Origin of the sequence: Paenibacillus rhizosphaerae (assembly GCF_014192015.1) — a bacterium.
GTDB classification, from domain to species: Bacteria; Bacillota; Bacilli; order Paenibacillales; family Paenibacillaceae; genus Paenibacillus_AQ; species Paenibacillus_AQ rhizosphaerae.
The window spans coordinates 173,014-230,684 of record NZ_JACHXJ010000007.1 but is presented as its reverse complement, the minus strand read 5'-3'; the positions used below and the strand labels follow the sequence as shown (position 1 = coordinate 230,684).

Genomic DNA, 57,671 nt, shown 5'->3' with positions numbered 1-57,671 from the left:
CCGGGACCGCCTTTGGGACCGCAGTAGCGGATGACGACAACATCTCCCTTCCGGATACGGTCGTTGACGATCGCCTCCGTAGCCTCCTCTTCACTGTCAAATACGCGGGCAGGCCCGGTAAATGACAGTCTGCTCAGGCCGGACATTTTCGCCACGGCCCCTTCCGGGGCTAAATTACCCTTGAGCAGGACGAGCGGCCCCGTAGGCTTCAGCGGCTGATCCAGCGGTCTGACGACATTCTGGCCGCTTCGCAGCGGCTGCACCGCTGCCAAATTTTCCGCGATCGTATGCCCGGTTACGGTGATGCAATCCCCGTGAAGCAGGCCCGCTTCGAGCAGCAGCTTCATGACCGCAGGGACACCCCCGGCATCACTCAGATCCTGCATCATATACTGGCCGCTCGGCTTCAAATCGGCAAGATGCGGCACCTTCTTGCGAATTCGCTCGAAGTCGTCGATGGTCAGGTCGACCTGAACCGAATGGGCGATGGCCAGCAGATGCAGAAAAGCGTTGGTCGATCCTCCCAGGGCCATGACAACGGTAATAGCGTTCTCGAATGCCTTTTTCGTCATGATGTCTCTCGGATAAATTCCTTTATCGAGGAGCTGGATGACCGTCTCCCCCGCCCTCGCGCATTCATCGGCTTTACCGCTTGCGATGGCCGCCGTCGACGAGGAACCTGGCAGGCTCATGCCCATCGCCTCCGCGGCCGCGGCCATGGTGTTGGCCGTGTACATCCCCCCGCACGCTCCGGCCCCCGGACAAACGTGGCACTCGATTTGGTGAAGCTCCTCCGGGGTCATTTTGCCGTCATGGTACTGCCCGACGGCTTCAAAGGCCGTCACGATATTGACGTCCCGGCCGTTCAGTGATCCAGGCTGGATGGTGCCTCCGTATACGTATACAGCCGGAAGATTCATGCGGCCGATCGCCATCAGGCAGGCCGGCGTATTCTTGTCGCACCCGCCGATCGCAACCAGGCCGTCAAAACGCTCGGCGTTCACGACGGTTTCGATGGAATCGGCAATGATTTCCCGGCTGGGCAGCGAGAAGAGCATGCCTTCATGCCCCATCGAAATACCGTCGGAGACGGTGATCGTATTGAAAATGAGCGGAGCCCCGCCGCCGGCCTGAGCGCCCTTCTTGGCTTCCCTGGCCAATTCATCAATATGCATATTGCAAGGTGTCACTTCACTCCAGGTACTGGCCACGCCGATCATCGGTTTCTTGAAATCATTGTCCTTAAACCCGACCGCCCGGAGCATGGCGCGGTTCGGGACCCGGTTTACGCCTTCACTGATTACCTTGCTGCGGATACGCAGATCACGTGGATCTTGACTTGTCATTTCTTCACGTCTCCTTCCGAATGGTTTTGAATCATCGCATAGAGCTCCTTCATCGGTCTCAGCAGATTCTGCTTCATCACCGAGGCGGCCAGCGCCCTGTCTTTCTCCTCGAACGCCTCAATGATGCGGGCATGCTCTTCTACCGACGCGGCGGTAGCCGACACCGGCTGGGCCAGAAAAACATACTTGAACCTCCGAATATGGATTTGCAGCGAGGCGCTGAAGGATGCGACATAGGCATTATCCGAGGCGTCCACGATCAGGTTATGAAACTGCTCGTCGAGCTCCATCGCCTGGTACGGCTGCCCCTGCTCGATCGCAGCGGCGAAATCAGCGTTAATCCCCTTCAGCTGTTCGATCTGCTCCGCCGGAATATGCGCTGCCGCCGCTTCGGCCGCCAGGGAATGCAGAGCCGCCAAGGTAGCATACATTTTCAGAATGTCATCCTTCTCGATGGTTTGGACGCGCGTATCCCTTCCCGGATGCATTTCCACCAGCCCCTGGACTTCGAGCAGCTGCAGCGCCTCGCGCACAGGGGTCCGGGAAACCCCCAGCGCCTCCGCCAACTCGGCATCGACCAGCTTTTCTCCCGGTTGAAGGGTGCCGTCGATAATCCATCTTTGAATTTGGCTGAGGGCCCGCTCCTTAGCGGTCATACGTACAGGCGAGGAATAACTTTTAGGGATCGGCATGATCGTTCACTCCTTCTTCTTATGTATGCAATATATCGCATACATATATTAAATTCAAGGATTAAATTAGAAGCCATGCCCGAGCTTATTCACTACCGCGTGCCATGCGAATCGCAGCCAAACATGCTATATTGGAAATCATCAGATGGATCATCGCTCCCTGCGGCCCCAAGTTATCATGTACCGTAGAGATGACTTGAAAACGTCGGCGAACAGACCCTTACTTACGGAGGTGCGAACGTATGGAAGATCAACCGGTGAAAATATACAATACGGCGGTGGAAGTGACCCTGGAGGTGATCGGCGGGAAGTGGAAGCCTGTCATCCTGTTTCATCTGACCTTCGGCAAAAAGCGGAACAACGAGCTCCTGCACCTCATTCCTTCCATCACCCAGAAAATGCTGACCCAGCATTTGCGCGAATTGGAGGACGAGGGCATCGTTCAGCGCATCATCTACAACGAGGTTCCTCCCAAGGTCGAGTATGAATTGACCGAATACGGCTGGAGCATGAAGGAGCTCTTGCACACGATGTGCAGATGGGGAGAAATGCATATCGATAAAAAATATCAGGGACATGCGGCCATCAGAGAAAGCTCTCGCTTGGAGCCCACGCCGTAACAAGAAGGTTATCCGCCTGCAAAGGGCTAGACCGAGCTTGGTTGTCGGCAGACCTGTGGCTCGAATGCACCGGCAGTGCCATGAGACCCTGCAGCATAACTCGGAAGCATCAGAAGCATGAAAACAACAAGAGGCTGCATCCCTGCAAGATCAGGGACAGCCTCTCTTTTTATAAGATGGGGATATCATAGGCTTGACGGCCAATTCTACACGTTACGGAATGACCTTGCGCCGGCGCAAATCATCGAAAATACTCATGAACCTCTCTTCCGTATCTACGTACTCATGGAAGCCAAAGCGGCGGGCTTTGCTCCCGTCGGCGAAGAAATCGTAATCCCAGGAGAAGACGAAGTCACCGAAGCCCCAGGAGGAGACTTCTTGATAGGAGTGCGGTTCCAGCCCGTGCTTTTGAACCATCTCATTCCACAACTGCTCCTTGTCGGCCATGACGACGTCCAGGGACATCTGAAGGGGCGTCGCCGTCTCCATTCCAAAGTAAGCGGCGATCTTCGGCCACATCTCGTTCCAGCGGAACAAATCCCCGTTGTTGATATTGAACGCCTGATTCGCGCACCGCGGATCGGTTGCGGCCCACACGGTGGCTTTGGCAAGAAGCCCGGCATCGGTGACCTCCATCAGCGTATGATAGGCCCCCGGTTTTCCCGGAAAACGGAGCGGAATGCCCAGTTCCTTGGAGATCGACGCGTATACGGCGATAACCATGGCCAGATTCATCGGATTGCCCAAAGCAAATCCCGCGACTACCGAAGGCCGAATGGCCGACCACGTCCAAGCCTTCCCCTGCTGCCGTTTCTCCAAAAACTGCTGCTGATCCACATTAAACTCGGGCGGCATATGACCTGCATCCGATTCCTTGGCGGGGGTTTTGAACGGGCCGAGATGCGCCCCATACACTTTGTAGCCCTGCATCAGGCTGACATGCCGCAGCCCCGCAGATCCCGCTTCGACCGCCTCGACGCTGTTGACCAGCATGGCCAAATTCGGCGCCACCAGCTCGGCCCAGGTCGGGCGGTCCTGGTACGCGGCGTAGAAAAGATGCGTCACCTCGGGAAGCACCCCCAAGCGGCGCCGGGCATCTTCCGGGTCCAGCAGATCCGCCGCGATATAGCGGACCCGTTCCCGGTCTTCCCCTCCCCTCCGGGATACCCCGATCACTTCCCAATCCGGCAGCGTCAGTAAATAGTCGATGAGATTGCGTCCAATCACCCCATTGGCCCCGACGACCAAAGCCACTTTCCGTTCTTCCTTAACCGATTTATGATCATTCATGGAATGTCAGCTCCTTTGTATATTGTGCTTGGTGATGGCTCTATTGTGCACCCGGATTACCTCCTCGGGAAGTACGCACTTCAAAGTCATTTAAGCACTTTTTTGTAACGTTGGAGCAGACAACGGCTTTCCGGGCATTTGGTTTTTTTCAATAAAGGAAATGGTTCGCCCATCTTCACTTTATCCCGTTAGAGGACTATACTTATTCTCGACCTATTAGACAACAAGCATGACGGATGAGGAGGCATGTATAACTTGAAGATTCGGCTGCTTTATTCAAATGAATTACAACAGGCCGCAGACCTGTCGGACCTTGTATTTGGCAAGCCCGGCCAGCCCTCTATGGGCAAATCGTTTCCGGCCCTGTTTCATCCGGGCGTCAGCCATTCATACGGCGCGTTTACCGAGGAGGGCGAGCTGGTGGCATTCATGGGACTGGCACCGGACGTGATGCGGATCGGGGAAGCCAGGCTGAACGTGTTCAGCATCGGTTCGGTGTGTACACACCCCGACTTCCGCGGTCAAAATCTGGCCAGCACGCTTCTGGCGGAATGCATGGATCATGCACGCCGCTCCGGTGCTTCCCTTGTATTCGTATCCGGCGGCCGTTCCCTGTACCGCCGGGCAGGCTGCTACGATTTTGGCAGAGTCCATTATGCCATGCTGGATAGCGGCAATGCTGCAGCCCTTTTGCAACCGGATACAGATGAATGGAGCATCAGCCCCATGCAGCCGGAGGATACCTTCGGCATCTCCGCTATCATCTCCGGCGCTTCCCCGGCCTATGAGCAGGGACCCGCACAGCTGCTCACGCTGCTGGGCAGCAGCGCCATCGCGGACATCACCATGATGCGCCAAGAGACGCTCACAGCCCGCCATAACGGCGCCATAACGGCCTTTTTGGCTGCGGCCGTACCGACGGCTCAAGAGTCCTCGCCGTCCGGCGAACCGGCCAAAGCCGTCGAGTGGGGAGGCCATCCGCAGGCCGTCGCGCGGCTGCTGGCCGAGACGCTGCAGCGCCACCCGGTGCAGCACCTGGAGGTTCCCGTGCCTTGGCAGGAACAAGCCCTGCTCAAACTGCTGCAGCAGGCCGGTGCCGCGGTCCAATCCGGCCCGAACAGCGGTACCGTATGGATCGCGGACGCCCACAGCCTGCTCACGCAGTGTTCCCCGCTGCTCCAGGTGGACTGGAGAGCCTTTCTCCGCATCGATGATGCTGCCGGCGGCAGATCATACACGGTCACAAGCAAGGGGCAGGAGCTTGTGCTGGATGACAGCGGTTTGCTGTCGCTGCTGTTTGATCCCGAGTCCCCCCACCTGGCATGGGCACCGGAGGATTTCCGTACAATACCTCTGCCTTATTTATCCGGACTGCATTATATTTAGCATCAGCGGTCACATCGCTGATGCTTACGTGTCCAACCCAAAGAAAAGGAGCCGTCCCGGAATACCCGGACGGCTCCTTTATATGCAAACATCCTACTTTACGATAAAATCCGCCATCGACTTCACTTCGATCCGGCCCGGTTTCGCCGGGATAAACGGCTCTTCCCCTTCCGAACGGGCGTAAAACTGGACGCGCTGCTCCCTGCCCGGGATCAAATCAAAGAAATTGTCACTGAAGCTGCCCTCCGCCTCGCTGGAAATCCATACCTGTTTAGCCAGCGTATCTGTGGTGAGGATCAGCGTATGACCCTGGCTGCCTTCTTCCTCCCGTACCGTAATATTCGCCTGGGCGAACGCGAACTCCTTAGCCGGCACGAAATAATGCTCCTTGCTGTCCAATAGCTGGCCGGACACCTCCAGCTGAACGAGCAGAAACGTTTCCTGAGGGCGGCTTCCGCCCAGCAGCTGCTCCACGGAGCAGGTATGCACCTTTTCCGATGTGTTGGCTCCTATGCTGAAACTATGCGCCGTTTCCTGCAAGACGTTCCCCTTCAGGTCCATGACCTGCAGGCGAAGATTTCCGGACAGCGGCTGAAGCACATCGGAAAGAACGTAAATGTCCAATTCGCCGCCGCGTGTACCGTCGATGGACACGGCAACGTCGCGGAAGCTGCGTTTGGCGTAATACTGAAGCGCCTTCCAGCGGCCGAAATAATCCATCCCCGCCCAGGAAGCCACCGGCCAGCAATCGTTCATCTGCCAATACAGCGTCCCCATGCAGTAAGGCTTCTTGCGCCGATGCGCCTCAATCGCCATCTTCATGGCCTCCGCCTGCAGCACCTGGCTCATATACAGGAAGGACGGGAAATCCTTCGGCTCGTTCATGTACATATCCATGTACTGCTTGATCAGGCGGTTGCCCTGCCCGTTCTTCTGGTGGGCCAGCATCACTTCGGATTCCAGCGCCAAATCATGCTCTTCGGCATAACGGCGAACCGATTTGTACTCCGGAAACGACTGAAATCCGTATTCGCTCATGAAACGTCCGATGTACACGTTATAATTCTCAAACGGCTCCACATTGTGCCATACGCCCCAGTAGTGGATGTCCCCGCCGGTGGAGTTGTTCGTCGCGTGCTGGTGTATGTCACCGGTCAGCTCGATCATCGGCGAAGACGGCCAGTAGTCGGCCTGCGGCGCATAACGGGAAATCGCTTCCGGCAAAATCCGGTGGAAGATCGCCTCATAGTCCTGCCATAGACGATCGCGGAGCTCCGGAGAATACTGCTGCTTCCAGCCCCAGCCGGTATGTTCGGAATAGTGGGACCAGGCCGTATCGATTTCGTTATTTCCGCACCATAACACAATCGAGGGATGATTTCTCAGACGCTTGACGTTCTCCTCCGCTTCCAGCCGCACATTTTCCAAAAAAGCTTCGTCGCCGGGGTACATGCTGCAGGCAAACATAAAATCCTGCCATACCATCAGGCCGTATTCGTCACACAGCTCGTAGAAAGCGTCCTGCTCGTAAATCCCCCCGCCCCAGACGCGAAGCATATTCATGTTGGAGGCTGCTGCGCTGGCAATCTCATGTCGGTAGCGTTCGTAGGTCACTTCGGTCATGAAGCTGTCGTTCGGGATATGGTTGGCACCCTTGGCGAACACCGGTACTCCGTTCAGCTCGATATAAAAGGTGGAGCCGGCCTCGTCCTGATCGCGGACCAGTCTGACCGAGCGAAGGCCCGTTTTGACGCTTTTCTCAGCCTTCACGCCGCCGTCAACGACCAGCTCCGCACGGAATTCATACAAATTCGCCTCACCGAGTCCACGGCACCACCACAGCTTCGGATGGTCGATCACCAGCGGGAGTTCCACCGTTTGAGCGCCGCGTGACAGCTGCACCTTCTGGTCCCAGGTCTGACCGTCCGCGCTCAGGCGAACCAGCGCTTCCCCTTCCAGGTCTGACTCCAGCTCGATCACGGCCGTTAACTTGGCGGACGCTGCCGTAACCTCCGTCTGATCGATGTATACATCCTGAATCCGGCTGTGTTCCCATCCTTCAATATAGACATCCCGCCAAATGCCGCTCGTCACGAAACGAGGCCCCCAGTCCCATCCGTAGTGATACGGCGCCTTGCGGGCGAATACGCTGATTTTCCGGTCTCCAAGTCCTCCGACATCCGACTGGTCATTCGTTGCCGGCAAATCGTAGCCGAGGCGCTCCAGCTTAGGAAGATCCTCCTGAACCGGCGAGCGGAAACGCACATGGACCGTATTGTCCTTCGGCTGCAGCACATCCTTGACGTCGGCCTTCCATGTGCGGAACATATTATCCGCCTGAAGAACAGGCTTACCGTTCACGGCGACGTCCGCATAGGTGTCAAGCCCTGTAAATACGAGCTCCAGATGCGGAAGGGACAGCAGCTCCTCCGGCAAATCAAACCGGCTCTCGTATTCCCAATCCTGCTTGTCGATCCACTGCACTTCCTTCTCATTCGTTCCGTAGAACGGATCCGGAATTTGGCCGTTGGCCAGCAGATCCGTATGTACGCAGCCCGGTACCTTCGCCTCCATCCATTCCTGGTCCTTGCAGGCCTTGAAGCTCCAGCTGCTGATGTTCCATTGCGTTTTGTCCATGATATCCTCCTGCCATTGCTCGTATTGTCCAATGAATGTTAGCATAATTCATTATAACAAAACTAACAAACTAGTAAATGCTCATTTTCCCTGCAAGCCGATTGTTCCCGACAGATTCGGAACATTCGGGAAGGGACGGCATGATGCAACCCGGGACGTTATTTTTTTGCTTCAGCGATAACATCTTGGCCGCCCCGTCATACACTGCAATATGACCTCCGGCTTCAGCTATGGCGACAAGCTGACTAAATCTATTTGTGATGACCAAGCATAGATCTGCTTCTTTCTCAGTCTATTTTCGCTTTGTCTCGGAACGACCCGAACAGCGGTGACATAACTTACTGTGAGTTCGTTAAAGCACCCTGCCATCGTTTGAAAAGAAGGATTCTCGTGCAAAGGAGTGTCTTACCGTGAAACCAGTGAAATCGGCAAAGCCCGGGAAACGGGTTAAGTCAAGATCAAAACCGGCGAAGCCCGTTCGGATCAGCGGAATTATCCCCTCCGCAACCCCGGGAGTGGGGGGAGACGGGAATACGGGGACGATAAGCACCGGTAAGCAGCTCGCTTTTATTTCCGCTTTCCTGTTCCTTATTGCCGCGGCGATCAGCTTATATCTGGCCTGGAGGGACATCCATGGAGGAAACGCTCCTGAGATGCTCTTTTAAACGCAAAAAAATGACGCCGATGCAGGCGCCATTTTTTTGTTCTGCAGTGTAAGGATCCCCGGTTCATTCCGATCCCTGTTCGCCGGATGCGGCCGCCGGGAAACGGACGGTCATTACCGTACCGGCGCCTTTTTTGCTCTCGATCTCGATCTTCCCCTGCATCACCTCAATGATGCGGAACGTGACCATCAGTCCAAGCCCGGTTCCTTTCGATTTGTTGGAGTAATATGGCTCGCCGAGTCTTGCCACCTCTGACGGCTCCATCCCCTCTCCGTTGTCGGCGACGCGAATGACGACCTGGCCATTCTCCCGGTAAGCCCGGATATCAATGTGGCCTTCCTCCCGCAGCGCTTCAATGCTGTTCTTGATCATATTGATAAAAGCCTGCTTGAACTTGGACGAATTGCCTTGAACGTACAGGTCATTTGGAATATCCGTCGTCATCCGGCCGCCTTGAAGGTTAGCCAGGGGGATCAAGATGCCCTCGATATGCCGGAATTCATGCCCCACATTGAGCAGGGCAACCTTCTCCGCCTCCGGCTTGGCAAACGTAAGAAAATCCGTAATAATTCCCGATGCCCGGTCCAACTCCTCAAGTGCCAGCCGAAGATACTCCTTCTCCCGTTCCCTCGACTTCTCCTGCAGCAGCTGCAGAAAACCGCGGGTGACCTGAAGGGGGTTTCTCACCTCGTGCGCGACCGAAGCGGCCAGCTCGCTGATGATTTCCATTTTCTCCGACCGCTGCAGCTCGCTGTTAAACATTTCAAGCTCCCGGGAATACACGACAATCTGCCGGTGATTATGGGCAAACTTCCGGCCAAGAATCATAATGAGGCTGATCACGAAGCCAAGGACTCCCCATTTCCACCAGAACAGCACGTAGTCTCCCTGACGTACATAGAACCAGACAAGTTCACCCAGCGCCGGGAGGGCAAACAAGGCAAATCCCGAAGCAAACACGGCCGCGTCCCTATTCCCTTTCACGGCGTAGGACATGGCGCTGGCCGCCAAAATCATCAGCAGAACGATCATGATGCAGCCGAGCACCTTAACGGAAAAGAAATAATAAATATCGGTGAAGCGGCTGCCGCTGAGCAGGTTGACGGCCATGAGCCCGAGGCAAAAGAGCGAATACCCTGCCTGAAATTTGCGGCATATCCGGATGATCAGCATGTAACCAGGGCCGATGGTTCTTTCAAAATAATAGGTTATGGCCGGTAAAAGCGACAGCAAACCAAGGTCAAAAACGACCTGAAAAGCCTCTCCATAACTCCTGAACAGACTGTACAGAAAAGGAGAATAAGTCAGGATCATGAGGCCGATCGACAAAATGACTACCGTCAGGGACAGCCAGCTGTTCCGTTCACTCCGATTCAGGAGTAAAGCCGAAATCAGCATAATCAGCGCAATGAATATAAAAGAGCTTCCCAAAACGACGTCACCCAGATTGGCCTTGATCAGCTTGGTCAGCAGCGTCTGGTAATCGCCGGCCCACACAGGACCGTCCATGCCGATCCGGCCTGTCCCCCCCTGGATTTCCATAACCAGCGTTTGACCGGCGTCATCACGGCTCAGCGGAAGCAGGATATGATTGACATCATACCGGTAATTCCGATCAATTTCGTATCGTTTCTCTTGACCCACATAGATGGCGATTTTGATTCCATAAACCGGCTTGAGCAAAATGGCAGGCGTATTCCAGATGAGCGCCGGCAGCTTCGTTTCGAACCATCCCGCCTCCTGTTTACCAGGGCTTAGCGGGAGCGGCTGCTTCATCCGGTACGGCTCCCACCCGGAAGCCGGCCCAATGCCGTCCGTGCCGCGGCTGCCTGTGTTTCCGTCCCCCCATGAGAACTGCCAGTCTGTCAGCGGCTTGAGGGCCGGTTCGGAACTGCCGTAACAGGAGGCGGCAAGCACAAGCTGGATGACCATACAAATCGCCGCCACGATGATGCCGTATTTTCTCGAAGCTTTCATATGTGCACCTCTACCGAATGTTAATGTACCGGAACCAGCAGCTTTACAGCCTGACATCCGGTTCTTCCCATTTCGGATTTCATAAATTGGAAATATATGCTAAACTAATAAAAACCTCAATCCAACTTCATATAACAACATAGACACTACCTTCTTCTCAGAACCAATAGCGGTTCAATGATGTCTTCAGCATCGGATACCGCCGCTTGGAACAACAATCCTATCTAAAAAGGTGATTTTATGGAATGGTTAGAGCGTTATGAAGCCGATTTGTCGTATGTATTCCGCGAAACCGAGTGCATTATTGCCGCGTTCCCCTCTCCCTTGAACACGAAAGGCCTCTCCTATTTAAGCCATTTTAACCCGCTCGAAGAAAACAGCGCCAAAAACTATATCTGCTATTTGCTGCCCTTCTGGCTGATGGAAACGGCAGGGCTTTCGGCCGAAGACGCCCGGAAGCTGTCGATAGGCAACGTTTGCGCCATGCTCTATTTTTTCATTCAGGACGATTGCATGGACTCCTCCTCGCCCCAGGACAAGGAGCAGCTGCCGCTGGGAAATTTGCTGTACCTGCAGTTTCTCGACATCTACCGCGGCTACTTCCCCTCGGAATCCCGTTTCTGGTCCTATTTCAGGCAGTACCTGCATGAATGGGCGGAAGGGGTTACCAACGAACATACGGCCGACTATTTCCGAGTAAATCCGCTATTCATCGCGCGCAAGGCTGCGCCGCTGAAGCTGTCGAGCACCGGAACGCTGCTCCTGACAGGCGGGGAGGACCAAATTCCGGCCGTGACCGACTTGGTCGAACATGTACTGGCTACGCTGCAAATGGCGGACGATTGGGCGGACTGGCGGGAAGATCTTGAGGAAGGCAGCTATAACAGCCTGCTCTCGCTGATCCGCTCCCAGTTTGCCCCCGCCGAACCGCTTTCTGCCGATCGTGTCGAGCATTATATTGCCGTTCACGGCATTCTCCGTTCATACACCGCCGTGGCGGAAGCGAACCATGAGCACATCAAACAGGCCCCATTAAACATACCCCAGCTGCTTTCTTTTCACGAGCATATACTGCTGTCGATTCAGGAAGACGCAAACCGGATCGAAGATGAGAGAAACGCCTTACAAAAAGGCGGATTAAGTCTATGGTTGTTAAATCATATCAAATCATGATAGATTTATAATTTATTCCATGGTATACTTATAGAGGTAATATTAACCATTTTGTTGAAAGGGTGATTCTAATGACAGCAGAAGCTATCCTTCACAACCAAGTTATTCAAAAAGCATGGGAAGACCCAAGTTTCAAGGAAAGACTCTTGGCCGACCCTAAGGCCGCAATCAAAGAAGTGCTCGGTATTATTTTACCTGAACACATCAAAGTAAAGACAGTGGAGGAATCATCCAACGAGTTTTATCTCGTGCTTCCCCCAAGTCCAACGGAAACGGTCAGAGCGGCCGCGGCACCGAAATACTCCTGGTAATTGAGACTACACACCTCATCTTGAATATACATAAATAAGAAAAACACCTTTCGACGTACCTTCAAAAAAGACAGACCGCATCTAAAGGAAGTTTTTCTTGAAATATCAGGAAGCAATGGCTCTGGGGTCTATACTTTCTGATATTATCATGAAAGGGTTGGGAACAGCGGGGTTCGCCCCCTTATCCGTCAAGCGGCTTAACCAGCCGCTGATGGAAAGGAGACGACCGCTTCAGTTCCCACCCCTTTTTCGCTTTTAAATTCAAGATTTCCCCCCATGGCTTCCACAATCCGGAACGTAACCATAAGTCCGAGCCCGGTCCCTTTCGTCTTGTTGGAGAAATACGGCTCGCCCAGCCGGGCAAGCTCCTCCTTGCTCATCCCTTCTCCATTGTCCTGAATATGGATCACGACCCGCTCGTCCATTTCGTAAGCCCACACGTTAATCTGGCCGTCTCCGCTAAGCGCCTCGATGCTGTTCTTCACCATATTGATAAAGGCCTGCTTAAATTTCGAAGAGTTCCCTTTTACCTGCAGGTGGTCCGGAACTTGCATGTCGATCTGAGCGCCCTGAAGGTTCGCAAGCGATATGATGACGCCCTCCACATACCCAAGCTCCTCCTTGACGTTCAGCACGGAAATCCGTTCAAACTGCGGCTTGGCAAAGGTCAGGAAGTCGGTGATGATGCCTGCGGCCCGGTCCAACTCCTCCAGGGCCATCGTCATATAGATTTTATCCTGGTTTCTGTACTTCTTGGTCAGCACCTGCAGGAAGCCACGCGTCACCTGAAGCGGGTTCCGGACTTCATGGGCGACAGAAGCCGCCAATTCGCTGATGATGGCCATTTTCTCGGAGCGCTGCAGTTCGTTGTTGAACATTTCCAGTTCCCTTGAATATTTTACAATCTGTTCATGATTGATGGTATAGTTCCGGCCGAGGATCAGCATCAGGGAAATGATAAATACAGCTACCCCCCATTTCCACAGAAACAAGTCATAATTGCCGTCCTTTAAATAGAACCAGACCATTTCGCCAATGACCGTCAAGCCGAACATTGCAAAACCGACGGTAAAAATCTCGGCGCTCCGGTTCCCTTTCACGGCGTGGATGATCGAATTGCTGACGAGCAGCACGGCTTGTACAATCATTACGATTCCCAGAACGCGGACCGACAGAAAATAATGGATTCCGAATAGTTTGTCGTTCAGCACGATGTTCGCCAGCATGAAGAGCAGGCAGAATGCCGAATATCCGATTTGAAAATACAACAGCTTCTTGATCACCGAACGGTACCCGCTGCCAAAGATCCGTTCGATAAAATAGGTTAGTGACGGAAGCAGCACAAACAGCGCGACATCCCATAGGCGGGTATAGAGCTTGCCGTAATCCTTGTAAAAGGTATACAGAAACGGGGAATACGTGATGACCAGCACTCCCGCGGAGGCGATCACCAGACTCAATGAAATCCAGGAGGCGTTCTGCTCCTTTCTCAAAAAAACCGAGCAAATGAGCATGACGAGCGCAATAAAGACAAACGCGCAGCCCAGAATGATATCGATCAGGTCTCTCTTGACGTAGCTGTCCAGCAATTCCGGATAGTTGCCCAGTTCAATGCCGTGGCGCAGTCCGATGCGGTCCTTGGCGGATTGAACGCCTATGTACAGTATTTTATCGGAATCATTTCTCTGAAGGGGAGTTAACACTTTGTTGTTATCGTAAATATAGTCGCGGTTTGATTCGTAGATGGGGGTCGTGCCGATAAAAATCGCAATGTTCTGTCCGTATATCTTAGGGATAAGCATGGAGGGGATGTCCCAGTTTAATGCAGGGAGCTTCGTTCTGATCCATAGTGTCGATGATGTTCCGGGCCTTTTCGGCAAAGCCATGCCAGATTGGTTCGGGCTCCAGCCTTCGCTTGCCGTTACGGATCCGGGAACTGCCGCAAGATCCGGGCTGTCCGCCCATTTGACCTCCCACTCGGGAATCCAACGCTCTCCACCCGTCTGCTTCGCCGAAGCGAATACCGGTGCCATCACTAGCATCAGGATCAGGCAAGCGATCAGAGCCAGCTTCACGATTACGGATTTGGGGAAACCCTTCATAAAACACCTCAAAAGTTAATATTTGTAAAATATTTAACTGCTATGTAGATTCGCTATCATCTTCGTCCACTCCTTCCTGTTCTTACGGGCATCGTCTAAAAAATATATCATTTGTATAAATATACATATAACCTCGAGTATACCGCTACTATTATTATATTTATACATTATATAACATAATAATTCCACGAATGACTTCGACCCAGGCGAACCCGTCTTTGAAGTCACGCAAGCCGGCACTTATTTTATCATACCACTTTTTCCTAAGTATGGTAACGATGTTTCACCTTGAACCGGTAGGTTTATTAAAGTACCAAACGATAGAGACTTCCCGATCTCCCGCTGAAAGGAGGATTATCGATGAGTGAATTCCGCCGAAACAATGTTGAGGTTGAGCATAAGGAAGTTCAGCAGAAGTCCGATTCCAGTCTGGTAGCTGCCACTTTTATCAAATACGCAGCGTACATTATCATTTTTTTCGGTTTCCTCTATTTCTTGATTAGATACGTATTTCCAAAGTTTTAATCCGAGAGCGGATATACAGGCTCATTTCGGGTAACGGTAAGGAAAGAAATTACGCCAAAGGAGATGGATGACATGGCTGATGAGTATAATAAGGAAATCAAAAGCGATGCCGATTTGACCTATGAACGGTACGACCAGCAGCGTGAGCTTCCGCCCGAGTTTGAGCTGCCCCGGGATGACTTCAAGGATGCGGGGACATACACCAAGCAAAGCATCAGCCGTGAGCCGGAAGCGGAGGACGTGGAATTCTATGTCCGATCCGACATGAGTCCAGAGCTTGGGGGCCGGGACTCGGCTCCAGTCCCTGCCGAGAAGTCCGGCGCGTATGCCGGTGCTTCCTCGGCCGTGAACGAGTTGACGGAGGACGATGAGCTGCCGGACGTTCCGGATGCGGACGACATTTCGGCGAACAGTCCGGTCGATCCTTCCGCGATCGCCTTGGTGGAGGATATGCACGGGACGGACCTGATCAACGGCTATGATGGCGATGATTCCGACGAACTGTAGCCGGAACGTTCATTTAAGGTTGTAAACAAAAGAGGAAGGACTCCGCCGTTCCCGGCCGGAGTCCTTGTTTTGTGTTTGCCGGTCCGTCCCGGCGTTTTATGCCAATCCCAGCGCTTTGACCAGCACATATCCGACGCCGGCCAGCAGGCAGGAGCCGAGCAGCGCGGCGGCGAACGGCCGGCCCCCTTGACGTCCGAACACGGCAAAGTCGACGTTCAGGCCAAGACCGGCCATGGCCATGGCCATCAGCATATAAGCTGCCGTGACGATCTGCGAGGCAGCTGATTCGGGCAGGATGCCCAGCGTATGGATGCCGCTCATCACCAGGAAGCCAAGCACAAACCAGGGGATGGGAATGCGGCCTCTTTCCCCCGGTGCGGTGCGCCCGCCCTTGCGGCTGCTCCAGAGGCCGACGAGAACGGCGACGGGCACGAGCAGCGCCACCCGGGTCAGCTTGACGATGACGGCCATGTCTTCGGCCTCCTTGCCCCCTGGCGCTGCTGCCGCGATGGCATGGGCGACTTCATGGAGCGTGCCGCCCGCAAACACGCCGTAACCGGCCGGCGACAGGCCGAGCAGCGGATACAGGCCGACGTACAGCAGCGTAAACAGGGTGCCGAGCAGGGCAACTATCGCGGCGCTGACCGCCGTCTCCTGCTCGTTCGCCCGGACCTGCGGCGCGATGGCGGCTACAGCCGCCGCCCCGCAAATGGCCGAACCGCAGGCGGCCAGCAGCGACATGACCGGATCGACCTTCATCAGCCGGGCGATGCCGTATACCGCGAGCAGCGTCACGCTGATATTGACCGCGGCCAGCAGCAGAACCTTCGGTCCGGCATGAACGATGTCCGCCAGGTTCAGCCGCATGCCGAGCAAAATAATGCCCAGCCTGAGCAGCTTTTTATTGGAAAAGGCGATGCCGGGCATCGCGTACTCCGGCACGCCGGCGAATGCGCGGTAAACCATGCCCAGCAGGATGGCCAGCACCAGCTGCCCCATGATGCCGAGAAAAGGCAGCAGCGCCAGCCCTTTGGCCAGCAATGATAAAACAAACGTGAGGCAGAGCCCCAGCATATAAGCGTTCAAATTGCGCTTTCTGCGCGGCAGGGCCGATCCCTGAGATGCAATCATGATTTATTCCTCCCGTCCGTAGCCTGATCATTCATGCGGCTATCGATACGCTCACTATAGAATGTCCGGCTCCGGAAGGGAAATACCGATTTGCTATCCCAATCATCAGGATAACTTATGATTGATTGCGGTCCTCCCCCACGTTACACTGGGTGTAATCTTCAGCGCCGTCTTAGCCCCGCCTGACGCGGAAGAAAAGATGAACAGGAGTCCACGCCATGATCACAGACACATTGAAAGTCTTCGTCACCGTAGCCGAAGAGCGCAATTTCTCCCGCGCCGCCAAGCGGCTCCATCTGTCCCAGCCGGGGGTGAGCCTGCATATCCGGAATTTGGAGGATGAGCTGGGTGCGAAGCTGATGCTCCGGTCCCCGAAGCAGGTCAGACTGACCGAGGCCGGCGAAATCTTGTTCCGGAAGGCCAAGCAGATGCTGGCGCTGTACGAGGAGGCCCAGCAGGAGATCCATCTGCTGCGGGATGTCGTGACCGGCTCTTTGAGCATCGGCGCAAGCTTTACGATCGGCGAATACATCCTTCCGGCCGTTCTCGCCGAATATGCGCACCAGTACCCCGAAGTCGACGTGCAGGTTCACATCAGCAACACCGACAATATCGTGCACGATATTCGCGAAGGGCGGTTTCATATCGGTCTGGTTGAAGGCAGCACGACCTCCAGGGACGTGCAGCTGACCACGTTCATGGAGGATGAAATGGTGCTGGTGATGTCGCCCGACCATCCCCTAGCTGCCTACAAATCGATTGATCCCGGCTTGCTGCAGGACCAGGTGTGGGTCATGCGCGAAAGCGGTTCGGGCACGCGGGCCTACAGCGACCGGCTGATTGAGGACGGAAGACTTGCGGTCAAGCGGAGCTTCATCTTCAGCAGCAGCCAGGGTGTCAAGGAAGCGGCCGCCGCGGGCCTGGGCATCGCTGTCCTGTCCCGCTGGGTCGTCCGCAAGGAGCTTGGCAGCGGCGAGCTGTGCGAGGTCAAGCTGAAAGGGATGAAGCTCAGTCGGGATCTGCTGATGGTTCAAGGCAAGGATCAGCCGGCCGGCATGGCACTGCTCAAATTCGTGCACATTTTGGAGCAGTACGCCAAGCGGCATTACGCCGATTTATGATTCGCCTTCTCGGCCAGAGGCAGCATGGTGCCGGCGGGCTGGCGGTAAGCGGCGAAATACGCAAGGGCCACAAAGACCGCCCCGCCGATGAGGTTGCCCAGGAACACCGCCGCGAAGTTCGGGAAGTATTGGCTCCAGCTCATCTGTCCGGCAAAGATCGCAGCCGGAATGACAAACATGTTGGCGACAACGTGCTGAAAGCCGATGGCGACAAACGCCATGACCGGAAACCAGATCCCGACGATTTTTCCGGTAACATCCTTCGCGCCGTAACCGAGCCAGACCGCCAGGCAGACGAGCCAATTGCAGCCGATGGCCGAGACAAAAGCCTGCAGGAACGAATCATGCACCTTCGCTTCGGCCACAGCAACCGTTTTGGCCAGAAACGCCCCTTCCGTCAGCCCGGCGACATGCCCGAAGAAATAGGCGACGAACACCGCCCCGATAAAGTTGGCGACCGTGACGAGAATCCAGTTTTTGAGGACGGCGCCAAAGCCGATTTTACGGGAAAACCACGCCATTGGAAGCGTCATCATGTTACCCGTCAATAGTTCCCCTCCGGCCAGAACGGTCAGGATCAGCCCTACCGGGAAGACGGCTGCACCCAGAAATCCGGCGACCGAGCCCCATTCCTTCGGAGCCGTTCCGATGACACGGATATCCAGCAGAAAACCAAGCGCAATAAACGCACCCGCCAGGAAGCCGAGAATGAGGACCGCGGGCAGCGGCAGTTTAGCTTTCTTCTCCCCTGTTTCAATGGCAATATCACGAATTTGCTGCGGTGAATAAAAAGACGACATCGTACCATTCCTTCCATTTTCCTTCATAACTTTCTTCGATAAAGCCTGTGATTCGCAAATAGATCCACTTTCTCTTGTTCATTCCAACAACAAAAAAAACCGCCACAAATCAAACCCCGGCCCTGCAGCCGAAAGTTGATTGACAGCGGTTAATTCCCCTACCCGATTCCTATAGGGAGATCAAACACACATGACACGTAACGAATAGGGCAGGTGCATTCCCTACATCCACCCCATTTGTCTATGACATTTCATACATAATGATAAACACCGGTTCATAAATTTGTCAACAATTTAAAAAAAACGTTGATCGATGTACATTCTAGGAGGCCAGACCACGTTTAGTTCTAGAAAGCCAGACCGGACAAGTCGTCATCCTCCGATCCGGGACATTTCCACCTTGGCTTCCCGGCCCGTACCCGTGCCGGCTGTACCGCGGTCCAGCGAATACCGGTCATGCCGTCCTTCCCAGATGGCCATGATATGCTCCGCGATCTCATCGTCGGTTGCGCCTGAACGCAGCCACCCCCTCAGGTCATGCCCCTTCGTCGCGAACAGGCAGGTGTAGAACATGCCGTCCGCCGATAATCGGCCCCGCGTACACGTGGAGCAGAAGGCGTCGCTGACGGATGAAATGACGCCGATTTCGCCTTGGCCGTCGAGAAAGCGGAAGCGGGAAGCCACCTCCCCCTCATAATTGGGATCGGCAGGCGCCAGCGGAAATTCGGCGTGAATCCGCTCCAGCATTTCCCGCTTGCTGACGACCTGGTCCCAGTTCCAACCGTTCGTATTGCCGACGTCCATATATTCGATCATGCGCAGAATATGGCCCCGCTCGCGAAAATAGCGGACCATGGGCAGCAGGGCATGCTCGTTGACGCCTTTCTGCACGACCATGTTGACCTTCACGGCCAGACCCGCTTCGGCGGCGGCGTCAATACCCTCCAGCACCTGAGCCACCCGTGCCTTGCCGCCGTTCATCGCCAAGAACGTATCGTCATCGAGGGCATCCAGGCTGACGGCGACGCGCATCAAACCCGCCTCGTGCAGCGTCCGGGCGTGCCGGGCCAGCAGGCTGCCGTTTGTCGTCAAAGCGACATCCTCCACGCCGGGAATCCGGGACACCTCCCGGATGATATCCGGAAGCTCCTTGCGCAGCAGCGGCTCGCCGCCGGTGATGCGGATTTTTCGGGCCCCCAGGCGGGTGAATATCCGCGTAATCCGTACCGTTTCCTCGACGCTGAGAATATGTTCCCTGGACAAAAAGGCGTAATCCTTGCCGAAGATTTCCTCGGGCATGCAATACCGGCAGCGGAAATTGCAGCGGTCCGTCACGGAAAGCCTCAAATCTCTGAGTATACGGTTGTATTGATCATGGGTTTCCATGATGATCCCTCCTTCTTTTGAGGCTGCAAATTCCTTTTATGTGGACTGGTGCCGGAAATGATATCTGCTTTTGCAGCAGATGCGCCTGGGTTACCGATCAGGATTGCGGCCTGCACTCCACAATGCGGTGCGGGTGGGTATACACGTTGCAGGATTGGCCACGGATAAAACCGACGGCCGTAATGCCCAGATTGTCCGCCAGCTCCAGCGCAAGCGCGGTCGGCGCCGACTTGGACAAAATGACGGCACAGCCGATTTTCGCCACCTTCAGCAGTATTTCCGAGGAAATTCTGCCGCTGAACACGATAATTTTATCATCCACCGCGATGTCGTTTTTCAGGCAGTAACCATAAATTTTATCCAGGGCGTTATGCCGCCCGATATCCATCCTCGACAGAAGGATCCCGTTCCGGTCGCACAAAGCGGCGTTATGCACGCCGCCCGTACGGTTAAACGTCTCGGCTCCCTCCTGCATCTCCCGAATGAGCCGGAAGCAATCGTCAAAGGACAGCTCCACCGGAGCCTGATCCAGCACCTTGGCTGTTTTCGCGTCATTGAAAAACACAAACCCCTGTCGGCTGGCGCCGCAGCAGGACGTGACGTACCTTTTGCTGTAAAGCTGGCGATGAAGGGGGCTCCACTTGCTTACAGACGCGTGGACAAACCCTTCCTCCTCCTGAACCCATAAGTCCTTGATCTCCCCCATGCTTGAAATGACGCCTTCCGATGCGAGATAACCGACAGCCATATCTTCAATGTATTCGGGCGTACAGACGAGGGTCGCAAATTCCTCGCCGTTGATTTTGATCGTTACGGGATGCTCGTTCACGACCAAGTCGGTCTTTTCCTCCAACTTTCCCTGCTCGTACCGGATCATGCCCGGCATGCTCGTCACAGCCTCCATCATCGCTTCATCCCTGCTCTATATTTTTCTCGAACATAAAGACCGAAACGGCCATGTCTTCTTCCACCTTGATATCCGTAAACAGATGGATCAGCTTCGATCCACACAGCTCCTCGAGCCCTTCCGGGACCTGGGATTTGTACAGCTCCTTGATCATGTGCGTTCTTGCGCTGTGCACCATCTTCTTGCCGTCTTCGGACTGTGCGATAAACTTTTCAGTAGGTGTGAAATTGCCGTGCATCCGGGTGATCGCCATGTTCTCGACAAACGTGGTATGAATGCGTTCCGGACCCTTTCCGAACGTATCTTTCCTCACTTTGCGAATGATATCGTTAAACGCAACTTCCTTCTTCATCCCATTCTCACCTCATTACAAGTTTAACACTATACTAAATCTTAGTAGGATTGTACAGAATAATTCAACCTTGTTTTTCTGCCGGGGCGTAGTATAATCATGACGAGAATACATTTACGCCATACAGGCGCCGGAATGATCCATTAGTAGGCCAATGCTAATCGGTTACTCCACTACAACCTGCCGCGCACAATGATTAGCGCATACGGGTTTAGTGGAGTTTTTTTGTTTTTATGGCCTGCTCTTTAGCTTATGGACGCCCGCCGGAGCTTGCAATCACCGGGAGCGCTTGGCGGATCCATTTAACATTGGGGTGAAAAGGGGTTTTATGTTCGTGAACCAAAATCTTGTTAACATTACGCTTGACGGACAGGCGGTGGAAGTTACATCGGGCATGACCGTGCTCGAGGCGATCAATCTTGCCGGTCTGTCGCATCCGCAAATTTGTTATGTCCCTGAGGTAGACCCGATCCAGACGTGCGACACATGTATTGTAGAAATCGACGGGAAGCTTGCGCGCGCCTGCTCGACCATTGCCGTTTCGGGAATGAACGTCAAGCTGTCTTCCGCATCCGCCAAGGCTGCACAGACGGAAGCGATGGACCGGATCCTCGAGAACCATCTGCTCTACTGCACCGTGTGCGACAACAACAACGGCAACTGCAAGCTGCATAATACCGCCGAATTGATGGAAATCGAGCATCAGAAGTACCCGTACCGGCCGAAGGTCGAACCTTCGGAAGTCGATATGTCCCATCCGTTCTACCGTTATGACCCGAATCAATGCATTGCCTGCGGACAGTGCGTCGAGGTCTGCCAAAATCTGCAGGTAAATGAAACCCTTTCCATCGATTGGGAAGCGGACATCCCGCGGGTCAAGTGGGATAACGGGGTCGATATCAACGACTCGTCCTGCGTCAGCTGCGGCCAATGCGTCACCATCTGCCCGTGCAACGCCCTCATGGAAAAATCGATGCTGGGTGAAGCCGGCTTTATGACCGGCATCAACCAGGAAGTGCTGGATCCGATGATCGACCTCGTCAAGGAAGTAGAGCCGGGATACAGCGGCATCTTCGCCGTTTCGGAAATCGAAGCGGCGATGCGGGACACGCGCACGCGCAAAACCAAAACGGTATGCACGTTCTGCGGCGTCGGCTGCTCCTTCGAGGTGTGGACCAAAGGCCGGAAAATTTTGAAAGTACAACCGTCCCATGACGCACCGGTTAACGCGATCTCCACCTGCGTCAAAGGCAAATTCGGCTGGGATTTTGTCAACAGCGGAGAACGGATCACGACCCCGCTGATCCGGCAGGGAGACGCCTTTGTCGAAGCCACCTGGGATGAGGCGCTGAGCTTGGTCGCCGAACGCCTCGGAGGCATCCGTAAGGAGTACGGCAACCATTCGGTCGGCTTTATTTCTTCCTCGAAAATTACGAACGAAGAGAACTATGTGATCCAAAAGCTGGCCCGTCAGGTGTTTGAAACCAATGACGTGGACAACTGCTCCCGCTACTGCCAGTCTCCGGCATCGGACGGACTGATGTCGACGGTTGGCATCGGCGGCGACGCCGGCACAATCCAGGACATCGCGGCAGCCGGCCTTGTCATCCTGATCGGCTGCGCGCCGGCTGAGGGCCATCCGGTCCTGGCGACCCGGATCAAGCGGGCGCACAAGCTGCACGGGCAGAAGCTGGTCGTCGCCGATCTGCGCAAGCATGAGATGGCCGAGCGATCGGACCTGTTCATCCGTCCGAAGCAGGGTACGGACTTCGTATGGCTGACGGCGATCACGAAATACATGATTGACCAAGGATGGCACAAACAGGCGTTTATCGACCAGTATGTGAACCAGTTTCCCGAATACCGGCAGCTGCTGGACACCTTCACACTCGAATACGCCGAGCAGGAAACGGGCATCGCCAAGGAGACGCTCATCTCGATCGCGGAGATGATCCGCGACGCCGACGGCACCGTCATCTGCTGGGGCATGGGCGTGACGCAGAACATCGCCGGCTCGCACACGTCGGCGGCGATCTCCAACCTGCTGCTCGCTACGGGCAACTACATGCGTCCCGGCGCCGGAGCTTACCCGCTGCGCGGACATAACAATGTGCAGGGCGCCTGCGACATGGGCACGCTGCCGCCGTGGCTGCCGGGATACCAGCACGTTTCGAATGACGAGGCGCGGACGCGATTCGAAAAAGCTTACGGCGTGGCGATTTCGCCGCAGCCGGGTATGGACAACATCCAGATGATCGATGCGATCGACCGCGGCGACATGAAGGCGATGTACCTCGTCGGCGAGGATATGGCCTGGGTTGACTCCAACGCCAACCACGTGCACGAGGTGCTGGCGAAGCTCGACTTCTTCGTCGTGCAGGACGTATTTCTGTCGCAGACGGCCCAGTTCGCCGACGTTATTCTGCCTGCCGCGCCGTCATTGGAGAAAGAAGGCACCTTCACCAATACGGAGCGGCGCGTTCAGCGCCTGTATCAGGTGCTGGAGCCGCTCGGCGACGCCAAGCCGGACTGGTGGATCACGACCCAGATCGCCAAGCGGCTCGGGTATGACTGGGGCTATACCCATCCGAGCGAAATTTTCGCCGAGATGGCCAGCCTGACCCCATTCTTCTCCCAGTGCAGCTATGACGTGCTGGAAGGCTGGGGCAGCTTCATCTGGGGCTCGGCGAACGGGGAACACACGCCGCTGCTCTATACGGACGGCTTCTTCTTCCCGGACAAAAAGGCGCGCTTCTCGCTGGTCGGCTACGTTCCGCCAGTGGAATACCCGGCCGAATTTGATCTCGTCCTGAACAACGGACGCCTGCTGGAACAGTTCCATGAAGGCAACCTGACCAACAAATCGCACGGGATCAATCTGAAGCTGCCGGAAGTGTTTGTGGAGGTATCGCCTGAACTGGCCGCCGAACGGGGCGTCGAGAACGGATCCCTGGTGCGGCTCGAATCGCCTTACGGCGCGATCAAGCTGAAGGCGGTCATTACCGACCGCGTTCACCGCAATGAGCTGTACGTGCCGATGCACTCGGTCAGCCACGAAAACGCGGTCAACCTGCTCACCGGCAATGCGGTCGATGTCCGTACGCACACACCGGCCTATAAGCAGACGCGCGTGCGGATGCAGATTCTGAACGTGAAGGGTACCAATCCGCTGCCGCTGACCAACCCGCGCAACAAGAAGCGCTATCCGCAGGATGGCGTCGAGGTACACCGGAAATGGAGCCGGCCGGATTATGTATCGCTCGTCGATTAAAGGAAAGGTGGAGTCCATATGGCACAACCGATTTCATACATCAAAAAGCGCGAGCTGACCGAAGAAGAGCTGAAGCAGCAGTCCCTGAACCAGCTGACGGATTCGATCGCCGAGCACGAACAGGCCCTGGAAAAAGCCATCGGGGTGCTCAGCGAGCTGCACGGCAGCGGCATTCTGGAGGCGGCTGAATCGCTGCTGAAAGCCAAAGCCAAAGTGGCCGAAATCGTCCTGGGCCAGGCCACCCGGCCGGAAGTGACGAACATGATCAACAACGGCATGGCCGCCGCCGGCGCCCTCGCGGCCATCGATCCGGAGCAGACGGCAAAGGTGCTCGGCAGCGTGGCCAAGGGCCTGGAGGAAGCCAATCAGCCGCAGGATAAAAAGGTGACGGTCTTCTCCCTCATGAATGCGCTGAAAGACCCTGATGTGAACCGAGCGATCGGCTTCGGGCTGCGGTTTCTGAAAGGCATGGGCAAAGGCCTGGGGGAATAGTTCGGGTTGAGGACAAGGCGTTGATCATAAGCAGATAGAAATAGGCTATGAAAAGCTGATGAAACAAGCTGATGAAAAGGACCCTTTGCGGGAAATCCCGCAAAGGGTCCTTTTTTATCCGGAGCTTAGCATGCGCAAAAGTTGCGCCCTCCTGCTGGCCGGCCACTTCTGTAAAATAACTTCCGTCTGTTTCCCCAGAAATGGAGCCGGTTGTGACAAATTGCTCCGGTTCCGGGCGTATGTATAACCATATCAACCATCCCGATTCTGTTCGTCAGGAGGCGACGTCCCTTGAACCTCGCTCAAGCTTTGGGCTTCCCGCCGGATGAGCGGCTGCTGATCGTCAATGCAGACGACTACGGCATGTGCCACTCGGCCAATGCGGGCATCCAGCTGCTACTTGCCGAAGAGGCCATTTCCTCGGCAACGATCATGATGCCGTGCCCGTGGGCCAAAGAAGCTGCCCAGTGGGCGGCCGCACGCCCGGACGTGGACGTCGGCGTCCACTTGACCTTTACCAGCGAGTGGGACACTTACCGCTGGGGGCCGGTCACCCGCCGGCAGACGGTGCTCTCCCTCATCAACGAAGAGGGAGATTTCCCCCGCGACTGCCGCGCAGTGGAAACCAAAGCCCGGGCGGCCGAAGTGCACGCCGAAATCATCGGCCAAATCCGGCTCGCCCGGCGTATGGGGCTCAATCCAACCCATCTCGATAATCATATGGGAAGCCTGTACGGGCTGGAAACGGGGAGGGACTTCATCTCCCTCGTCCTTGGCATCTGCGCGGGAAACGGTCTTCCGTTTCGCCTGCCAAGGCATATTCCCGCTTCGCTTCAGCTGCCTTCCGCCGCCCGGCGCATCCATAAGGCACGGGTCCGTGAAGCGGACTCGCTCGGGGTCGTCATTCCGGATCACTTAATCCAGCTGCCCTTTTCGCTGCGCCCGGGAGAAACCTACGAAGCCTTCAGGGAGAGCGTGGCGGATGCTCTGTGCTCCCTTCAAGCCGGAGTCAGCGAGCTGTATATCCATCCGGCGGTCATTACAGATGAGCTGATGGCCATCCATCATGAGTGGCTGAAGCGCGGTATGGAGCTGCAGGTTTTCCGCGATCCCTGGATCCGCGAAGTCATGCGAAGCCAGCGCATCCGGCAAATTTCCTGGCGCAATCTGCAGCAGCTGCAGATTCGCAGGCGGCGCCCTACCCTGTAAGTCCGGGGCCGGGCTGCAGGAGGCCGCATATTATAAGCAGACTTCATCCGCCCCAGACGAAGCCTTTCACGAAAAATGGACAAAAAAAATAGACCCTAGTCCCGTGCCTAGGGTCAATTCATATATAAAAGGGGTATGAGTGCATTATATGAGAGTTTTCTTAAAAACACCTGAAAATTACCTTCAGAATACATTAAAATTCAAGGCAATTCTATCCAAATGGCTGTTTGACGCGGCCTTAGCATGAATAGCCGCTATCCATACCATGGTGTCTTAGATCAGCGCCTCTATGGCCGATTCCAGCTCAAGCGGACCGACCGGTGTCTCAAACCGCTCCACCACCCGTCCTTCCCGGTCGATCAGAAACTTGGTGAAGTTCCATTTAATATCGTCGCCTTCCAGAAGCTCCGGCTGCTCCTTCTCAAGGAACGATTGCAGCATTTTCCCTTCGGAATTGTCCGTGCCGATCCCCTTAAACGGTGCCTGCTCCGTCAAGTAAGCAAACAGCGGATGCTTGTCTTCTCCGCGCACGTCTATCTTCTCAAACAGTGGGAAACTCACTCCATAATTAATTTGACAAAACGTATTCACTTCCTCATTGCTTCCGGGCTCCTGTTCGGCGAACTGGTTGCTTGGAAAACCGAGCACTTTGAATCCCTTGTCTCCGTATTTCTCGTACAGCTTCTGCAGGTCGGCATACTGCGGCGTGAATCCGCATTTGCTCGCCGTGTTGACAATGAGAAGCACATCACCTTTATATTCCGAGAGCTCCTTCTCCGCGCCGCGGATGCTGTTTGCTGTAAAAGAATAAATACTCATGGTCCCATCCTCCACATTAATAATATTTTGTAAAATTAAATTGTACACAATTTATATATTGAATTTACCACCTTCTTTTCCGGAAAGCAAGCTCTTTTCCTGCGTTCGCAGCATTTATTTTCGGAACATCTCCGAACCGATCGGCTAATATTTTCAGAAAAATGGGTAAATTAACAAGGATGAGCCCGATTCCGGTAACGGATACGGACAATTGCTGTGAGAAGGAGTGACGCGAGGTATGAAACTTTCCGGTAAAGTAGCGATTATTACGGGCGGTGCCAGCGGGATCGGACAAGCCACCGCACGTCTGTTTGCCCAGGAAGGCGCCAAGGTCGTCGTGGCCGACCGCTCGGAGGCGGGGCAGGAAGTGTCCGACCATTTGAAAGAAAAGGGGTACGATTCGATTTACGTCCGGGTGGATGTGACCAAGGAGGAGGAAGTCCAGGCCCTGGTGGAACGGACCGTGCAGGAATACGGAAAACTGGACATTATGTTTGCCAATGCGGGCGTGGCCAACGATGAGCCGGCCGATCAGCTGTCGCTGGACAAATGGCAGCGGACGATCGACGTCAATCTGACAGGCGTCTTCCTGTCGGATAAATACGCCGTGGTCCAAATGCTGAGACAGGGCACCGGGGGTGCCATCATCAACTCCGCATCGATCCACGGCCATGCGGCCAAGGCGGGAGTTACCGCTTACGGCTCGGCCAAAGGCGGCGTCGTGCTGCTTACCCAAACGCTCGGCATTGAATACGCCAAGCACGGCATCCGGGTGAATGCCGTCTGCCCGGGTTATATCGATACGCCGCTGCTTAAGGCGCTTCCACCGGAAGCCAAGCAGCAGCTCGTGGAGCTGCATCCGATCGGCCGGCTCGGCACGGCGGAAGAGGTGGCCAAATCCGTCCTGTTTCTGGCCAGCGACGACTCTTCGTTCGTGGTCGGAACGAGCCTGATGGTAGACGGCGGATACACCGCCCAATAATGCCTACGGTATGTATAAAAGAAGCGCCCTGGCGGCATCGCTGCCGCCGGGACGCTTTTTTCATGCTCCGCTTCCTCTATTACCCACGATCCTGCTCTACTTTCAGCCTGTGGCCGATCGGGGTTTCGCCCGACTTTTTGCCCTTCACATGCCATAGTCCCGGCGTATCCCGCATCCCGCTGACTTCAACCAGCACAGGCCGACGGGGAAGCCCGTTTACCCGCAGCCATAAACGGTTGCCGTCAACGGCCCTCTGCTCGATCGTAATGCCGGCAAGCGGCCCGGCTTCCGTGTCCTCCTCCGCAAAAAACAGCACCGTTCCCAACGTATCCGGATCAATCCGCTTATTGAACGAAACCTTCAGCTCTTGTTCTCCGTGCATGACCGCTTTCACAGGGACAGGCGGTTCGTCATACATATACCCGCCGAGATGGTATTCGTACGCCGTCCACGTATCGTAGCCCAGCTCATAAACGGTGTTCTGAAAGTCATTGAGCCAGCGCCGGTTCTTCACCATGCTGCTCCGGGAGCCGATATCGGCCTGAATGCCGAGGGGAAGCCCGGGATAGGCGGCCCGGATCGGTGCAGCAAAGCTCTCGTATCCGCCCGCGTACTGTGGCGGCAAATGGCGCTTCATCCAGTCCGGCCAGTGAGTCTGAAGCACGTGCATATCCGGCCGGACCTTCCCGATCATCGAGATCGCATCAAGCCCCTGCCATTCCTTCAGCCGGAGGGTGGATACCGCCCCGCCGTCAACCGCCAGCGACCAGGTCGCCACGGAAATATCCGGGCGGACACTTCTTGCGCCCCCGCTTCCGTTAATAATTTCATCGATGAGTCCGTTCACGGCGTCCACGCGGAAAGTAATCCATTTGCCGTAGATGTCGGGTATCTTTTTATAATAGTTAGCCGCCCGCTTGTTCAGAAATTCGGGAATATCATGACCGTACCTGTCCCGGAACGCCTGCTTCGCATGGGGGCCAACGTCGCCGTATACGCCTCTGCGGATGCCGTCCCATTCCGGAAAATAAGGCTCGGCGATCTCAATCCCGTCAAACGGGTGGTCCGTAACAACCCGGGCGACCGCCTCCTTTTTCCATTCCACGTAAGACGCCGAGAACGGAGAAAACCGCTCAAAGCCGTCATTCAGCTCCTTCAGCAGCCCCATCCGCCAGGAGCGCCATTCCCGGGGGAGATGATCGGTGGCGAACGTTCCGTTCCCGATCACAAGCGCCCATACAGCAATATCCCGGGCGTGAAAAGCTTCAATGATGTCCGTACGGATTCTGCTCTCGTTCACGACAAAATAATGCACCGTCCGGTAGCCGGACAGCTCGATCTCTTCGGCGATGCTCTCAGCGGAGCGGTCCGCATAATAAGGAAACAGCGGGTCGATTTGAATGCTGGGCCCTTCCAGCGCCCATGGTCTTGATATCACCCTGCTCTCGTTCATGGTTCCTCCTTTCGCAAATCTGATGCTATCTTTCTTTACCCGCTTAAAACTTCCTTGTGATTCATGATTCTTTTCAAAAAACCGAAGCACCCGCCCAGCTCAGGGCATACAATGCAGTAAACGTTCATCGGAGGGATCCAAGTGCTGCTCACGAAGTTTAAAAGAAATATAACCCTGCAGGAACGTCTCGCCAAATTCACCGGGCATCTGGTGGAAATCAACGGCGCAGGCCTGGGGCTGGAGCCGGGGCGGCTGCAGCATGTGTATAAAAGCAGCTTTATCCGCGTTCAGGGGGAACTGTTCGTTCCGCTCAGCCTGCAAACCATCCGCGTCTTTGACGTCAAGCCGCCGGCGTTATTCCGCCACGTTGGAATCCGGACGGTATTCCAGTCCGGCAAAGCCTTTTCCAACATGAAGCTGGTGCTCATCGGCTCCGACTTCATCGAGGTGCAGGCCAAAGGGAAATCGCCATCCCGAATTTTATTTCCCCTGAATCAGGTCGAAGGGATCTTTCCGGTCTGATCCGCGCTTTCCTTATTGTACATCTTTGAACCGGAAAATGCCCAGGAACTGCGCTTTGCGGTCGGCCCGGCCATTTTGGCGTTTTATTTAAGGTATGCTCTATTTCTTTCCATAAAAACCGCACCTATACCCCCGTTTTCCACAGACCAAGCAGAAGCAGGCGACGGCCTCCTGTCCCCCTCTTCAGCAAACCAAAAAACCGGCCGTTATGAATAACGGCCGGTCGTTTGCGTCTCTTTAAAAAGGCTTGCTGACCATGAAATACAATATAAACAGCGGCAGCAAAGTGGCAAGAATGCCGAAAACCGCCCAATACGCCGACAGCCTCTTGTAAGCTGCGGAGATTGCCCCGCTTTCGAGCGCCTGCCGGCTGAGCCGGATCATTCCCCGCTGCAGCGGGATCAGTACGGCCAGCCACAGCACGCCGGTCATGCCGAACAGAATTAGCGAGGCGGTAAGCCAGTTCAGTCCTGCCAGCGAATAGCCGCCTTTGGCAGCCATCAGGCTCCCGGTAACGATCAGGAGCAGCAGTCCGGGCAGCGTAAACGCATAATCGGCGAGCATCACGTTGTTTACGGTGCGGTGAATCTCTGCGGCATCGCCCCGGACGTCGGCACGGACTTTCCAAAAGGCCGCGGTAATGATGTTGCCCAGGAAAAGCACGCTTCCGGCAATATGCAGAAACAGGAGCAGCGTCATGACGTCGGAGCACCTCCCTGCCGGTCCGGCCGCAGCGTCCGCATAATCAGCTCCGAAAACTCTGGAATGCCGAACCCCACGCTGCCAACTCCGATCAAACTGCGCATCCGCAGCCCGAAGGAGAGCAATTCAAACAGCTCCGCTGCCTGGTCGGCATTGACCGATGAGGGGATGACCCCGGACTCCTGGCCTGTGACGATCCACTTCTTGGACGTGGCGACCGCCTGCCGGTAAAAATCCGCTACGATGCCGGCTGCTTCCGGCTGATCGCTTTTCCCGATCAAATACATCATGATGAGGTTGCTCACGTCTCCCGGTCTCTCCAGCTTGGGCAGGCTCTGCGCGATCGCATTCATCGGTCCCTCAAATTCCTTCACTGCAGGGGCAACTACTGCGTCCATGAAGCTCGCGTTCGTCTCCTCCAGCTTGGCCTCGAGCACTTTCACGAACAGTTCATCCTTGCCGGATACATAGTGAAAAATGGCGCCTTTGGACAAGCCGGATCGTGCCATAATATCGCTGAGCGTCGTCTTGGTGCAACCCTTCTCCAAAATGAGCTCCTCAGTTGTATCCAGCAGCAGTTTCAGCGTATGCTCGCGTCTTTCTTCCTGTTTCATCCCCATCATCCTCCTGATTTAGTTCCAATCCGTCATGCCCATGCTCCCGGCGGGAGCCAGCCCGCAGCAAGTACGGCAGCCAAAAAAACGACCTGAAGCACGGTTCGCGGGACAAGCGGCATCACCGTTCTGCCGTCCAGAGTCAGACGGTTATTCGCCGCATACACGTTGGCCGGAAACATGGCCAGCAGCATCAGAGCGAGCCCGGTGGAAGCCGCACCAGACATGACCGGAATCATGATCCCGACGGCGCCGGCGATTTCCAGCCAACCCGTCAGCGTAACCCATGCGTCCGGCTGCGCAATCCGCGGCGGCACCATGGCGACCAGCTCGGCGCGGCGTTTACCCCAATGGGCCGATGCGGTCAGCAAAAACATGACGGCTACCGCAAACCGCAGACTGATAATCCAGTCATTCATATACTCCCAGCCCAACCAGCCCATCAAGCGGAATCCTAACAGTGAAATGATCAATCCAATCAGCGGGGCCATTCTCTCACCTTCCCTGGTTTTGTTAGCTCTATTATAAATACCGACCATCGGTTTGTAAATAGGAGATATGTAGATATTTGCAAAAAAAAAAGGCTGGTGCTCTAGGCATCCAGCCGCTGCAGCACAGCCAGCACGGTCAGATGCAGCGGATAAAACGACCGCCACACCCATGCCCTGACTCTGGCTTGCTCGATCTTTTTCCATAAATAAGGCCCGTATACAATCACCAGGGTCGGTACGATGCTCAGCATCTGCAGAACAGCCCCTCCTCCGAATGCTAACAAATACAGTATGTTCAGCAGCAGATGGGCACCCAGCAGTTTTTCGGAGGAAGCATACCGGAAGGCAAGCACCAGCAGCAAGCCGTATGCTCCGTAATCAAACGGGAGCCCTTCCATGAGAACGCAAAAGGCCAGAACGATTCCTGCTTTGGCCGCCATGGACAGATTGCGCTCCAGCATTTGCAGGACGGCGGCTGCCACGAACAGCGTTACGACCACGTTCAGCCCGTCCGGGTCCAAAGCCAGTTGGTACGGGATCTGGGAGAGCAGAGCCAGTATAAACAGCCTAAATAAATATTTGGTCCGGCTTCGGGTAAAATAATGTCCCTGTACGAGTGCATAGGCGTAAATCGGAAAAGCGATCCTTCCGATCACCCTCAGCCAAATTTGATCCGGAAAAAACACGATCCCTGCATGATCGATCAGCATCGTCAGCATGGCGATCAGCTGCATGTCCTTCCTCCTTTCGGATAACCCGTGGGCGTCATTCCTCATGCGTTTATTGTACTTGAGATGCTGGATGGATTTCAAAGCTGATGTGTCCCCAAAAACTTGCTTGTATCTGTTATGATTATATTCGTGGATAGACGAATTTTTGAATGACCTTCCAAGGAGGAGAACAGCTTGAACTTTCATCAACCAATCGAACGTATAAATACAGATTGTTTTAAATGGGACGACCTGAAGCGGATCTTCGGCGTGTCCGACGTCCTTCCGATGTGGGTAGCCGACATGGATTTTGCCGCACCCGACGCGGTCATTTCCGCGCTGAACAGCCGCGTAGAGCACGGGGTATTCGGCTATACGATGCAGTCTGATGCGTATAATCAAGCCGTCGCGGACTGGATGAAGAGCCGCCACCGGTGGTCCATCGACAAGGAATGGATCGTCTTCTGCCCAGGCGTCGTGCCCGCCCTCAGCTTCATCGTACAGGCGTTTACCGAGCCGGGAGACAAGGTTGCCATCCAGACACCGGTATACCCTCCCTTTTACAGCGTCGTCACCGATCACGGGCGGGAGCTGGTGCAGAACCCGCTGAAGGAGCAGGACGGATATTACACGATGGACCTCGAAGCGCTTGAGCAAAGCCTGGACGATCAGGTCAAGCTGTTCATCCTGTGCAGCCCGCACAATCCGGTGGGCAGGGTATGGCGGCGCGAGGAGCTGGAGGCGGTTGCGAAGCTCTGCATGGAGCGCGGCATTCTGATGGTGTCCGACGAAATCCATGCGGACCTGGTCTATGAAGAAGGGACCCATATTCCGTTCGCAAGTTTATCCGAGCAGATTCAGGAGAACTGTATCATTTGTACCGCGCCGAGCAAAACGTTTAACATCGCTGGGCTGAATACTTCCAATATCATCATCCCGAACGATTCCATCCGGCGCCGGTTCAAAAAGACCTTGGAGCTCTATCATGTCAATTCGATCAGCACGCTCGGCAGCGCAGCCACCCAAGCCGCCTACAATGACGGGAAGGCTTGGCTCGACGAAGCGCTGGCGTACATGAAAGCGAACATGGAGTACGTAAGTGAATATTTGACTGAACATATTCTGGAAATCAAGACCCGGGTGCCTGAAGCGACGTACTTGATGTGGCTCGATTTCCGCGCGCTGCAGATGTCGCCCGACGACCTGGAACAATTTCTGCTGAATAAAGCCAAGCTTGCCCTGAACAAAGGTTCTGCTTTTGGCAAGGAAGGCGAAGGCTTTATGCGCCTGAACATTGCCTGCTCCCGCTCCCTGGTCGAGGAAGCGATGAAGCGTCTTGACCAGGCGGTCCAGGAATGGCGCAAGGAGCAGCAACAAGAGAAGCAAACGGTGTAAAAGCAGCATAAATCTTCCCCAAATTAGGCATTAGACTAAAAGCATGGTCCGAACAAGCGGCAACCGGCTTGCGTAGGCTTCCCGTACAGGGCCGCATTCGCTCCGGGAGCCGCTTTTTTCTTGCTTCCGGTTCAGAATTGGCCGCTAAGGCTGGTTCGCAATCTCCCTTCCCTCCCCTTTTGAAAAAAATCAAACAAAATCATAAGATTCACATCTCGAAGCCGGCAGCGCCAACCTTTTATGATGAAGTTGAACGTATCGACAGCCATAGGTATCGCCCTATCCGGAGGTGATTTATGAATCATTCTGCACAAGTCGTCCTGATCACGGACGCAGACACTCCTGTTGGCAGAGCATTGATCCGGCGTTTTTCGGCCGGCGGGGCCCATCTCGTGCTGAACAGCGCATCCGGCGGCGCTGAGGCGGCGGCTGAAATCGCTGCAGCCCGGACTGCAGGCGCGGGCGTCATCGTGACGAGCCTCGACCTGAGCATCGGAGCGAACGCGAGCCAGCTGATCGAGACCGCGGAGCGGGAGCTCGGCGGACTGGACGTCCTCATCCACAATCATGATCTGCTCGCTCCCGCTTCCGTCGAGAACTGCTCGGAAGCGCTGTTTCACGAAGTGATGAATGCGAATGCGAAGTCCGCCTTTCTGTGCACACAAGCTGCAGGTAAGGCGATGGCATCCCGGGAGTCGGGCTGCATCGTTTTTGTTTCGTCGATCCATGCCGAGAAGCCGACTGGCTCGTCCTTTGTCTACAGCGCGTCCAAGGGAGCCGTAAAAATGCTGGCGAAGGAAGCGGCACTGGAGCTCGGGCGGCACGGCATCCGCGTCAACACGATTGAAGCGGGTCCCGTCCAAGGCGACGATGAACGCTTTTGCAGCTCGCTGACGACGCTGTATCACAGCTACGAAACCAAGGTGCCGAGCGCACAGCTGGGAAGCGCTGAGGATATCGCCCAAGCCGCAGGCTTTCTCGCTTCCGAGGAAGCCCGCTACTTGAACGGCGCGGATCTCCGGCTGGACGGAGGCTTCCTGCTGCACTATATGGACCATAAAATGAAACGGCCAAAGGGAGGCGATTCGCCATGAGCATGGCAGGCAAGGTCGCCCTGGTGACGGGAGCGGGAACCGGCATCGGCCAGGGGATTGCGCTCGAGTTCGCACGCAGAGGCGCAAGCGTAGCGGTCCACTATAACCGCAGCGAGGCCGGCGCCCTTGAAACGAAGCGGCAAATCGACGAGGCCGGCGGGGACTGCTTCATCGTGCAGGCGGACGTCGCCAGGCAGGACGAGATTGCCGCGATGGTAAGGGAGGTCGAGAATCGCGGCGGCGGTATCGACATCCTGGTCAACAATGCCGCTGTGCAGCTGAACTACGACCTGTTCAAGCATGATGAAGAGACGTTCGGCCGGATGATGGATACGAACGTAAAAGGCTACTGGCAGTGCATTCAGGCCGTCGTTCCGGCCATGAAGCAAAAAGGCGCCGGCCGCATCATTCTCATCTCTTCGGTGCATGCGAAGCGGCCGACCGACTTTGACCCCGTCTACGCGATGACCAAAGGCGCGATCCGGATGCTTGGAAGGGAGAGCGCCATCGAGCTGGCCTCGTACGGCATCACGGTGAATATGATCGAGCCGGGAGCCGTCGACGTCGGCAAATATGAGCGCATATTAGCGGACGATCCCGACGCGCAGAAGAAGCTGGAGGAGCGGCGCAAGCGCCAGCTGACCAAGTTCCCGATGGGACGCGTCGGCGTCCCGCTCGATGTCGCCAGGCTCGCGGCCTTCATCGCCTCGGACGAAAGCGAATATTTGACGGGCTCCGCCATCCGACTGGACGGCGGAAGCATGCTGCTGTAACGGAACCATCCAATAGGGGGAGTGATTTCATGATTAACAAAGAATCTTACGAGCAAACGCTGGCCCATGTAAGCACGGCTTCGAGACCCTCGGAGCTGAAGATTACGGACATCCGCTTCACCGATATCGTCGGGGGGCCTTTTCACAGCAGCCTGATCAAGGTATATACCAACCAGGGACTCGTCGGCTTCGGGGAGGTCCGCGACGGTGCGGACAAAGTATATGCCCTCATGCTGAAGAGCCGCCTGCTCGGCGAAAATCCCTGCAACATCGACAAGCTGTTCCGGCGGATCAAGCAGTTCGGCGGCCATGCCCGCCAAGGTGGCGGCGTCAGCGGAATCGAGCTCGCGCTGTGGGACCTGGCCGGCAAAGCCTACGGAGTGCCGGTCTATCAGATGCTTGGCGGTAAATTCCGCGATAAAATCCGCATGTACTGCGATACGGAAGTTGTCGGCAAAGATACCGGCAAGGCGATGGGCGAAGCGCTGAAGAAACGGATGGACGCCGGCTTCACCTTTCTGAAGATGGACCTCGGCATCGGACAGATTATCAATGAGCCTGGCACGCTGAGCGCTCCGCTTGGTTTCCTCGAAGAGATGAGGGAAAAGTCGAAGCGCCGCTATAATCAGAACTTCGACGGATTGTCGGAAGACGAGCTGCGGGAAATTACGAACCGCCACTACGATATTTACAACATCCCCCATCCCTTAACCGGCATTCATGTCACGGAAAAAGGACTCGATATGCTCGAGCAGTACGTCGCGGACGTCCGCTCCGTCATTGGCTACCAGGTGCCGCTCGCCATCGACCATTTCGGCCATATCGGGCTTCAGGACTGCATCAAGCTGGGCCGGCGCATCGACAAGTTCAACCTGGCCTGGATGGAAGACATGATTCCTTGGCAGTATACGCAGCAGTACGCCCAGCTGTCCCGGGCCGTCACCACGCCGATTTGCACGGGCGAGGACATTTATCTGAAGGAGAATTTCAAGCCGCTGCTCGAAGCGGGCGGCGTCTCCGTCATCCATCCCGACGTCCTGACCACCGGCGGCATTCTGGAAACGAAGAAAATCGGCGACATGGCCCAGGATTACGGCGTCGCGATGGCGATCCATATGGCGGAGAGTCCGATCGCCTGCCTGGCGGCCGCCCATGTCGCCGCCGCGACCGAAAACTTCCTGGCGCTCGAATACCATTCCTGCGAAGTAGATTGGTGGGATGACATCGTTATCGGCAGCAGGCTGCCAGACAAACTCGTCCAGAACGGATACATCACGCTGACAGACGCGCCCGGTCTCGGCATCGACGATCTGAACGACGAGGTGCTCGAAGAACATGTCCACCCGGAGATCGGCGGCGTCTGGGAGTCGACCGACCAGTGGAACAAGTTTTATTCCAACGACCGGCTGTGGAGCTGACAGCGGCGGCAATATGAACCACCCGCACGGCGGAACGCTGTGCGGGTGGTTTTTTCTCGTATGAATGACGACAGGCAGTCGCGTGAGAAGACGTTATTTATGGGCTTCTCTTACTTCCTCTTCCCCTTTGCCATGAACGAGATGAAACACGGAGTACGGAGATTCCGGCAGCTGGAGCAGGCGCTGCGGTATCCCCCGCAAATGCTGATCGAAAAATGAAGCGAGGTACGCCCGCTCAGCCGAGATCATCCTGGCGGGATCAACCGTTCCGTCCATTTCATCGACGACCTGCACCGGAAGATCCATCTTATTTTGAAGCATAGGCAGGATGAACTGATAATAGGTAAACGAAAAATGCCGGGCTGCAGGAGCATTCAAATCCAGCTTCGCCCCCTTCGAGTGAACCCAGAACGACTTCCATGACGGAGACGTTTCATGGGTCCACGGTTCGCCGTTAACGCTTGAGCCCAGAAACATGAACGGCCGGTTCAAGCCGCCCTTCGCGACCGGAGACAGCCCGTTCCCCAGCAGAAGATCGCCTTCCATATTGACTCCGGCCAAAATCCGTTTGTCCGAATACATCAGCTCAGCCGCGGTAAAACCGCCCGCAGAATGCCCGAACACGCCGACCTTGGACAGATCAAGGACTTGATCGAGATGTTCCGGCAGCCGGCGCTTGTCCGCATCCGGATTACCGCCCGCTTTCAGGGCAGCCAGCTCATCCAACACAAACTGGATATCTTGAACACGCGTCGACATCACGGTATTCATTAATCGTAAGCTGTCGGTTTCCGGCAGTGTCTGCACTTCGATGCGTCCGCCCGGAAACTCGACTTCAGATGCCTCGTATGTATGATCTACCGTGACAACGACATATCCGCGCTGACCAGCTCTTCGAACAGGACGGTACCGAATTGCCGTGAAACCGCAAAACCTGGCGAATACAGCACAACGGGACGTTCCCCCGCTTGAGTCTTGACGTTAGCCCCGGTACAAGCATGCGTATCGACATTCGTCCAATCGATCTGATCTGGACCTATGCCTACGGCAGGATTGATGCTCTGACTGAAATGTGCTGCGGCGGCGGGCTGCAGGTACATCGCCGGCTTACACTCCCCGCCAGGCAGTGAAGGATACCACACGCTTACCATCAGTTCCCTGCTTTTCCCTTTAACCCAAGGATCGGACCGGTCCTTCTGCACCAGGTGAAGGTCCACCTTACCTAAAGAATCCTCCCCTGTCGGTACGGGCAGAGCCAGGCGTATCGGGGCTGCCTTCTCTTCCTCCGGATTCGGCGGCTGGGCCTTGGGCTTGGACGTTTTGTGAAACCGTCAAGAGCAAGGCGGATAGTGTCATGACAGCGGCCAGCCTTTTCCAATGGGTAAGTGCGTTCCGATTGTTGAACATGAAATCACCTTCCTATTGGTGAAATAAATAATCCTAGTTCAACAATAAGAATGAAGCCTTAAGATACATTAAAGAAAAAGATTAAGAATGGATTAAGTCTGGGAAGAAGCATCCAGTCAAATCTAAACAGGCACGGACCCATGGATCCGTGCCTGTCTGGAACTCATCGCCTATAGCGGTCGACTGCGATTTGATGACAGATTTTAGTTCGTCACCGAAGCCCGGCTCATCTTGGCCGCCGCTTCCATCAGTCCGGTAATATAGCCGACGCCGTACAGGCGGCCGAGCAGCTCATAACCCGGGTTCGTATTGTCTTCGCCTTCCATCGTCGGCACATGATCCGGTCGCGCCGGCCCGTCGTAGCCGACCTCGTAATAGGTCTTCATCGCCTCGAGCATATCCGTCTTGCCGTCGTCATGGAAGGTCTCCTCGAACTTCTCCGGCGTACCCTTGACGTCGCGGAAGTGAACGAAGAACAGCTTCTTCTGCCCGGCGAACTGGCGGATGACCGCCGGAATGTCCTCGCCCGCCGTTGCCAACGTTCCCTGGCACATCGTCATGCCGCTGTACGCGCTCGGCACCAGATCGATCGCCCGCTGCAGCGCAGCCGCGCTCGTGAGAATCCGCGACACACCGCGGATCGGTGAGATCGGCGGATCGTCCGGATGGAGCGCCAGCTTGACCTGGGCGGATTCGGCGACAGGCACGATTTTTTCCAGGAAATAGTGCAGGTTCTCCCACAGCTGCGCTTCGGAGACGATGCCGGCTTCCGTCAGCGGGGCATCCGCCATCAGGCTGTGGTCATAGCTCGATACAAGCGCCCCTCCACGCGTGCGGGTCGTCGTCGAGGTGCGGAACCAGTTAAACTGCGCCATAAAATTGTAGCAGAGCACGGGAATACCGGCCGCACCCATGTTGACGATGAACTGCTGGAAAATCTCAATCTCCTCATCGCGGCCGGGCGTCCCGAGCTTGATGTTGTTGCTCGGCGGCATCGATTCGATGACGGACAGCGTCAGTCCGAAGTCGGCGTACCGCTGCTTCATGCGGATCAGCGGCATCAGATCCCACGGCTTCTCCGACTTCTCTTCCCACGGCAGGCCGCCGACCGCATAGTTCACGTTCATTTGCTTCGCCAAATGCCACAGCCGGCTCGGCTGCGAAGAGAAAAACTCCGCCAGTTGCATGGAATGAACACCTCTTTCGAATAAACGTTCTCATAACATTCTCATAAAAATTAGAATACAATTCAGGATAACAGCAGCCCCGTCTCACGAACAGAGCAGCTTCTTCCTGCGGTGTCCGCGCGGATGGATATTGCCGCTGACCCGCGATGCTTCCAGTTCAACGGAACCTTAACAAGATACGTTACAGACAGTCGCCTTTCGGGAACTCTGTTTCCCGAAAGGCGCTAATTCCCCGGCTCAGTTTCCTGCTTTGGCCGCGAGTTCTTTGCCAAGCTTGTCGATCTTGTCGAAGGCCTGCTCCAGGCTCTGCTGGCCGAATGTGACCGCATCCATCTCTTTCTTGTAGGCGTCCACCCATTCCGTAAATCCGGGAGCCGGCGAGTAGAACGGCAGCGCCTTGTCGACGGACTGATCGTAAATCTCTTTGCCGAGCTTATCCTTCGCTTCCAAGTTCGGCTCGAGCTCCTTGTAAATTTCCGGATTGATCGGAATACCGCGGGTCAGTCCAAGTGTTTTTCCCGCTTCCTTATCCGTCACGAACCATTTGACGAAATTTTTTGCCTCTTCCTTGTTTTTCGAATTCGCGCTGACGCTCAGGAAAATAGTAGACTGTGCCCAGCCACCGCCGGAGGGACCGGTCGGCATATTAACGACGCCCACTTTGCCCGGCATGAGCTGCTCCAGCGCACTGACCGAACCGGTTGTCGCTCCCCGGGTCATGACGACGCCGGAAGCCATCGGATCCGCCTGCGGGTCGTTCTCCAGGAATGAGGCCGCCTGGTCCGCCGGAGGCACGATTTTGTCCTTGCGGAACTGTTCATAGGTTTGGTAGAACTTCATGAACAGATCTTTGTCCAGCGTGAACGTTTTGCCTCCGTCGGCCATGATCGGCGGCTTGCCCATCGACGTCTGGTAGTAGTTGAAGCCGTCCCATGACGTCGTGTCGCCGATCGGATACTTGCCTTCCGGCAGCTTGGCGCGGGCGTCCTTCGCCCATTGGAAATACTCGTCGTACGTCCAATCTTTATGCGGCAGCGGGATGCCGTATTTCGCCAGATCCTCCTTGTTGAAGGCGATCCCCTGCGCGTTCTGGCTGAGCGGAATGCCGTACAGCTTGCCGCCGATCTTCAAATTCTCAATGACGCCGGGATCGACGATGCCGGTCAGGTCGATATCGGACAAATCCTCCAACTGCCCCCGGCTGACGTACTCCTGCAAATAGGCGGCGTCCATCTGAAGGACATCGGTGATCGTTTTCGATGCCGCCAACGTCGGCAGCTTTTGCCAGTAGGCGTCCCAAGCCATATATTCCGGTTTGAATTTTACGTCCGGATGCTGCTGCGTGTACAGGTCCAGCGCTTTTTTGGTCGCTTCGTGCCGTTCGTCCGTGCCCCACCACATGATGCTCAGCGTCTTTCCGCTCCCGCTTCCGCTTCCGTTTCCGCCCCCGCTGCAGGCCGTGATCGCGAAGAGCAGCGCCAGCAGGAGAGAGACAAGGCTCATCCGTCTCATGTTATTCATCTTCCGATTCCCCTTTCGTTTTGTTTCAGCCGATTGTTTCGTGAACCTTAGTACCGCTGCAAGCTAACCTTTGAGGCCGGTCGTCGCGATCCCCTCGACAAAATGCTTTTGCGCAAATAAAAAGATAAGCATGGACGGGAGGACGGACAACAGCGACATGGCGAGCAGCTGTCCCCATTGGATATCGAACTGGTCGATGAACATCCGCAGTGCCAGGCCGACCGTAAACTTTTCGACCGAGCTGATGTACAGCACCTGCGCGAAGAAATCGTCCCAACTCCAGATAAAGGTGAAAATCGCGACCGTCATGAGCGCCGGCTTGATCAGCGGGAAAATGATCCGAAGGAAGATGCCATACACCGACGCGCCGTCGATTTTCGCCGCCTCGTCGAGGTCCCGGGGAATGCCCCGGATAAACTGGACCAGAAGGAAGATGAAGAACGCTCCGCCGCCGAAGAAATGCGGCAGCACCAGCGGCACGTAACTGTCCACAAAGCCCAGCTTGTTAAAGAGAATATACTGCGGAACGATCGTTACCTGTCCGGGCAGCATCATCGTCAGCAGCAGGATGGAAAACCAGAAGCCCCGCAGCTTGAAGCTCAGCCGGCCGAAGCCGTAAGCGACGATGGCGGCGGTCAGCACCCCGCCGAAGACGTTGCCGACCTCCATCAGGAGCGAATTGCCGAAGAAGTGGGCGAACGTGTACTCGCTGGAGAAATGCCAGCCCTTGCTGTAATTTTCCCACATCGGCGTCTTGGGCCAGATCGTCGGCAGGCTGAGCTCTTCGGTCTTTTTCAGGGAGGCGCCGACCCACCAGATAACCGGGTACAGCATGAGAAGCGAGAACAAGGACAGAAACAGATGATTCGTTACCTTGGACTTCAGCTTCACTTCGTTCCCCCTCCTTCCGATTCGTAGAATACCCAGTAGCGGGATGCGGCGAAGTTCACGATGGTCAAGAGTGCAACAATGGCGAGCAGGATCCAGGCCAGCGCCGAGGCATATCCCATCTGGTAATGCTTGAACGCCTTCTCGTATAAATACAAGGCATACACGTAAGTGGAGTTGACCGGACCGCCCTTCGTAATGATAAATGCGGAGGTAAAGGTCTGGAAGGAGCCGATGACGCCGAGGATCAGGTTAAAAAACATGACGGGAGACAGCATCGGCAGCGTAATGCTGATGAACCGGCGGATCTTTGCGGCGCCGTCTACGGCCGCGGATTCGTACAGCTCTTGCGGGATCTGCTTCAGGCCGGCCAGGAAGATGACCATCGTCGAGCCGAACTGCCATGTGTTCAGAAGAATAAGTGTGCCAAGTGAAGTGTCGGGATTGGAAATCCACCCCACGCCCTGGATGCCGAACCAGGCGAGCACCTGGTTGATATAGCCGTCGAGGCCGAACATGTTGCGCCACAGGGCTGCCACCGCAATGCTTCCGCCGATCAGCGAAGGAAAATAGATGGCCGTCCGGTACAGGTTCATGCCTTTAAGCTTCTGATTCAGCGCCATGGCCACGAGGAGCGAGAAGAACAGCTTCAGCGGCACGGAGAACAAGACGAACAAGAAGGTGACGCCGAGTGATTTGGTAAAGGTCGAATCATTCGTAAAAATGTTGACGTAGTTTTCGGTTCCGACCCAGACCGGGTCTTCCAGCAGCGAGTAGTCGGTAAAGGACAAATAAAACGATTGGGCGATAGGCCACAGCGTAAGCAGCAAAAAGCCGATGAGCCACGGGGAAATAAAAATGTAACCCGCCAAATGGGTGTCCCCGGTCTTTATGCGCTTTCGGACGGCGCGTCGGGTCTTCTCCGCTTCGGCTGTCGTTTTCGTTTCTGCAACCATCCTTTTCATTTCCTCCCCTCTTGCATTCCAAATCATAAAAATGTTTGTAGTACTACTTTATTCGAAAGCGGTTTCATGATTAAAGGCGACGATTTTACGATAATGTTTGTTTTTTTAAAATCCGTCTGCGCCTCTCCCCGGTCCTTCCAACGTCTGGTGGAAAAAATGATGATCGCTTCCGAAAATGTCAAAAGAAAAACGTCTATCGACGTAATTTCAAAGAAGACAGACCGCATCTATCTGAAGTTTTTCTTTTGTCTACTTATAAGAACGACTTCAGATGTATCCTTCATAGAAGTTGGTTTACTTATAAGAGAAACCTTAGATGTATCTTTCAATGGTGTTGGTTTACTTATAACGAACAAAACTTAGATTGGTATCGTTCCAGGAGTTTGTTTACTGACAACGAACAGATTGCGATGTTGTCTTCCAAAAGGTGGACAAATGCACTCTATCTTTGCTCTCCGTCATTGTCCCATATATCAGTTGGAATCCAGATGTTAATACAAGATGTAGAGACTTTTTCTTTTAAGCCGCCCGCAGAAGAATATAGTGTCGTGTCCATCTTTTGTAAGACATAACAAGAATATGTCCGTAGGATAAGGACTGAGAATGTATGAATGCTATTTCAAAATGAACAGTGCGGAGAAAAGACAGATTGATTTGAGATTTGCGGAGTGCCGGGAAGCAGCTGATTGGTTTAAGATCTGGAGAATGTCATAGATAAGCTTTGCGATGACCGAATGGTTCAGTTCTGCTGAAAATTTATAAATTCGATGATCTTAAGAAAGTCACATCGACAAAACGGAAGCCGTCCTTAACAATGGAATCAAGCACTAGGTTCGAAAGCATCCATAGATCGAGGAGGGATTTTGGAATGAAATTTGACAATCCGGAAGATATCATTCAATTGACGCCGCAGTGGAAGGGCGAGCGGTTCGAGAACGGACGGCCGAAGGTGCCCGAAGACGTGCTGAGAAGAATCCGCAAAATTACGCTGGAAGAAGCGTGGGGGCCGCTCTGGCACCGGGGTTACAAATTCCAGTTTGAAGGGGACTTCAAAATCGTGCATCCCGACCAGGTCATGGTGGGACGCGCGGTCACCGCGGTCATGGTACCGCAGCGGCCAGATCTGCATGAGACGCTGCTGAACTACGGGCATGAACAGGAAGGCCGCAGCGGCTTCTTCAACCAGTGGGTGATCGATTCCCTGGTTGAAGATGACGTCGTCGTGGTCGATATGTTCGATAAAGTCCACCTCGGCACCTACGTCGGCGGCAACCTCTCGACGGCGATCTCCACCCGTACAAAGCGCGGCGGGGCCGTGATTTGGGGCGGCATCCGCGACAATCAGCAGGTGTCCGAAATCAAGAACATCAACGTCTATTACCGAGGAAGCGACCCGACGGCCATCGGCGAAGTCACCATGGTGGGCATGAACGTGCCTACCCGGATCGGCAAGGCGATCTGCCTGCCGGGCGACGTCGTACTGGGTACGCCGGCCGGCGTCATCTTCATCCCTCCCCATCTGGCCGAGCTGACGGCCGTGCAGGCGGAGAAATCGCAGGTGCGGGACATCTTCGGCTTCGTCCGGCTCAAAGAAGGCGTCTATTCCACTGCGCAGATCGACGCCTCCTGGACCACGGCGCTGTGGGAGGACTTCACCCGGTGGTTCGAAAGCGATGAGGCCGCCGCCGAGTACCGGCATCTGAACTGGGAGTCCGAGCTTGCGGAAGCGCGAAAAAACGAGCTCGACGGTCCGCGGAGCGACGTGCGGCTGTAACGGGTTTCCACAAAAAAAAGGAAGCGGGCTGAATGCCTGCTCCTTTTTTTTCGCTGCCTATTTGCAGATCGACTCCCGGTACTCGCTGGGGGAGACACCGACCTTCTTTTTAAAAATTTGGCTGAAGTAGCGGGAATCCTGGTAACCGACCTTTTCGGCAACCTCATAGTTTTTGTAATGGGTAGTCCGCAGCATATCCTTGGCCTTGTCGATCCGGATTTCAGTCAGGTGCTCAATGAACGTCTTGCCGGTGTTCGTCTTGAAGAGCAGGCTCAAATAAGTCGGCGTAATGAACACCTTCTGCGCAACGCTCTGCAGCGAAGCATACTGGCATTCCTGCTCCATGTAATGGATGGTCTTTTTAATCAGGCTGCGGTGGCTCTCTTTAAGTGTGGGTGAAAAGACTTCCCACAGGCCGGTCAGAAACCGGGTGACGTAGCGCTTCAGCTCCTCCAGCGTGCCGATCTTCACCAGCGACGTCGCTTCAAACGGTTTGTAAGCGCCTCCATTCCCTTCGTCGGCAATCACCCTTTTTTCGATACCGACCAGCATCCGGATTGTCAGCTCATACATGCTCGTAACGTCGATCGGGCCTTTTTCCAGCAGCGCGGCATAAAACTGGTCCACCGCCTCCGCGATCTCCGCCTCCGTAGCGGCCGAACGGAAGCTGGCGTACAGCTTTCTCTCCTTATCGGCCGGGTAGCGCCCGACCAGCTCCATCCGGCGGATTTCGCTGTAATGGATGATTTGACCCGTCCCGCGGTAAAACTTGTTTTCCAGTGCAGCCGAAGCCTGCCGGTAAGAGAGATGGATGTCGCTCAAGTGACTGCATGGCTTACCTACTCCAATGTTCACCGGATGGGGGAACCGTTCTTGGAGCATGGATTGCACCCGGACCAAAACCTCTTTGGATACCCAGGAAAACAGCAGCCCGATTCTCCCTTCCTCGTCCAGAAAGACGACGCTCCCTTCCGGCACGCGCTCCTGAAGATCGCCGCGCATGTTCTCAAGATATGCCAAGCGGTCACGCTCATGGTCATAGGGAGCGGTTGGCTCCAATAACGCAATGGCGGGAAACGTATAGTACGGGTTCAAGCGAAGCCTGGACAGGCTTTCCTTCAGTTCCCCCTTCATATTCGCTTTGCCGGAAATGAGGTGCCTTAGCAGGCGGTCCCTCATCCAAGTCATAACATCCTGGTCATCGAACACGAAACGTTCATTTAACATGCTTCATTTCCCCTTTGTGAAAGGATAACGAACGAGAGGCATGGTTCTAGTCCATATGGATGAATTTATAGGCATGCATATGCTCGATAAAAGCCTCCTCAGCCGCGTCCCCGTCCCCTGTCTGGAGAACGGTAATCAGCCGCCGGTGCCACTCGGCCAGCAAATCCGTCGTGTGATGACGATTGGAGATGGCCATAAAGCGCATCACCTTCGTCCTCATATGGTTCCAGAGCTCCAGAATAGCCTGATTGTCGCAGCGCTTGTAGAAAAATCCATGAAAATCCATATCCAGCTCGAGGATGCCCAGCGTGTCATTGCGCCCGACGGCTTCTTCCATCGACCGGATAATCATTTCCAATTGCTCGTAATCATCCTCCAATAGAGTCGGCATGGTCGTTCGGACAGCGTAACCCTCAATAATTTCACGGAGCACGAAAATATCTCTGATCTCCTTCGACGTAATATTGGAAACGACCGACCCTTTATTCGGAATGCCGTTGATTAACCCTTCCTGCTTCATCCTCTCCAACGCTTCGCGCACAGGCGCCTGACTGACCTGAAATTTACCCGCGATGTCCAGCACGATGAGCCGTGTTCCCGGCGGCAGCTCGCCTGCGATAATTTCGCGCTTAAGCGTCAAATAAATCTGTTCGCTGATGGAATTCCCCAAAGGGAAGTAACTGCTGTTTGACATGACTCTCAGTCTCCATTCGCCGATCATCCATGACTGCAGATTTGACCAACACGTACGCAACGGCAGTCAGGTAACCGTTTTCAAAACGGTCGGTCGATAGCTTCGTTAACTTGCGTTCCATCATCCCTCCCGTGATTATCGATTATCGATAATCTGTTTCCATCATTATATGGGGGCCGGCTCCCTTCTGACAACGGAGGATTTTGACGAAAAAGGTTTGATTTTTTATGATCTTTTCGCGTATATCGACAAGCATTCTTCTGGGGGACTTCCATCCCTGCCCCTTCCCGCCGCAAGCCCTACTCTTAATCGGACAACCAGATGTTATCCAATAAAAACCAACCTCATGCATCATATAATTGGTGCCATCCGCATAGTTCGTTCTACCTATCCAGAAAAAAACAGGAAATGAATGGTTTCTCATTTCATTTTTTCAGAAGAAAATTGCCGATTTATGAAATAAAGATATGAAAATATCGGGGATACTTGTCGAAATATAGAATAGGAACTAAAACCGGTCGGAATACCTTTCCGCTCACGGGATGCCCTCCGCCGGAACGGATGAATCCATTCACATCGATTACATACCTTTTGAACGGATTCTCGCGGATCGGCAAATACGCCCGCCCGGAGCTGCTCTTTTAAGCGCTGCGCCTGTTGACACAGGTGCTGCCGGAACTTTAGACCTATATCGACTGCAGGGGGAATCTCGTTTGAACAAGCTACTTAAGCAAATATCCGGGCTTTTCAACATTAAAAAGCTCAGAAGCAGACTGATGCTCTTCATCTGTCTCATGCTCATTATCCCGACCATTGTGCTTGCCGTCTTCGCCGTAAACAGCGCCAAAGCACAGCTTCAGGACAAAATGGAGGACACCACGAAATCAAGCGTCATGCTGCTCGACAAACTGATCAACACCATGGTTGAAATGCAGCTGTCCAACGTGAAGCAGCTCAGCAATCAGATCACGTATGCCGACATCGAAAATCATTCGGTGGAGACCCGAATCCTGATTGACGATTTTAAAGCGCAGCATCCGGAAATCGAAATCGTCTCGATCGGCACCGATAACGGATCGTGGATGAAATCCCCGGACCCGGGTGTCCAGACCTTCGATCCACGAACCCGCAACTGGTATAAGCTGGCCATGAACAACAAGGGACAGGCCGTTGTCGACGATCCGGCAATTTCAGCTACGACGAAAAACTATGCGATCGCCATTTCCAAAACGCTGCCCGACGGCAAAGGGGTTATCAACATCAGCCTGAGCATCGGGAACATCAACAATATCGTGAAGCAGGTGCACCTTGGCAACGAGGGCTACATCTACTTAGTTGACCGTAACGGTCTGCTGATGTCGCACCCGGCCGAGAAGGTTGGTTCCAAGTTTGTCGGCGACCAGCTTAAAACGATGCAAGGTAAAAGTGAAGGGCTGCTCAACTACACCAACCCGCTCAATGGCGTTGGCCAGCGCGGCTATTTCGTGACCAACGAGCTGACCGGCTTCAAAATCGTCGGCATCCTTCCGGAGAGCGAATATACGGAAGCGACGACGCCGATCTTCTGGACATCGGCCATCGTTCTGGTGATCGCCGTCATTGCCGCGCTGATCGTCATGTTCTTCATCATCCGCAGCATCACGCGTCCGATCGAGCAGCTGAACCGTTCGGCGAAACGCGTGAGCGAAGGGTATCTGAACGACCGCGTCATGACGAAGCGGAGGGACGAAATCGGAGACCTGGCTCATAATTACAATGCCATGGTGGACTCGCTGCGCCGGATGGTGCTGGACATGTCGGAAACCTCCAGCCAGCTGGCGGCCTCGAGCGAAGAGCTGACGGCCAGCACGGAGCAGAACGCGCAGAGCGTCGAATTCGTCTCCAATATGATGACGGATTCGGCCCAGGAGGCCAACAACCAGGCCGTCGCCGCGCAGGAGAGCGCGCGCACCATGGAGGAAATGGCCAGCGGTATCCAGCGTATTGCCGAATCGGCCAGCACCATCGTCGATTCGTCGAACCGTACGGAAGAAGACGTGCACGCCGGCAGCCGGAAGGTTCAGCTGGTCAGCACGCAGATGGACACGATCAAGAAGTCCACGCACGAGTCCGCGGCGCTGATCGAGAAGCTGAACGACCACAGCGCAAGCATCGCCGCGATGAGCACGGCGATCTCCGAAGTGGCTAAACAGACCAACCTGCTCTCCCTGAACGCTGCGATCGAAGCGGCACGGGCCGGCGAGCATGGACGCGGCTTCGCCGTCGTCGCCGAGGAAGTCCGCAAGCTGGCGGATCAGTCGAACCTCACGGCAGAGGAAATCCAGCACACGATCCAGGAGATGACGATGCTGATCACTGACGCGTATAACGTGATGCGTCATAAAGTGCAGTCCGATGTGGATCAAGGGATGGAAGTCACGGCAGAAGCGCTCGAAGCTTTTGCTAATATCGAAAAATCCGCCAAGCAGATCACCGACCAGATCCAGGACATTTCCGCCGTCACCGAGCAGATGTCCGCAAGCAGCGAGGAAGTGTCCGCCTCTGTGCAGGAGGTGGCCAGCATTTCGCGCAACACGGTCGCGTCGTTCGAGCGCGTGAGCGCCGCGAACCAGGAGCAGCTGGCGTCCATGGAGGAAATCTCGTCTTCGGCGAACAGCCTGTCGAAGATGGCGGTAGACATGCAGGAGAAAATCGACCGCTTCAAGCTGGAGGGCTGATTGGGGCGGGCAGCACCCGCCTTGAATCCCCGGCCCCCGGAGGTTTAGAAATACTAAAAGCGTACCGTACGGTAAAGTCCGTGTGGTACGCTTTTTGGTGTTTATTACGGGCGGTTCCCCGTAGGTATGCCTTTTAGTGCTTGCAGGTTGATGTGTTTTCCCCACCAACCTGAGCGGTTCCCGGCTACGATTCCGGCAAGTGCTCGCTTAACGCCCAAGGCGTCGGCTCAGCACATGATGCGGGTTTTGCAGGAACGGGCTGCGCGTATTTTTGAGCGTTTCGATGCGCTCGAGCGCAAGCCGGTCCGCGGCGGCATACGTCGGGATGCCAGCATCCCGGGAGATGTCGAAGATGCGGGAAATGCTGTTATAGATCCCGCTGATCTGCTTCCAGGCGCGGTCCTTGTTATAGCCGTTCAGCTCGTCGGCGATATTAATGACGCCGCCGGCGTTAATGACGTAATCCGGCGCGTAAACGATGCCCAGCTCGTGAATCAGGTCTCCGTGCCGGGCTTCTTTCAGTTGGTTGTTGGCCGAGCCGGCTATTACCTTTGCCTTCAGCTTCGGAATGCTCTCATCATTGATGATAGCGCCCAGCGCACAAGGGGAGAAAATATCACAGTCAACGCCGATAATATCCCCCGGCGCCACCGCTGTGGCGTTAAACTTCTCCACCGCACGGCTTACCGCCTCCTCGTTAATATCGGTCACGATCAGCCGGGCGCCTTCCTGATGCAAATACTCGCACAGGTGGGACGCCACGTTGCCGACACCCTGTACCGCAACCGTACGGCCTTCCAGCGAGTCCGAGCCGAAGGCTTCCTTGGCCGCGGCCTTCATGCCTTGGTATACGCCGTAGGCCGTCGCTGGCGACGGATTGCCCGACGAGCCATAGGTCGGGGAGATCCCGGTAACAAAGTCCGTCTCCTGATGAATGATATCCATGTCGGCCACTGTCGTGCCGACGTCCTCTGCCGTTATATAGCGGCCGTTCAATCCTTGTATGTATCGCCCGAAGGCCCGGAACATCGCTTCGTTCTTATCCTTTTTCGGATCGCCGATGATGACGGTTTTGCCTCCGCCCAGGTTCAGGCCTGAAATGGCGTTCTTATAGGTCATCCCCTTAGCCAGGCGCAATGCGTCTTCGATCGCGGCTTCCTCAGAAGCGTAAGTCCACATCCGGGTCCCGCCCAGTGCCGGCCCGAGCGTCGTATCGTGAATCGCAATGATCGCTTTGAGTCCGGACGACTTGTCCTGACAAAAAAGAAGCTGCTCATAATCGTACTGTTCCATTGCGCTAAACAGTTCCATATCGGTGTCTCCTCCATTGTGATTCATGCCTCATGCTGCTCACGCTTATAAGCGTAACAGGATTATTATAGTAATGATTTGACTTGAAAGTAAAGTTTCCACCCGTGTTAGCCGACTTTCCGGGCTTTATTCGGCAAGCGTGCATGAACAAAAAAAGACGGCTAACGCCGTCTTAGAATAACTCTGTCCCTGCTTCTCACACGTCCGTCTGCAATCCCCAACCGGCGGGGTACGATGCGCCTACCGATACCGGCAGGCGCCCCTTGAAAGGGATAGCGCCGGCGATCGCCTTGGCGGTGCTCACAAGCGCCAACGGACGGCTCTCGTAGGACGCAACCAGCGCAGACGCCTCCGGAAAACTCATCAGATCGTACGGATTTCGCAGCGCGGCCACCACGACCGGTTTGCCAAGCGCGAGCAAATCCTGGACTAACTTGATCTGTGCCGGGTCAAACTGCGCATTGTACGTGCCCACAACGATCTGCCGCACTACTTCGCCGCGGGCTTCCTCTACAAGGCGGACCGCCTGCTCCGCCACTTCGGTCAGCGGCACCTGACGGTCGCTCACATCAATTCCCTGTGCGGCCAGGGCGCTGCCCAGGCTTTCCGTCCTCGCGATCGCCTCGTCGGCAATCGTCAGCGCGGCAGCCGCAACCGAGATGACCAGCGTGCGCTGCCGTTTCAGCGGCAGGACGCCTTCCCCTGCTTGCACCAGCGTGATGCTTGCCTCGCTGATCCGGCGGGCCAGTCCCATGTGGGCTTCGTTCCCGGGGCGCTTGTCCTGCAGCCCGGACGCTGCCTGTTTGCCATACCGGGCCTGCTCGTCCTGCAGCCCATGTGCGTCTTCGGAAACCAGCCCGTCCTGCTCCAGCCGCAGCATCCCCAGCTCCGCTGGGCTCCCAAGCAGTCCGCGCTTCGCCTTTAGCGCAAGCAGCCTGCGCACGGAGGCGTCAATCCGGCGCTCCGCGATCCGGCCGGAGCGGACCGCCTGCTCCAGCGCCTCCATCGCTTCCACCTGAAGCTGCGGGGTCTGGCTGATCAGGACGGTGTCCGCTCCCGCTTCGACCGCCATCACCGCAGCCTTGACGGTGCCGTAATGCTCGGCGATCGCCTTCATTTCCATGCAGTCGGTCATGACGATGCCGTCGTAGCCGAACTCCTCCCGAAGCAGGCCGGTCAGCACGGCATGCGACAGCGTCACCGGCAGCTTGGACGGCTCAAGGGCCGGAAAATAAATATGTGCCGACATCACCGCGTCGATGCCTTCGGCGATCGCCTTTTTGAATGGAACGAGCTCCACCTCATCCATCCGCTGCCGGTCGTGGGTAACCGTGGGCAGGTCCAGATGGGAGTCCACCGCGGTATCCCCGTGCCCGGGAAAATGCTTCGCCGTGGCCGCGACGCCCACGTCCTGCAGGCCGCGGAAAGCAAGCGTCCCGTACTCCGCTACCGCTTCCGGGGACTCTCCGTAGGAACGGACGCCGATGACCGGATTCAGCGGATTGTTGTTCACGTCGAGCACCGGCGCAAAGTTCAGGTTGATGCCGAGGGAGCGCAGCTCCTCCCCGCTGACGCGGGCCGACTCGTACACCCAGTCCGCCGAGCCCGCGGCGGCCAGCGCCATATTTCCCGGCATCAGAGCGACGCCTTCCGTGATCCGGGCGACCATTCCGCCTTCCTGATCAATAGAGATCCACAAAGGCAGCGTCCCCGACGCCGCGGCCGCCTGCTGCAGGTCCCGGCTTAGCCGGCCCACCTGCTGCGTCGTCTTCACATTGCGGGCGAAATAAATGACGCCGCCGATCTGATGCGTGCCGATGAACTGCCGCAGCTCCTCGCTGATTTCCGTTCCCCAAAAGCCGCAGACGAACATCTGTCCGATTTTTTGCCGCAGGCTCATGCTCTTGATCAGCTGATCGATCTTCCGTTCCTGATTCATCGTGATATCCCCCTAGACCATGTGCTGTTTATCGATTCGGTTACTAATTCCGATATGACTCATCAAATTCGATCTTATGAAATCCGATTCCCTTATGATTCCGCTGCCTATTCCCGCCGCTCCTGCAGCCGCTCATGCAGAAAATCGACGATATGGACGGCCTTCATGCTGCCGCTGAGGCCTTCCTTCTCGATGCCGTGCTTCATCTGGAGCAGGCAGCCGGGATTGCTGGTCAGCAGATACTGGGCCTGCGTCGCTTCCACGTGCTCCATCTTGTGATCCAGAATGCTGCCGGCCATCTCCGGCTGCGTCACGTTGTAGATACCCGCCGAGCCGCAGCAGCGGTCGGCGTGCTTCATTTCAATAAACTCGGCGCCTTCCACTTGACGCATCAATACTCGCGGGGCGTCCGCCGATTTCATCACGTTGCGCAGATGGCAGGAATCCTGGTAGGTGATTCTCACCTTCGAATCCTTTTCCCCAGCAGGGTCCACCGAAGAGACACCGAAGCACAAGTTCCGGCCCGCACGGACGAGCAGCTCGCTGACGTCGACGACGCGTTCGGCAAACCAGGCTGCATCATCCCGCCACTGCGGATCTTCATGCAGCAGATGGTCGTATTCGGTCAGGATCGCCCCGCAGCCGCCCGCATTGGAGACGATGTAGTCCACATTAGCTTCTTTAAAGGCGCGGATGTTGCCGCGGGCGAGCTCCCGAGCTCCTTCCGCCTCGCCGCTGTGCGCATGCAGGGCGCCGCAGCAGTTCTGCGCCGCCGGAATCACCACATCGAAGCCGGCTGCGGTAAGCAGATCCACGGTATGAATGTTCGTGTCCGTGAACAGCACATCCATAATGCACCCTCTGAAAAGCGCTGCAGTGGCGATTCTCCCGCCCTTTGCCGGGTGATACGCGCCGATCTTCTCCAGTACGCCCTTGCCGGAGGCTTCGGGCAATATTTTCTCCATATCGCTGATATGCTTCGGAAACAGCTTCATGATGCCGGTGGACCGCGCTACTTTCCGCAGCCCCGACTTCTGGTACAGCTCAAGGCCTCGGCCCACGCGCTTCATCCGCTTCTGATGCGGAAAAACCGTTTTGAACGCCGCATGACGTGCAGCCTTTACCAGCGGTTTATGCTGCTTGTGATCCTCGATCGCGTCCCTCGCCTGTTCAATGAGCTGCCCGTATTTGACGCCCGCCGGACATGCCGGCTCGCAGGCCCGGCAGCCCAGGCAGTGGTTCATCTGCTCCTCGAACGCCTCATCCGGCTCCATGATGCCGTCCGCGACCGCCTTCATTAAAGCGATCCGGCCCCGCGGCGACTCGGCCTCGATGCCCGTCTCGGCAAAGGTCGGGCACGCCGGAAGACAGAAGCCGCACCGCATGCAGTTGGTCAGCTGGTCCTCATCGAGGCGCAGCCGGAGCGTCTCGGCGAGCGGATTCGCCCGCTCCTTCACATTCACCGCGTTACCCACGGTCGATCACCACCCGTTTTCTCGTTTCCTTCGCGAACATTTTCCCCGGATTCAGCAGGTTATGCGGATCAAAGGACTGCTTGATCGCCTTCATGACTTCCATTCCGGCTGCGCCGACTTTCCATTCGAGGAACGGTGATTTGACCAGACCGACCCCGTGCTCACCGGTAATCGTTCCCCCGAGCCGGATCGCCGCCTCAAAGATTTCCTCAAACGCTTCGTCCACCCGGTGAATTTCCTCCTGATTACGCGCATCGGTCGTTGCCGTCGGATGAAGGTTGCCGTCTCCCGCATGGCCGAAAGTGCAGATCTGGACGTCATATTTCTTCGCGATGCGGTTGATCTCAAGCACCATATCCGCGATCTTGGAACGCGGCACCGTCGCGTCCTCGAGAATCGTCGTCGGCTTCAGCCGTGCCAGCGCGGTAAACGCGCTGCGCCGGGCGGTCAGCAGCTTCTCGGCCTCCTCCGCGCTCGCCGCAATGCTCACCTGATCGGCCTGCTCGCTGCGGCAGATGTCCGTGATGAGCGCGATATCCCGCTCCACGGTTTCCATGTCGCCGTCCTGTTCGATCAGCAGGATCGCTTCCATGTCGAGCGGCAGCCCGAGCTTCGCATAATCGTCCACGACCCGAATCGTGGAACGGTCGAGAATTTCCAGGGTAGCCGGAATGATCCGGTTCTCGATGATTTTGGATACCGTACGGGCCGCGCCGTACAAATCCTTGTACATCGCCAGCATCGTCTTCTTGTACTTCGGCGGCGGAATCAGCTTCAGCGTCGCCTCCGTGATGATGGCCAGCGTGCCTTCCGAACCGACCAGCAGCTTCGTCAGATCGTAACCGGCCACATCCTTCATCAGCTTGCCGCCGGTCCGAATGATGTCACCGTTCGCCAGGACGGCTTCCAGCCCGATCACGTAATCCTTGGTCGTTCCGTATTTCAGCCCGCGCAGACCGCCCGAGCATTCGGCGATATTGCCGCCTAGGGTCGAGATGGACATGCTGCTCGGGTCCGGCGGGTAGAACAGGCCGAGCTCCTCCACATGCGTAATGAACTGTTTCGTATTCAGCCCAGGCTGAACGATCGCCGTCAAATTTTCCATATCGATCTCGAGGATTCGATTCATCCGGTGCATGACCATGACGACGCCGCCTTGAACGGGCACCGTGCCACCGCACAGGTTCGTTCCCGCCCCCCGGCCGACGACCGGAATTCGGTGCCGGCTCAGCACCTTCAACACTTCGGAGACCTGGCCGGTGTTTTCCGGATACACGACCGCATCCGGCAGCGACTGCAGCATCGGCGTGCCGTCATACGAATGCGTGACCAGCGACTGGGGATCATCCTTTACATAAGAGCTGCCCAAAATGGCGATAAGCTCGCGTTTTACGTCTTCCTGCAGCAAGGAAAACACTCCTTTATATTCCAGAATCGATATCAGTGCGAATAAATTAGTCAGGTCATCTGATGACTTTTATTGAGATCAAGTATACACTAAAATAAATGAATCTATATAGATTGAATTTATGAAAGTCACATTTTTGACACAATTATTCCCCTTAGATCAAGAAACAACAAGTAAAACAATGATTCATTCTATCTGAATTGATGATTGGTAATTCATAGAACGGAGGGACGCTTGAACGATGAATCCGCAGCGGCCGTTAAAACAATATGAGTGGGTCATGAATGATTTGAAGCGGCAGATGGACGAGGGCTCGCTTCAACCCGGGGACCGCCTCTCCTCGGTCGTGGACCTGGGGCTCCAGTACAATGTGGGCAGATCGACCATACGCGAGGCGCTTAGCGCCCTGAAAGCGATGGGGCTCCTGGATATCCGCCAGGGCGGAGGCACGTTTGTGCGTAAGCCGCCCGCCGATCCGCTGCCGGTTCATCCGGGACAGCTCTACGCGGACCTGTGGGAAGGACGCGCGGCTTCGCTGCGCCATCTGCTCGAGGTCCGGCGCGTGCTGGAGACCGGCTGCGCATCCGTTGCCGCATCGAACCGCAGTGAAGCGGATCTGGCGGCCTTTGAGGAAATTCTCCGGGAAATGGAGAACGCCCCCGATGAGCAGATCAGCGAGCAGGCGGACGTAAAATTCCATCAGCAAATCGCCGCGGCCACGCACAATCCGCTGCTGCTGGATTTGATGGAGTCGTTATCGAACAAGCTGCATGAAAATATGAAGGATATGCGCGCCTTGTGGTTCTATGCCGAGCGCTCCTCCGCCGAGCGGCTGCTGCAGGAGCATGCGTCCATCTACGAGGCGATCCGGACCCAGGATGCCAAGGAGGCCCTGGCCCGGATGGAGGCCCATATCACCAAAGTGGAGCAGGTGCTGAGCGAAAAAGGCGCGGGCGATCAGCCGCTTTGACATCCCGGCCCTCGCTAACCTCCCCGCCGCCCGCCGTACCTTTTTAAAAAGACTTCCAGCTTTCTTTTATTCGTATAGACGAGAATCAGCAGGTTGACGAGCCATATGCACAAATATGGCCCCGGGAAGCCCCGGGCGATCAGATAGACAGAGAGGAGCATGAAGCCGGCGACCACCTGGAAGCCGCTCGCTTCCGTGGACAAGGGCCTCCGGCTCATCAGCTTGGAGGCGATCAGCAGCAGCGCCAAAATGACGGCCAGCGCCAGCGATGCCTCAAACCGGGTCAAGGCGCTCCATACCCCGAAAGTAACGGCGATCGCCTTGCCTCCCTTGAACTTCAGAAACGGCGAGAAAGCATGCCCCGCAACCGGGGCTGCGGCCACGGCCACCATGCCATACCCGTGCACGGTGCCGCTGCCAACGATCCATGCCAGGGGCAAATATCCCTTCAAAAAGTCCAGCGCCACCCCCGCCAAGCCCAGCTTATACCCCGAGGCACTCCAGAGGTTAAACGCACCCGGGTTCCCGTCTCCCACCGCCTTCAAATCCTTGTGCGCCGCCCGGCCCAGCCAATACGAGAACATCAGCGAGCCGCACAGAAATTCCACAGCCGTCAGCAGCAGGATCATCATGGTTCCCTATGACCCCCAACATCCACGGCCCTGTCCTTCCACATGACATGCCCCAGAAACATGACCTGGTAAGCGGAATACAGCATCACCACCAGGAAGAAGATCGTGGATAACATATGAAGAACAGGCATCACAAAGCCGAATCTGCCGACGTTTTTGATCAAATAGACGATGTGTGCCATATACAGCAAGTAGCCCGCGATAAAGGGGATTCCCCATGGCGTGTTCCATAAAAAGAAGGCCCCTGCGGAGCAGATCAATCCGATAAACCACAGCGCAATCAGCACAATCGTCCATGGGCTCAGCTTGGCCGTGCTCAGGACTGCCCCTTTACCGAATCCCTGCAGCTCGCTTTTGATGCCGTGCGGGTACATGCGGAACGATACCATCCCCCGGCCGATAAAATTCGTTACGCCGATCCCTGCTTCCATGTACTTGGCGCCCAGGTTTAAGTCGTCCAATATTTCCGACCGGATGCTGCTGTGGCCGCCGATCTGCTCATAATCTTGCCTAGTTGTCAGAATGCAGGAGCCGTACAGCCCTTTCCGGAGGTTACGGCGTTCAAAAGGAGAGGTAAAGGCAAATACGCCCAAAATATTCGGAATAAGTGCGAGGCGTTCGTAAAATTTCTCGGTGTGGTGAAAGGGAACGACGGAAATGACGCCACCGGTACGGGAACGAAG

The 57,671-nt window shown here is 55.6% G+C and carries 50 protein-coding genes (2 of these 50 only partly in view); 19 read left to right on the top strand and 31 right to left on the bottom strand.

Annotation, left to right across the window (positions count from 1 at the left end; all coding sequences use genetic code 11):
* Positions 1-1,346, bottom strand: partial view of a dihydroxy-acid dehydratase gene (gene ilvD / locus FHS19_RS31160; protein WP_183586769.1) — the 5' portion only. It extends 352 nt beyond the left edge of the window; 1,346 of the gene's 1,698 nt are visible here — the first part of the coding sequence; the start codon lies at positions 1,344-1,346; its stop codon lies beyond the left edge, outside the window.
* Entirely contained in the window at positions 1,343-2,038 is a 696-nt protein-coding gene (locus tag FHS19_RS31155; protein ID WP_183586767.1) for a GntR family transcriptional regulator, read from the bottom strand. The genes ilvD and FHS19_RS31155 overlap by 4 nt, the downstream gene beginning before the upstream one ends.
* Before the next feature lie 242 nt (positions 2,039-2,280).
* On the opposite strand from FHS19_RS31155, the gene FHS19_RS31150 reads away from it, so the two are divergent.
* A complete protein-coding gene (locus tag FHS19_RS31150; RefSeq protein WP_183586765.1) occupies positions 2,281-2,658 on the top strand; it encodes a winged helix-turn-helix transcriptional regulator in 378 nt (125 codons plus the stop codon).
* A 213-nt stretch (positions 2,659-2,871) separates the two neighbouring features.
* Here the strand turns inward: FHS19_RS31150 and FHS19_RS31145 are convergent, their stop codons facing one another.
* Positions 2,872-3,948 (bottom strand): SDR family oxidoreductase, encoded by a 1,077-nt coding sequence (locus tag FHS19_RS31145; RefSeq protein WP_183586763.1) that lies wholly within the window; start codon positions 3,946-3,948, stop codon positions 2,872-2,874.
* 255 nt (positions 3,949-4,203) lie between these two features.
* Here FHS19_RS31145 and FHS19_RS31140 point away from each other — a divergent pair, with 255 nt between their 5' ends.
* Positions 4,204-5,334 (top strand): GNAT family N-acetyltransferase, encoded by a 1,131-nt coding sequence (locus FHS19_RS31140; protein ID WP_183586761.1) that lies wholly within the window; start codon positions 4,204-4,206, stop codon positions 5,332-5,334.
* 93 nt (positions 5,335-5,427) lie between these two features.
* On the opposite strand, the gene FHS19_RS31135 is transcribed toward FHS19_RS31140, so the two are convergent.
* The gene (locus FHS19_RS31135) at positions 5,428-7,971 is read right to left on the bottom strand and encodes a beta-mannosidase (protein ID WP_183586759.1); all 2,544 of its coding nucleotides are present in this window, start codon (positions 7,969-7,971) and stop codon (positions 5,428-5,430) included.
* Positions 7,972-8,381: 410 nt separating this feature from the next.
* Here FHS19_RS31135 and FHS19_RS31130 point away from each other — a divergent pair, with 410 nt between their 5' ends.
* Positions 8,382-8,636, top strand: a complete 255-nt coding sequence (locus tag FHS19_RS31130; protein WP_183586758.1) for a hypothetical protein — start codon at positions 8,382-8,384, stop codon at positions 8,634-8,636.
* Positions 8,637-8,699: 63 nt separating this feature from the next.
* Here FHS19_RS31130 and FHS19_RS31125 read toward each other — a convergent pair whose 3' ends face one another.
* Positions 8,700-10,613 carry a sensor histidine kinase gene (locus FHS19_RS31125; RefSeq protein ID WP_183586756.1) on the bottom strand — a complete coding sequence of 638 codons (1,914 nt, stop codon included), beginning with the start codon at positions 10,611-10,613 and terminating at the stop codon, positions 8,700-8,702.
* Between the two features lie 240 nt (positions 10,614-10,853).
* Between FHS19_RS31125 and FHS19_RS31120 the strand changes: the two genes are divergently transcribed.
* Both FHS19_RS31120 and FHS19_RS31115 read left to right on the top strand, forming a co-directional pair.
* Positions 10,854-11,786 (top strand): class 1 isoprenoid biosynthesis enzyme, encoded by a 933-nt coding sequence (locus tag FHS19_RS31120; protein ID WP_183586748.1) that lies wholly within the window; start codon positions 10,854-10,856, stop codon positions 11,784-11,786.
* Between the two features lie 71 nt (positions 11,787-11,857).
* Positions 11,858-12,097 (top strand): NHLP leader peptide family RiPP precursor, encoded by a 240-nt coding sequence (locus FHS19_RS31115; protein WP_076173667.1) that lies wholly within the window; start codon positions 11,858-11,860, stop codon positions 12,095-12,097.
* A 197-nt stretch (positions 12,098-12,294) separates the two neighbouring features.
* Here the strand turns inward: FHS19_RS31115 and FHS19_RS31110 are convergent, their stop codons facing one another.
* Entirely contained in the window at positions 12,295-14,199 is a 1,905-nt protein-coding gene (locus FHS19_RS31110; protein ID WP_183586746.1) for an ATP-binding protein, read from the bottom strand.
* Positions 14,200-14,796: 597 nt separating this feature from the next.
* Between FHS19_RS31110 and FHS19_RS31105 the strand changes: the two genes are divergently transcribed.
* Entirely contained in the window at positions 14,797-15,231 is a 435-nt protein-coding gene (locus FHS19_RS31105; RefSeq protein WP_183586737.1) for a hypothetical protein, read from the top strand.
* 96 nt (positions 15,232-15,327) lie between these two features.
* Here the strand turns inward: FHS19_RS31105 and FHS19_RS31100 are convergent, their stop codons facing one another.
* Positions 15,328-16,362, bottom strand: a complete 1,035-nt coding sequence (locus FHS19_RS31100) for a YeiH family protein (protein WP_183586735.1) — start codon at positions 16,360-16,362, stop codon at positions 15,328-15,330.
* Positions 16,363-16,580: 218 nt separating this feature from the next.
* On the opposite strand from FHS19_RS31100, the gene FHS19_RS31095 reads away from it, so the two are divergent.
* The gene (locus tag FHS19_RS31095; RefSeq protein WP_183586733.1) at positions 16,581-17,483 is read left to right on the top strand and encodes a LysR family transcriptional regulator; all 903 of its coding nucleotides are present in this window, start codon (positions 16,581-16,583) and stop codon (positions 17,481-17,483) included.
* Here FHS19_RS31095 and FHS19_RS31090 read toward each other — a convergent pair.
* From FHS19_RS31090 to FHS19_RS31075, 4 genes are all read right to left on the bottom strand, one after another.
* Positions 17,468-18,283, bottom strand: coding sequence for a formate/nitrite transporter family protein (locus FHS19_RS31090; RefSeq protein WP_183586731.1), 816 nt, complete (start codon positions 18,281-18,283; stop codon positions 17,468-17,470). The two genes, FHS19_RS31095 and FHS19_RS31090, sit on opposite strands and share 16 nt — an antisense overlap.
* A 372-nt stretch (positions 18,284-18,655) precedes the next feature.
* Positions 18,656-19,669: a GTP 3',8-cyclase MoaA gene (gene moaA / locus FHS19_RS31085; protein WP_183586729.1), complete on the bottom strand. Its 1,014-nt coding sequence runs from the start codon at positions 19,667-19,669 to the stop codon at positions 18,656-18,658.
* Between the two features lie 97 nt (positions 19,670-19,766).
* Entirely contained in the window at positions 19,767-20,573 is an 807-nt protein-coding gene (gene fdhD / locus FHS19_RS31080) for a formate dehydrogenase accessory sulfurtransferase FdhD (RefSeq protein WP_183587043.1), read from the bottom strand.
* A 7-nt stretch (positions 20,574-20,580) separates the two neighbouring features.
* Entirely contained in the window at positions 20,581-20,928 is a 348-nt protein-coding gene (locus FHS19_RS31075) for a Na-translocating system protein MpsC family protein (RefSeq protein ID WP_076173660.1), read from the bottom strand.
* 328 nt (positions 20,929-21,256) lie between these two features.
* On the opposite strand from FHS19_RS31075, the gene fdhF reads away from it, so the two are divergent.
* From fdhF to FHS19_RS31060, 3 genes are all read left to right on the top strand, one after another.
* Positions 21,257-24,199 (top strand): formate dehydrogenase subunit alpha, encoded by a 2,943-nt coding sequence (gene fdhF, locus FHS19_RS31070; protein WP_183586727.1) that lies wholly within the window; start codon positions 21,257-21,259, stop codon positions 24,197-24,199.
* Between the two features lie 18 nt (positions 24,200-24,217).
* Positions 24,218-24,691: a helical membrane plugin domain-containing protein gene (locus tag FHS19_RS31065; RefSeq protein WP_183586725.1), complete on the top strand. Its 474-nt coding sequence runs from the start codon at positions 24,218-24,220 to the stop codon at positions 24,689-24,691.
* 291 nt (positions 24,692-24,982) lie between these two features.
* On the top strand, positions 24,983-25,900 hold the full coding sequence (locus FHS19_RS31060) for a polysaccharide deacetylase family protein (RefSeq protein ID WP_183586723.1): 918 nt from the start codon (positions 24,983-24,985) through the stop codon (positions 25,898-25,900).
* A gap of 273 nt (positions 25,901-26,173) precedes the next feature.
* Here FHS19_RS31060 and FHS19_RS31055 read toward each other — a convergent pair whose 3' ends face one another.
* The gene (locus tag FHS19_RS31055; protein WP_183586721.1) at positions 26,174-26,719 is read right to left on the bottom strand and encodes a glutathione peroxidase; all 546 of its coding nucleotides are present in this window, start codon (positions 26,717-26,719) and stop codon (positions 26,174-26,176) included.
* Positions 26,720-26,957: 238 nt separating this feature from the next.
* Between FHS19_RS31055 and FHS19_RS31050 the strand changes: the two genes are divergently transcribed.
* Positions 26,958-27,701, top strand: coding sequence for an SDR family NAD(P)-dependent oxidoreductase (locus FHS19_RS31050; RefSeq protein ID WP_152398742.1), 744 nt, complete (start codon positions 26,958-26,960; stop codon positions 27,699-27,701).
* A gap of 79 nt (positions 27,702-27,780) precedes the next feature.
* Here FHS19_RS31050 and FHS19_RS31045 read toward each other — a convergent pair whose 3' ends face one another.
* Positions 27,781-29,154, bottom strand: coding sequence for an N-acyl-D-glucosamine 2-epimerase (locus tag FHS19_RS31045; protein WP_183586719.1), 1,374 nt, complete (start codon positions 29,152-29,154; stop codon positions 27,781-27,783).
* Between the two features lie 141 nt (positions 29,155-29,295).
* Between FHS19_RS31045 and FHS19_RS31040 the strand changes: the two genes are divergently transcribed.
* The gene (locus tag FHS19_RS31040; protein WP_244364495.1) at positions 29,296-29,676 is read left to right on the top strand and encodes a hypothetical protein; all 381 of its coding nucleotides are present in this window, start codon (positions 29,296-29,298) and stop codon (positions 29,674-29,676) included.
* Between the two features lie 237 nt (positions 29,677-29,913).
* On the opposite strand, the gene FHS19_RS31035 is transcribed toward FHS19_RS31040, so the two are convergent.
* From FHS19_RS31035 to FHS19_RS31020, 4 genes are all read right to left on the bottom strand, one after another.
* Entirely contained in the window at positions 29,914-30,375 is a 462-nt protein-coding gene (locus FHS19_RS31035; protein ID WP_183586717.1) for a DUF2269 family protein, read from the bottom strand.
* Positions 30,372-30,992 carry a TetR/AcrR family transcriptional regulator gene (locus FHS19_RS31030; protein WP_183586715.1) on the bottom strand — a complete coding sequence of 207 codons (621 nt, stop codon included), beginning with the start codon at positions 30,990-30,992 and terminating at the stop codon, positions 30,372-30,374. Before FHS19_RS31030 ends, FHS19_RS31035 begins: the two co-directional genes overlap by 4 nt.
* A 32-nt stretch (positions 30,993-31,024) precedes the next feature.
* Positions 31,025-31,483, bottom strand: a complete 459-nt coding sequence (locus FHS19_RS31025) for a DoxX family protein (RefSeq protein WP_183586713.1) — start codon at positions 31,481-31,483, stop codon at positions 31,025-31,027.
* 101 nt (positions 31,484-31,584) lie between these two features.
* On the bottom strand, positions 31,585-32,217 hold the full coding sequence (locus tag FHS19_RS31020) for a TraX family protein (protein ID WP_183586711.1): 633 nt from the start codon (positions 32,215-32,217) through the stop codon (positions 31,585-31,587).
* A gap of 171 nt (positions 32,218-32,388) precedes the next feature.
* Here FHS19_RS31020 and FHS19_RS31015 point away from each other — a divergent pair, with 171 nt between their 5' ends.
* The 4 genes from FHS19_RS31015 to FHS19_RS31000 all read left to right on the top strand — a co-directional run bounded on the left by FHS19_RS31015 (position 32,389) and on the right by FHS19_RS31000 (position 36,873).
* Positions 32,389-33,588: a MalY/PatB family protein gene (locus FHS19_RS31015; RefSeq protein WP_183586709.1), complete on the top strand. Its 1,200-nt coding sequence runs from the start codon at positions 32,389-32,391 to the stop codon at positions 33,586-33,588.
* 296 nt (positions 33,589-33,884) lie between these two features.
* Positions 33,885-34,682 carry an SDR family NAD(P)-dependent oxidoreductase gene (locus tag FHS19_RS31010; RefSeq protein ID WP_183586701.1) on the top strand — a complete coding sequence of 266 codons (798 nt, stop codon included), beginning with the start codon at positions 33,885-33,887 and terminating at the stop codon, positions 34,680-34,682.
* On the top strand, positions 34,679-35,455 hold the full coding sequence (locus FHS19_RS31005) for an SDR family NAD(P)-dependent oxidoreductase (RefSeq protein WP_183586699.1): 777 nt from the start codon (positions 34,679-34,681) through the stop codon (positions 35,453-35,455). Before FHS19_RS31010 ends, FHS19_RS31005 begins: the two co-directional genes overlap by 4 nt.
* Positions 35,456-35,484: 29 nt before the next feature.
* The gene (locus tag FHS19_RS31000; protein WP_183586698.1) at positions 35,485-36,873 is read left to right on the top strand and encodes a mandelate racemase/muconate lactonizing enzyme family protein; all 1,389 of its coding nucleotides are present in this window, start codon (positions 35,485-35,487) and stop codon (positions 36,871-36,873) included.
* Between the two features lie 93 nt (positions 36,874-36,966).
* On the opposite strand, the gene FHS19_RS30995 is transcribed toward FHS19_RS31000, so the two are convergent.
* From FHS19_RS30995 to FHS19_RS30970, 6 genes are all read right to left on the bottom strand, one after another.
* The gene (locus FHS19_RS30995; protein ID WP_183586696.1) at positions 36,967-37,680 is read right to left on the bottom strand and encodes an alpha/beta hydrolase; all 714 of its coding nucleotides are present in this window, start codon (positions 37,678-37,680) and stop codon (positions 36,967-36,969) included.
* 50 nt (positions 37,681-37,730) lie between these two features.
* Positions 37,731-38,090 (bottom strand): hypothetical protein, encoded by a 360-nt coding sequence (locus FHS19_RS30990; protein WP_183586694.1) that lies wholly within the window; start codon positions 38,088-38,090, stop codon positions 37,731-37,733.
* Positions 38,091-38,483: 393 nt separating this feature from the next.
* Positions 38,484-39,467 (bottom strand): mannonate dehydratase, encoded by a 984-nt coding sequence (locus FHS19_RS30985; protein WP_183586692.1) that lies wholly within the window; start codon positions 39,465-39,467, stop codon positions 38,484-38,486.
* 237 nt (positions 39,468-39,704) lie between these two features.
* The gene (locus FHS19_RS30980) at positions 39,705-40,988 is read right to left on the bottom strand and encodes an ABC transporter substrate-binding protein (RefSeq protein WP_183586690.1); all 1,284 of its coding nucleotides are present in this window, start codon (positions 40,986-40,988) and stop codon (positions 39,705-39,707) included.
* Between the two features lie 63 nt (positions 40,989-41,051).
* Positions 41,052-41,822, bottom strand: a complete 771-nt coding sequence (locus tag FHS19_RS30975; RefSeq protein WP_076173753.1) for a carbohydrate ABC transporter permease — start codon at positions 41,820-41,822, stop codon at positions 41,052-41,054.
* A gap of 53 nt (positions 41,823-41,875) precedes the next feature.
* Entirely contained in the window at positions 41,876-42,841 is a 966-nt protein-coding gene (locus tag FHS19_RS30970; RefSeq protein WP_376772005.1) for a carbohydrate ABC transporter permease, read from the bottom strand.
* Between the two features lie 868 nt (positions 42,842-43,709).
* Between FHS19_RS30970 and FHS19_RS30965 the strand changes: the two genes are divergently transcribed.
* Complete coding sequence (locus FHS19_RS30965; RefSeq protein WP_183586686.1) at positions 43,710-44,615, top strand: RraA family protein; 906 nt, start codon at positions 43,710-43,712, stop codon at positions 44,613-44,615.
* 57 nt (positions 44,616-44,672) lie between these two features.
* Here the strand turns inward: FHS19_RS30965 and FHS19_RS30960 are convergent, their stop codons facing one another.
* Both FHS19_RS30960 and FHS19_RS30955 read right to left on the bottom strand, forming a co-directional pair.
* Positions 44,673-45,842, bottom strand: coding sequence for a helix-turn-helix domain-containing protein (locus FHS19_RS30960; RefSeq protein WP_183586684.1), 1,170 nt, complete (start codon positions 45,840-45,842; stop codon positions 44,673-44,675).
* Positions 45,843-45,888: 46 nt separating this feature from the next.
* Complete coding sequence (locus tag FHS19_RS30955; RefSeq protein ID WP_183586682.1) at positions 45,889-46,536, bottom strand: GntR family transcriptional regulator; 648 nt, start codon at positions 46,534-46,536, stop codon at positions 45,889-45,891.
* A 713-nt stretch (positions 46,537-47,249) separates the two neighbouring features.
* On the opposite strand from FHS19_RS30955, the gene FHS19_RS30950 reads away from it, so the two are divergent.
* Positions 47,250-49,253 carry a methyl-accepting chemotaxis protein gene (locus FHS19_RS30950; RefSeq protein WP_312887383.1) on the top strand — a complete coding sequence of 668 codons (2,004 nt, stop codon included), beginning with the start codon at positions 47,250-47,252 and terminating at the stop codon, positions 49,251-49,253.
* A 207-nt stretch (positions 49,254-49,460) separates the two neighbouring features.
* On the opposite strand, the gene FHS19_RS30945 is transcribed toward FHS19_RS30950, so the two are convergent.
* From FHS19_RS30945 to FHS19_RS30930, 4 genes are all read right to left on the bottom strand, one after another.
* Complete coding sequence (locus FHS19_RS30945) at positions 49,461-50,564, bottom strand: Leu/Phe/Val dehydrogenase (protein ID WP_183586680.1); 1,104 nt, start codon at positions 50,562-50,564, stop codon at positions 49,461-49,463.
* 196 nt (positions 50,565-50,760) lie between these two features.
* A complete protein-coding gene (gene nagZ / locus FHS19_RS30940) occupies positions 50,761-52,503 on the bottom strand; it encodes a beta-N-acetylhexosaminidase (protein ID WP_183586678.1) in 1,743 nt (580 codons plus the stop codon).
* A gap of 107 nt (positions 52,504-52,610) precedes the next feature.
* The gene (locus FHS19_RS30935) at positions 52,611-53,978 is read right to left on the bottom strand and encodes a (Fe-S)-binding protein (protein ID WP_376772004.1); all 1,368 of its coding nucleotides are present in this window, start codon (positions 53,976-53,978) and stop codon (positions 52,611-52,613) included.
* Positions 53,971-55,386: an FAD-binding oxidoreductase gene (locus tag FHS19_RS30930; protein ID WP_183586676.1), complete on the bottom strand. Its 1,416-nt coding sequence runs from the start codon at positions 55,384-55,386 to the stop codon at positions 53,971-53,973. The genes FHS19_RS30935 and FHS19_RS30930 overlap by 8 nt, the downstream gene beginning before the upstream one ends.
* Before the next feature lie 241 nt (positions 55,387-55,627).
* On the opposite strand from FHS19_RS30930, the gene FHS19_RS30925 reads away from it, so the two are divergent.
* Entirely contained in the window at positions 55,628-56,356 is a 729-nt protein-coding gene (locus tag FHS19_RS30925; RefSeq protein ID WP_183586667.1) for a FadR/GntR family transcriptional regulator, read from the top strand.
* Between the two features lie 14 nt (positions 56,357-56,370).
* On the opposite strand, the gene FHS19_RS30920 is transcribed toward FHS19_RS30925, so the two are convergent.
* Entirely contained in the window at positions 56,371-56,988 is a 618-nt protein-coding gene (locus tag FHS19_RS30920; protein WP_312887382.1) for a glycerol-3-phosphate acyltransferase, read from the bottom strand.
* On the bottom strand, positions 56,985-57,671 hold the 3' portion of the coding sequence (locus FHS19_RS30915) for a glycosyltransferase (protein WP_183586665.1). The gene runs 408 nt beyond the window's last position; the window shows 687 of its 1,095 coding nt (coding positions 409-1,095); its start codon lies off the right edge, out of view; it ends in the stop codon at positions 56,985-56,987. Before FHS19_RS30915 ends, FHS19_RS30920 begins: the two co-directional genes overlap by 4 nt.

Bases quoted from the DNA above. Each gene is read 5' to 3' on its own strand.
- FHS19_RS31065 (WP_183586725.1), top strand. From the start codon at position 24,218: ATGGCACAACCGATTTCATACATCAAAAAGCGCGAGCTGACCGAAGAA.
- FHS19_RS31115 (WP_076173667.1), top strand. From the start codon at position 11,858: ATGACAGCAGAAGCTATCCTTCACAACCAAGTTATTCAAAAAGCATGG.
- FHS19_RS31120 (WP_183586748.1), top strand. From the start codon at position 10,854: ATGGAATGGTTAGAGCGTTATGAAGCCGATTTGTCGTATGTATTCCGC.
- FHS19_RS30985 (WP_183586692.1), bottom strand. From the start codon at position 39,467: ATGCAACTGGCGGAGTTTTTCTCTTCGCAGCCGAGCCGGCTGTGGCAT.
- FHS19_RS31135 (WP_183586759.1), bottom strand. From the start codon at position 7,971: ATGGACAAAACGCAATGGAACATCAGCAGCTGGAGCTTCAAGGCCTGC.
- FHS19_RS30960 (WP_183586684.1), bottom strand. From the start codon at position 45,842: ATGTTAAATGAACGTTTCGTGTTCGATGACCAGGATGTTATGACTTGG.
- FHS19_RS31110 (WP_183586746.1), bottom strand. From the start codon at position 14,199: ATGAAGGGTTTCCCCAAATCCGTAATCGTGAAGCTGGCTCTGATCGCT.
- FHS19_RS31055 (WP_183586721.1), bottom strand. From the start codon at position 26,719: ATGAGTATTTATTCTTTTACAGCAAACAGCATCCGCGGCGCGGAGAAG.
- fdhD (WP_183587043.1), bottom strand. From the start codon at position 20,573: ATGGAGGCTGTGACGAGCATGCCGGGCATGATCCGGTACGAGCAGGGA.
- FHS19_RS31000 (WP_183586698.1), top strand. From the start codon at position 35,485: ATGATTAACAAAGAATCTTACGAGCAAACGCTGGCCCATGTAAGCACG.
- moaA (WP_183586729.1), bottom strand. From the start codon at position 19,669: ATGGAAACCCATGATCAATACAACCGTATACTCAGAGATTTGAGGCTT.
- FHS19_RS30945 (WP_183586680.1), bottom strand. From the start codon at position 50,564: ATGGAACTGTTTAGCGCAATGGAACAGTACGATTATGAGCAGCTTCTT.
- FHS19_RS30970 (WP_376772005.1), bottom strand. From the start codon at position 42,841: ATGAAAAGGATGGTTGCAGAAACGAAAACGACAGCCGAAGCGGAGAAG.
- FHS19_RS31020 (WP_183586711.1), bottom strand. From the start codon at position 32,217: ATGCAGCTGATCGCCATGCTGACGATGCTGATCGATCATGCAGGGATC.
- FHS19_RS31045 (WP_183586719.1), bottom strand. From the start codon at position 29,154: ATGAACGAGAGCAGGGTGATATCAAGACCATGGGCGCTGGAAGGGCCC.
- FHS19_RS31100 (WP_183586735.1), bottom strand. From the start codon at position 16,362: ATGATTGCATCTCAGGGATCGGCCCTGCCGCGCAGAAAGCGCAATTTG.
- FHS19_RS31155 (WP_183586767.1), bottom strand. From the start codon at position 2,038: ATGCCGATCCCTAAAAGTTATTCCTCGCCTGTACGTATGACCGCTAAG.
- FHS19_RS30975 (WP_076173753.1), bottom strand. From the start codon at position 41,822: ATGCTGTACCCGGTTATCTGGTGGGTCGGCGCCTCCCTGAAAAAGACC.
- FHS19_RS31005 (WP_183586699.1), top strand. From the start codon at position 34,679: ATGAGCATGGCAGGCAAGGTCGCCCTGGTGACGGGAGCGGGAACCGGC.
- nagZ (WP_183586678.1), bottom strand. From the start codon at position 52,503: ATGAATCAGGAACGGAAGATCGATCAGCTGATCAAGAGCATGAGCCTG.
- FHS19_RS31075 (WP_076173660.1), bottom strand. From the start codon at position 20,928: ATGAAGAAGGAAGTTGCGTTTAACGATATCATTCGCAAAGTGAGGAAA.
- FHS19_RS31150 (WP_183586765.1), top strand. From the start codon at position 2,281: ATGGAAGATCAACCGGTGAAAATATACAATACGGCGGTGGAAGTGACC.
- FHS19_RS31010 (WP_183586701.1), top strand. From the start codon at position 33,885: ATGAATCATTCTGCACAAGTCGTCCTGATCACGGACGCAGACACTCCT.
- FHS19_RS31030 (WP_183586715.1), bottom strand. From the start codon at position 30,992: ATGAAACAGGAAGAAAGACGCGAGCATACGCTGAAACTGCTGCTGGAT.
- FHS19_RS31125 (WP_183586756.1), bottom strand. From the start codon at position 10,613: ATGAAAGCTTCGAGAAAATACGGCATCATCGTGGCGGCGATTTGTATG.
- FHS19_RS31025 (WP_183586713.1), bottom strand. From the start codon at position 31,483: ATGGCCCCGCTGATTGGATTGATCATTTCACTGTTAGGATTCCGCTTG.
- FHS19_RS31090 (WP_183586731.1), bottom strand. From the start codon at position 18,283: ATGTCGTCTTTTTATTCACCGCAGCAAATTCGTGATATTGCCATTGAA.
- FHS19_RS31105 (WP_183586737.1), top strand. From the start codon at position 14,797: ATGGCTGATGAGTATAATAAGGAAATCAAAAGCGATGCCGATTTGACC.
- FHS19_RS30955 (WP_183586682.1), bottom strand. From the start codon at position 46,536: ATGTCAAACAGCAGTTACTTCCCTTTGGGGAATTCCATCAGCGAACAG.
- FHS19_RS31095 (WP_183586733.1), top strand. From the start codon at position 16,581: ATGATCACAGACACATTGAAAGTCTTCGTCACCGTAGCCGAAGAGCGC.
- FHS19_RS31050 (WP_152398742.1), top strand. From the start codon at position 26,958: ATGAAACTTTCCGGTAAAGTAGCGATTATTACGGGCGGTGCCAGCGGG.
- fdhF (WP_183586727.1), top strand. From the start codon at position 21,257: ATGTTCGTGAACCAAAATCTTGTTAACATTACGCTTGACGGACAGGCG.
- FHS19_RS31035 (WP_183586717.1), bottom strand. From the start codon at position 30,375: ATGACGCTGCTCCTGTTTCTGCATATTGCCGGAAGCGTGCTTTTCCTG.
- FHS19_RS30925 (WP_183586667.1), top strand. From the start codon at position 55,628: ATGAATCCGCAGCGGCCGTTAAAACAATATGAGTGGGTCATGAATGAT.
- FHS19_RS30920 (WP_312887382.1), bottom strand. From the start codon at position 56,988: ATGATGATCCTGCTGCTGACGGCTGTGGAATTTCTGTGCGGCTCGCTG.
- FHS19_RS31145 (WP_183586763.1), bottom strand. From the start codon at position 3,948: ATGAATGATCATAAATCGGTTAAGGAAGAACGGAAAGTGGCTTTGGTC.
- FHS19_RS30980 (WP_183586690.1), bottom strand. From the start codon at position 40,988: ATGAATAACATGAGACGGATGAGCCTTGTCTCTCTCCTGCTGGCGCTG.
- FHS19_RS30965 (WP_183586686.1), top strand. From the start codon at position 43,710: ATGAAATTTGACAATCCGGAAGATATCATTCAATTGACGCCGCAGTGG.